This is a genomic window from Streptomyces sp. NPDC003036 (assembly GCF_040611175.1).
Taxonomy (GTDB): Bacteria; Actinomycetota; Actinomycetes; order Streptomycetales; family Streptomycetaceae; genus Streptomyces.
Genome location: NZ_JBEXNO010000037.1, coordinates 1 through 54872, shown reverse-complemented (window position 1 = coordinate 54872; position 54872 = coordinate 1). Strand labels below are relative to the sequence as shown.

General features: G+C 72.6%; 56 protein-coding genes and 1 pseudogene (1 of these 57 running past the window's edge). 34 read left to right on the top strand and 23 right to left on the bottom strand.

Going from position 1 to position 54872, the window contains the following annotated elements:
* A protein-coding gene (locus ABZX67_RS25100) for an acyltransferase (protein WP_355363922.1) crosses the window boundary here: on the bottom strand, positions 1-740 show its 5' portion. The gene continues 421 nt to the left of window position 1, outside the view; the window shows 740 of its 1161 coding nt (coding positions 1-740); its start codon is at positions 738-740; its stop codon lies off the left edge, out of view.
* Positions 741-846: 106 nt separating this feature from the next.
* Here ABZX67_RS25100 and ABZX67_RS25095 point away from each other — a divergent pair, with 106 nt between their 5' ends.
* The 7 genes from ABZX67_RS25095 to ABZX67_RS25065 all read left to right on the top strand — a co-directional run bounded on the left by ABZX67_RS25095 (position 847) and on the right by ABZX67_RS25065 (position 8864).
* Positions 847-1101: a helix-turn-helix transcriptional regulator gene (locus ABZX67_RS25095; RefSeq protein WP_355363919.1), complete on the top strand. Its 255-nt coding sequence runs from the start codon at positions 847-849 to the stop codon at positions 1099-1101.
* A gap of 2 nt (positions 1102-1103) precedes the next feature.
* On the top strand, positions 1104-1664 hold the full coding sequence (locus ABZX67_RS25090) for a hypothetical protein (RefSeq protein WP_355363916.1): 561 nt from the start codon (positions 1104-1106) through the stop codon (positions 1662-1664).
* A gap of 127 nt (positions 1665-1791) precedes the next feature.
* Positions 1792-3282 carry an aldehyde dehydrogenase family protein gene (locus ABZX67_RS25085; RefSeq protein ID WP_355363913.1) on the top strand — a complete coding sequence of 497 codons (1491 nt, stop codon included), beginning with the start codon at positions 1792-1794 and terminating at the stop codon, positions 3280-3282.
* Positions 3283-3303: 21 nt separating this feature from the next.
* Positions 3304-4845: a GMC oxidoreductase gene (locus tag ABZX67_RS25080; protein ID WP_355363910.1), complete on the top strand. Its 1542-nt coding sequence runs from the start codon at positions 3304-3306 to the stop codon at positions 4843-4845.
* The gene (locus tag ABZX67_RS25075; protein ID WP_355363907.1) at positions 4842-5984 is read left to right on the top strand and encodes a betaine/proline/choline family ABC transporter ATP-binding protein; all 1143 of its coding nucleotides are present in this window, start codon (positions 4842-4844) and stop codon (positions 5982-5984) included. Before ABZX67_RS25080 ends, ABZX67_RS25075 begins: the two co-directional genes overlap by 4 nt.
* Positions 5981-7906, top strand: a complete 1926-nt coding sequence (locus ABZX67_RS25070) for an ABC transporter permease subunit (protein WP_355363904.1) — start codon at positions 5981-5983, stop codon at positions 7904-7906. The genes ABZX67_RS25075 and ABZX67_RS25070 overlap by 4 nt, the downstream gene beginning before the upstream one ends.
* Position 7907: 1 nt before the next feature.
* Positions 7908-8864, top strand: a complete 957-nt coding sequence (locus ABZX67_RS25065; protein ID WP_355363901.1) for an ABC transporter substrate-binding protein — start codon at positions 7908-7910, stop codon at positions 8862-8864.
* Positions 8865-8879: 15 nt separating this feature from the next.
* On the opposite strand, the gene ABZX67_RS25060 is transcribed toward ABZX67_RS25065, so the two are convergent.
* Positions 8880-9401: a DUF1203 domain-containing protein gene (locus ABZX67_RS25060; RefSeq protein ID WP_355363898.1), complete on the bottom strand. Its 522-nt coding sequence runs from the start codon at positions 9399-9401 to the stop codon at positions 8880-8882.
* Between the two features lie 111 nt (positions 9402-9512).
* Positions 9513-9971: a TIGR03618 family F420-dependent PPOX class oxidoreductase gene (locus ABZX67_RS25055; RefSeq protein ID WP_355363895.1), complete on the bottom strand. Its 459-nt coding sequence runs from the start codon at positions 9969-9971 to the stop codon at positions 9513-9515.
* A 426-nt stretch (positions 9972-10397) separates the two neighbouring features.
* Between ABZX67_RS25055 and ABZX67_RS25050 the strand changes: the two genes are divergently transcribed.
* Positions 10398-10901 carry a DUF3291 domain-containing protein gene (locus tag ABZX67_RS25050; protein ID WP_355363892.1) on the top strand — a complete coding sequence of 168 codons (504 nt, stop codon included), beginning with the start codon at positions 10398-10400 and terminating at the stop codon, positions 10899-10901.
* Between the two features lie 74 nt (positions 10902-10975).
* Positions 10976-11332: a hypothetical protein gene (locus tag ABZX67_RS25045; RefSeq protein ID WP_355363889.1), complete on the top strand. Its 357-nt coding sequence runs from the start codon at positions 10976-10978 to the stop codon at positions 11330-11332.
* Between the two features lie 474 nt (positions 11333-11806).
* On the opposite strand, the pseudogene ABZX67_RS25040 reads toward ABZX67_RS25045, so the two are convergent.
* Positions 11807-12007: pseudogene (locus ABZX67_RS25040) on the bottom strand (nucleotidyltransferase domain-containing protein); the annotation flags it as partial.
* 300 nt (positions 12008-12307) lie between these two features.
* On the opposite strand from ABZX67_RS25040, the gene ABZX67_RS25035 reads away from it, so the two are divergent.
* Positions 12308-13696 (top strand): cellulase family glycosylhydrolase, encoded by a 1389-nt coding sequence (locus tag ABZX67_RS25035; RefSeq protein ID WP_355363886.1) that lies wholly within the window; start codon positions 12308-12310, stop codon positions 13694-13696.
* A 68-nt stretch (positions 13697-13764) separates the two neighbouring features.
* On the opposite strand, the gene ABZX67_RS25030 is transcribed toward ABZX67_RS25035, so the two are convergent.
* Entirely contained in the window at positions 13765-15939 is a 2175-nt protein-coding gene (locus ABZX67_RS25030) for a SpoIIE family protein phosphatase (RefSeq protein WP_355363994.1), read from the bottom strand.
* Positions 15940-16041: 102 nt separating this feature from the next.
* The gene (locus tag ABZX67_RS25025) at positions 16042-18984 is read right to left on the bottom strand and encodes a SpoIIE family protein phosphatase (RefSeq protein ID WP_355363883.1); all 2943 of its coding nucleotides are present in this window, start codon (positions 18982-18984) and stop codon (positions 16042-16044) included.
* 71 nt (positions 18985-19055) lie between these two features.
* Here ABZX67_RS25025 and ABZX67_RS25020 point away from each other — a divergent pair, with 71 nt between their 5' ends.
* The gene (locus tag ABZX67_RS25020; protein WP_355363880.1) at positions 19056-19802 is read left to right on the top strand and encodes an SDR family oxidoreductase; all 747 of its coding nucleotides are present in this window, start codon (positions 19056-19058) and stop codon (positions 19800-19802) included.
* 34 nt (positions 19803-19836) lie between these two features.
* Here the strand turns inward: ABZX67_RS25020 and ABZX67_RS25015 are convergent, their stop codons facing one another.
* Positions 19837-20364 carry a carboxymuconolactone decarboxylase family protein gene (locus ABZX67_RS25015; RefSeq protein WP_355363877.1) on the bottom strand — a complete coding sequence of 176 codons (528 nt, stop codon included), beginning with the start codon at positions 20362-20364 and terminating at the stop codon, positions 19837-19839.
* Between the two features lie 47 nt (positions 20365-20411).
* Between ABZX67_RS25015 and ABZX67_RS25010 the strand changes: the two genes are divergently transcribed.
* The 3 genes from ABZX67_RS25010 (at position 20412) to ABZX67_RS25000 (ending at position 23427) form a co-directional block, all read left to right on the top strand.
* Positions 20412-21845, top strand: a complete 1434-nt coding sequence (locus ABZX67_RS25010; protein WP_355363874.1) for a PLP-dependent aminotransferase family protein — start codon at positions 20412-20414, stop codon at positions 21843-21845.
* A gap of 94 nt (positions 21846-21939) precedes the next feature.
* Positions 21940-22218: a hypothetical protein gene (locus ABZX67_RS25005; RefSeq protein ID WP_355363871.1), complete on the top strand. Its 279-nt coding sequence runs from the start codon at positions 21940-21942 to the stop codon at positions 22216-22218.
* A 21-nt stretch (positions 22219-22239) separates the two neighbouring features.
* Positions 22240-23427: a glutathionylspermidine synthase family protein gene (locus ABZX67_RS25000; protein ID WP_355363868.1), complete on the top strand. Its 1188-nt coding sequence runs from the start codon at positions 22240-22242 to the stop codon at positions 23425-23427.
* On the opposite strand, the gene rocD is transcribed toward ABZX67_RS25000, so the two are convergent.
* Positions 23417-24634 (bottom strand): ornithine--oxo-acid transaminase, encoded by a 1218-nt coding sequence (gene rocD, locus ABZX67_RS24995; RefSeq protein ID WP_355363865.1) that lies wholly within the window; start codon positions 24632-24634, stop codon positions 23417-23419. The two genes, ABZX67_RS25000 and rocD, sit on opposite strands and share 11 nt — an antisense overlap.
* Positions 24635-24866: 232 nt before the next feature.
* On the opposite strand from rocD, the gene glyA reads away from it, so the two are divergent.
* The 3 genes from glyA (at position 24867) to ABZX67_RS24980 (ending at position 27995) form a co-directional block, all read left to right on the top strand.
* Positions 24867-26144 carry a serine hydroxymethyltransferase gene (glyA, locus tag ABZX67_RS24990; RefSeq protein ID WP_355363862.1) on the top strand — a complete coding sequence of 426 codons (1278 nt, stop codon included), beginning with the start codon at positions 24867-24869 and terminating at the stop codon, positions 26142-26144.
* Between the two features lie 103 nt (positions 26145-26247).
* Positions 26248-27261, top strand: coding sequence for a tryptophan--tRNA ligase (gene trpS / locus ABZX67_RS24985; protein WP_355363859.1), 1014 nt, complete (start codon positions 26248-26250; stop codon positions 27259-27261).
* A gap of 140 nt (positions 27262-27401) precedes the next feature.
* Positions 27402-27995 carry a 2'-5' RNA ligase family protein gene (locus ABZX67_RS24980; RefSeq protein WP_355363856.1) on the top strand — a complete coding sequence of 198 codons (594 nt, stop codon included), beginning with the start codon at positions 27402-27404 and terminating at the stop codon, positions 27993-27995.
* Between the two features lie 21 nt (positions 27996-28016).
* On the opposite strand, the gene ABZX67_RS24975 is transcribed toward ABZX67_RS24980, so the two are convergent.
* Together ABZX67_RS24975 and ABZX67_RS24970 are read right to left on the bottom strand one after the other, a co-directional pair.
* Positions 28017-28772, bottom strand: coding sequence for a decaprenylphospho-beta-D-erythro-pentofuranosid-2-ulose 2-reductase (locus tag ABZX67_RS24975; protein WP_355363991.1), 756 nt, complete (start codon positions 28770-28772; stop codon positions 28017-28019).
* 24 nt (positions 28773-28796) lie between these two features.
* On the bottom strand, positions 28797-30170 hold the full coding sequence (locus ABZX67_RS24970) for an FAD-binding oxidoreductase (RefSeq protein ID WP_355363853.1): 1374 nt from the start codon (positions 30168-30170) through the stop codon (positions 28797-28799).
* 178 nt (positions 30171-30348) lie between these two features.
* Between ABZX67_RS24970 and ABZX67_RS24965 the strand changes: the two genes are divergently transcribed.
* From ABZX67_RS24965 to ABZX67_RS24950, 4 genes are read left to right on the top strand one after another with little or no spacing between them, the layout of a single operon-like run.
* A complete protein-coding gene (locus ABZX67_RS24965) occupies positions 30349-30885 on the top strand; it encodes a phosphatase PAP2 family protein (RefSeq protein ID WP_355363850.1) in 537 nt (178 codons plus the stop codon).
* Complete coding sequence (locus ABZX67_RS24960) at positions 30878-31861, top strand: decaprenyl-phosphate phosphoribosyltransferase (protein ID WP_355363847.1); 984 nt, start codon at positions 30878-30880, stop codon at positions 31859-31861. The genes ABZX67_RS24965 and ABZX67_RS24960 overlap by 8 nt, the downstream gene beginning before the upstream one ends.
* On the top strand, positions 31858-32271 hold the full coding sequence (locus tag ABZX67_RS24955; protein WP_355363844.1) for a GtrA family protein: 414 nt from the start codon (positions 31858-31860) through the stop codon (positions 32269-32271). The genes ABZX67_RS24960 and ABZX67_RS24955 overlap by 4 nt, the downstream gene beginning before the upstream one ends.
* 9 nt (positions 32272-32280) lie before the next feature.
* Positions 32281-33201, top strand: a complete 921-nt coding sequence (locus ABZX67_RS24950) for a YihY/virulence factor BrkB family protein (protein WP_355363841.1) — start codon at positions 32281-32283, stop codon at positions 33199-33201.
* On the opposite strand, the gene ABZX67_RS24945 is transcribed toward ABZX67_RS24950, so the two are convergent.
* Positions 33134-34381, bottom strand: a complete 1248-nt coding sequence (locus tag ABZX67_RS24945; RefSeq protein WP_355363838.1) for a D-alanyl-D-alanine carboxypeptidase — start codon at positions 34379-34381, stop codon at positions 33134-33136. The genes ABZX67_RS24950 and ABZX67_RS24945 overlap by 68 nt on opposite strands.
* A gap of 94 nt (positions 34382-34475) precedes the next feature.
* Between ABZX67_RS24945 and ABZX67_RS24940 the strand changes: the two genes are divergently transcribed.
* Both ABZX67_RS24940 and ABZX67_RS24935 read left to right on the top strand, forming a co-directional pair.
* Positions 34476-34727, top strand: coding sequence for a hypothetical protein (locus ABZX67_RS24940; RefSeq protein WP_355363835.1), 252 nt, complete (start codon positions 34476-34478; stop codon positions 34725-34727).
* Between the two features lie 17 nt (positions 34728-34744).
* Positions 34745-36115: a metallophosphoesterase gene (locus tag ABZX67_RS24935; protein ID WP_355363988.1), complete on the top strand. Its 1371-nt coding sequence runs from the start codon at positions 34745-34747 to the stop codon at positions 36113-36115.
* Here ABZX67_RS24935 and ABZX67_RS24930 read toward each other — a convergent pair.
* From ABZX67_RS24930 to ABZX67_RS24915, 4 genes are read right to left on the bottom strand one after another with little or no spacing between them, the layout of a single operon-like run.
* Positions 36081-36926, bottom strand: coding sequence for a TetR family transcriptional regulator (locus ABZX67_RS24930; RefSeq protein ID WP_355363832.1), 846 nt, complete (start codon positions 36924-36926; stop codon positions 36081-36083). The genes ABZX67_RS24935 and ABZX67_RS24930 overlap by 35 nt on opposite strands.
* Positions 36927-36937: 11 nt before the next feature.
* A complete protein-coding gene (locus ABZX67_RS24925) occupies positions 36938-37363 on the bottom strand; it encodes a DCC1-like thiol-disulfide oxidoreductase family protein (protein WP_355363829.1) in 426 nt (141 codons plus the stop codon).
* Between the two features lie 7 nt (positions 37364-37370).
* Positions 37371-37778, bottom strand: a complete 408-nt coding sequence (locus tag ABZX67_RS24920) for a hypothetical protein (RefSeq protein ID WP_355363826.1) — start codon at positions 37776-37778, stop codon at positions 37371-37373.
* Between the two features lie 45 nt (positions 37779-37823).
* Positions 37824-39068, bottom strand: coding sequence for an MFS transporter (locus ABZX67_RS24915; RefSeq protein ID WP_355363822.1), 1245 nt, complete (start codon positions 39066-39068; stop codon positions 37824-37826).
* A gap of 70 nt (positions 39069-39138) precedes the next feature.
* Here ABZX67_RS24915 and ABZX67_RS24910 point away from each other — a divergent pair, with 70 nt between their 5' ends.
* A complete protein-coding gene (locus ABZX67_RS24910; RefSeq protein ID WP_355363819.1) occupies positions 39139-39726 on the top strand; it encodes a MarR family transcriptional regulator in 588 nt (195 codons plus the stop codon).
* A 5-nt stretch (positions 39727-39731) separates the two neighbouring features.
* Here ABZX67_RS24910 and ABZX67_RS24905 read toward each other — a convergent pair whose 3' ends face one another.
* The 7 genes from ABZX67_RS24905 to ABZX67_RS24875 form a co-directional block, all read right to left on the bottom strand.
* Complete coding sequence (locus ABZX67_RS24905; protein ID WP_355363816.1) at positions 39732-39923, bottom strand: ferredoxin; 192 nt, start codon at positions 39921-39923, stop codon at positions 39732-39734.
* 13 nt (positions 39924-39936) lie between these two features.
* Positions 39937-41127, bottom strand: coding sequence for a cytochrome P450 (locus tag ABZX67_RS24900; RefSeq protein ID WP_355363813.1), 1191 nt, complete (start codon positions 41125-41127; stop codon positions 39937-39939).
* A 177-nt stretch (positions 41128-41304) separates the two neighbouring features.
* Positions 41305-42069 carry a succinate dehydrogenase iron-sulfur subunit gene (locus tag ABZX67_RS24895; RefSeq protein WP_355363810.1) on the bottom strand — a complete coding sequence of 255 codons (765 nt, stop codon included), beginning with the start codon at positions 42067-42069 and terminating at the stop codon, positions 41305-41307.
* The gene (gene sdhA, locus ABZX67_RS24890) at positions 42069-43823 is read right to left on the bottom strand and encodes a succinate dehydrogenase flavoprotein subunit (RefSeq protein ID WP_355363807.1); all 1755 of its coding nucleotides are present in this window, start codon (positions 43821-43823) and stop codon (positions 42069-42071) included. Before sdhA ends, ABZX67_RS24895 begins: the two co-directional genes overlap by 1 nt.
* A gap of 22 nt (positions 43824-43845) precedes the next feature.
* Positions 43846-44325, bottom strand: coding sequence for a succinate dehydrogenase hydrophobic membrane anchor subunit (locus ABZX67_RS24885; RefSeq protein WP_355363804.1), 480 nt, complete (start codon positions 44323-44325; stop codon positions 43846-43848).
* Between the two features lie 8 nt (positions 44326-44333).
* Positions 44334-44714: a succinate dehydrogenase, cytochrome b556 subunit gene (gene sdhC, locus ABZX67_RS24880; protein WP_355363801.1), complete on the bottom strand. Its 381-nt coding sequence runs from the start codon at positions 44712-44714 to the stop codon at positions 44334-44336.
* Between the two features lie 146 nt (positions 44715-44860).
* Positions 44861-45418, bottom strand: coding sequence for a 2-oxo-4-hydroxy-4-carboxy-5-ureidoimidazoline decarboxylase (locus ABZX67_RS24875; RefSeq protein ID WP_355363798.1), 558 nt, complete (start codon positions 45416-45418; stop codon positions 44861-44863).
* A gap of 321 nt (positions 45419-45739) precedes the next feature.
* On the opposite strand from ABZX67_RS24875, the gene ABZX67_RS24870 reads away from it, so the two are divergent.
* The 6 genes from ABZX67_RS24870 to ABZX67_RS24845 all read left to right on the top strand — a co-directional run bounded on the left by ABZX67_RS24870 (position 45740) and on the right by ABZX67_RS24845 (position 50810).
* Complete coding sequence (locus ABZX67_RS24870) at positions 45740-47335, top strand: glycoside hydrolase family 20 protein (RefSeq protein ID WP_355363985.1); 1596 nt, start codon at positions 45740-45742, stop codon at positions 47333-47335.
* A gap of 141 nt (positions 47336-47476) precedes the next feature.
* Complete coding sequence (locus ABZX67_RS24865; RefSeq protein ID WP_355363795.1) at positions 47477-48043, top strand: hypothetical protein; 567 nt, start codon at positions 47477-47479, stop codon at positions 48041-48043.
* Positions 48044-48206: 163 nt separating this feature from the next.
* Positions 48207-49256, top strand: a complete 1050-nt coding sequence (locus ABZX67_RS24860; RefSeq protein WP_355363792.1) for a hypothetical protein — start codon at positions 48207-48209, stop codon at positions 49254-49256.
* Between the two features lie 65 nt (positions 49257-49321).
* Positions 49322-49630: a hypothetical protein gene (locus ABZX67_RS24855; protein ID WP_355363789.1), complete on the top strand. Its 309-nt coding sequence runs from the start codon at positions 49322-49324 to the stop codon at positions 49628-49630.
* Between the two features lie 110 nt (positions 49631-49740).
* A complete protein-coding gene (locus tag ABZX67_RS24850; RefSeq protein WP_355363786.1) occupies positions 49741-50568 on the top strand; it encodes a helix-turn-helix transcriptional regulator in 828 nt (275 codons plus the stop codon).
* Complete coding sequence (locus ABZX67_RS24845) at positions 50565-50810, top strand: DUF397 domain-containing protein (protein WP_355363783.1); 246 nt, start codon at positions 50565-50567, stop codon at positions 50808-50810. Before ABZX67_RS24850 ends, ABZX67_RS24845 begins: the two co-directional genes overlap by 4 nt.
* 23 nt (positions 50811-50833) lie before the next feature.
* Here the strand turns inward: ABZX67_RS24845 and ABZX67_RS24840 are convergent, their stop codons facing one another.
* Positions 50834-51943, bottom strand: coding sequence for an SMI1/KNR4 family protein (locus ABZX67_RS24840; protein WP_355363780.1), 1110 nt, complete (start codon positions 51941-51943; stop codon positions 50834-50836).
* A 112-nt stretch (positions 51944-52055) separates the two neighbouring features.
* Here ABZX67_RS24840 and ABZX67_RS24835 point away from each other — a divergent pair, with 112 nt between their 5' ends.
* From ABZX67_RS24835 to ABZX67_RS24820, 4 genes are all read left to right on the top strand, one after another.
* Complete coding sequence (locus tag ABZX67_RS24835) at positions 52056-52625, top strand: RNA polymerase sigma factor (RefSeq protein WP_355363777.1); 570 nt, start codon at positions 52056-52058, stop codon at positions 52623-52625.
* Complete coding sequence (locus ABZX67_RS24830) at positions 52622-53365, top strand: hypothetical protein (RefSeq protein WP_355363774.1); 744 nt, start codon at positions 52622-52624, stop codon at positions 53363-53365. The genes ABZX67_RS24835 and ABZX67_RS24830 overlap by 4 nt, the downstream gene beginning before the upstream one ends.
* Positions 53366-53649: 284 nt before the next feature.
* Positions 53650-54306 carry an RNA polymerase sigma factor gene (locus ABZX67_RS24825; RefSeq protein WP_355363982.1) on the top strand — a complete coding sequence of 219 codons (657 nt, stop codon included), beginning with the start codon at positions 53650-53652 and terminating at the stop codon, positions 54304-54306.
* Entirely contained in the window at positions 54306-54824 is a 519-nt protein-coding gene (locus ABZX67_RS24820; RefSeq protein ID WP_355363771.1) for a hypothetical protein, read from the top strand. Before ABZX67_RS24825 ends, ABZX67_RS24820 begins: the two co-directional genes overlap by 1 nt.
* Positions 54825-54872: the final 48 nt, after the last annotated feature.

Sequence of the window (54872 nt, the reverse complement as noted above, 5' to 3'; positions counted from 1 at the left end):
TACGACCAGAGCACCCCCAGCGCGAGGCTCAGCGCCACGGGCGCCAGCCACCGGGCCGCCGCCCGCAGCCGCTCGCGGTGGTGCACGTACGCCCAGGCGGCCAGCATCCCGAGCAGGAACTGGTCGATGCGCCCCGCCAGGCCCAGGTAGAGCGCCGCCGTGTGCGGCGCGGGCGCCGGGCTGCTGAGCCACACCAGGGCCCGCAGCAGGGACACGGCGGCCAGCAGGCGCAGCAGGGCGCCCGGCCCACGCTCCGTCAGGAGCCGGTTGAGCAGCGGGAAGACCAGGTAGAACTGCATCTCCACGCAGAGCGTCCAGAACACGCCCCCGTACGGCAGGCTCGGCGTCGCGAACGTCAGGACGCGCAGCAGGTCCTGAAAGGTCGGCAGGGAGACGTGGGTGGCCAGGCCGAGGACCGCGATCACCAGGTACAGCGGATAGATGCGCAGCAGCCGGTTGGCGAGGAAGCGGCCGTAGCGGATCGGGCGGCCGTGCGCGCCGACGGTGAAGATGAAGCCGGACAGGACCATGAAGAGCGCGACGCCCGTGTGGCCTTCGAAGACGAGCGTGGCGGCGGGGTTCGCCGAGTACAGCCAGTCCGTGCCCGCCACGAAGCGCGGCCGCCCCTCGATGCGCGCGCTCAGCAGCTGGCACCCGTGGTAGAGGACGACGAGCACAGCGGCGACGGCCCGCAGGTGGTCGACGGGGGCGAGATAGACGCGGTCGTCGCTGCTGCGCATGGACGCACCCTAGGTCGGCCCGGCCGCCGGGCCGGGGAGCGACGCCCCTGCCGGTCATCCATTCGGATCATTGCGTAAGCATGATCGAATGTAGTACTTCTTATACATGAGCGAGCAGGTGCACAACAGGCTGGCAGTGGTCCGGGCCGAGCGGAAGGTGTCGCGACAGGCACTCGCCCAGGCCGTGGGCGTCCACTACCAGACCATCGGTTACATCGAGCGCGGGCAGTACAACCCGAGCCTCGACCTGGCGTTGAAGATGGCCCGCTTCTTCGGGCTGCCGGTGGAGGCGCTGTTTTCGCTGGAGCCGTTCCAGCCGCTCACCAGTGAGATCTACGGGGCAAACGGGAGGAAGCAGTGAGCATGACCAGGTCAACGACCACGACCGGGACTGCGACGGCCACGGCGACGCGCTACGACCGGCGGATGTACGCGCTGATGAACAGGCGCGAGGCGGCCGCGCTGTACGCCACGGCGGCGCGCAGGCGCGCGGTGGTGGGGGTCCACGTCCTGCTGACGCTCGCCTCCATCGCCGTCTGGCTCCTCATGGTCCTGGACGCCGACGCGCTCTGGCCCGCCTTCGTCCTGCTCGCGCTGGTGCTGCCCTGGTGCGTCGCCACCGGAGCCATCAACGCCGCCACGCGGGGGCTGCTCGAACTGCGCGGCAGGATGCTCGACGAGCGCCAGCTCGCGGAGCGTGACCGGGTGCGGGCGCTGGCCCACCGGATCACCACCGGGATCCTGCTGCTCGCCGCCGCGGTCATGGGCGCGGTGACGTGGTTCACCGACGTGCGGTTCGAGGGGCTCGCCTTCGCCGCGCTGTTCAGCGCGCTCGTCATCCACTGGGTGATGCCGCTGTGGGTGGCCGGACTCCGCGCCGAGGACGACGAGCCCGACCTCTACGGGGACCCCGTAGCGGAGTGACCAAACCCACTTTCGCGTACTGATCCCGCATGCTTTCCGCCGCTCCGGGCAGGGTCCCCGGTCGCCGACCACCGTCGGTGACGACCACCCGACCAGGACAGGCACGACCGGAAGGCAGAACGCGACCGTGGCGGAACAACAGACCATCCACGTGGGAGGAGAGTGGCGCTCGGCCGCCTCCGGAGCCACCAGGGACATCCTCGACCCGGCCGACGCCACGACCCTCGCGGTCGTGGCGGAAGGCGGCACCGAGGACACCGACGCCGCCGTCGCCGCAGCCCGCACGGCATTCGACGGAGGCCGCGGCGCCTGGCCGCGCACCCCCGTCGCCGAGCGGGCCGCGCTGCTGCGCCGCGTCGCCGACCTGCTGCTGCGCGACCGCGAGAAGCTCGGCCTGCTGGAGAGCCGCGACGCGGGCAAGACCCTCGAAGAGGGCCGTGTCGACATCGACTGCGTCGCCGACGCCTTCCGCTACTACGCCGACCTCGTCGCCGCCGAGAGCGGCGGCCGCGTCGTCGACGCCGGCTCGCCCGACATCCACAGCGTCGTCGTCCACGAGCCCGTCGGCGTCTGCGCGCTGATCACGCCGTGGAACTACCCGCTGCTCCAGGCCAGCTGGAAGATCGCGCCCGCCCTGGCCGCGGGCAACACCTTCGTCGTCAAGCCCAGCGAGATCACCCCGCTCACCACCGTCGCCCTCATCGAGCTGCTGGTGGAGGCGGGCCTCCCGGCCGGCGTCGCCAACCTCGTCACCGGCCCCGGCGACCCCGTCGGCGCCCGCCTCGCCGAACACCCCGACGTCGACCTGGTCTCCTTCACCGGCGGACTCGTCAGCGGTACGAAGGTGATGCGCGCCGCCGCCGACACCGTCAAGAAGGTCGCCCTCGAACTGGGCGGCAAGAACCCCAACGTCGTCTTCGCCGACGCCTGCGCGACCGACGAGGGCTTCGACACCGCCGTCGACCAGGCGCTCAACGCCGCCTTCATCCACAGCGGCCAGGTCTGCTCGGCCGGCTCCCGCCTCATCGTCGAGGAGTCGGTGCGCGAGCGCTTCGTCGCCGAACTCGCCCGCCGCGCCGAGCGGATCCGCATCGGCCGCGGCACCGACGAGGGCGTCGAGTGCGGCCCGCTCGTCTCCGCCCAGCAGCTCGCCCGCACCGAGGAGTACGTCGCCTCCGCCCTCGCCGAGGGCGCGGTCCTGCGCGCGGGCGGCGAACGCCCCGACGGCCCCGGCTTCTTCTACCGGCCGACCGTCCTCGACCAGTGCCACCGCGCCATGCGCGTCGTCCGCGAAGAGGTCTTCGGCCCCGTCCTGACCGTCGAGACCTTCCGTACGGAGGACGAGGCGATCACCCTCGCCAACGACACCGAGTACGGCCTCGCGGGCGGCGTCTGGACCGCCGACCCCGGCCGCGCGCGGCGCGTCGCCGGGCGACTGCGCCACGGCACCGTCTGGATCAACGACTTCCACCCCTACCTGCCGCAGGCGGAGTGGGGCGGCTTCGGCAAGAGCGGCATCGGCCGCGAGCTCGGCCCCTCCGGGCTCGCCGAGTACCGCGAGTCCAAGCACGTCTACCAGAACCTGGCCCCGCGCCCCGTGCGCTGGTTCGCGGGCTGACGAGACCAGGGAGCACCCACCATGACCGAGAACACCGCGTACGACTACGCGTACGACTACGTCATCGTCGGCGGCGGAACCGCTGGTTCCGTCATCGCGCACCGCCTCACCGCCGACCCCGACGTCACCGTCGCCGTCATCGAGGGCGGCCCCAGCGACGTCGACCGCCCCGACGTGCTGACCCTGCGCCGCTGGATGGGCCTGCTCGGCGGCGACCTGGACTACGACTACCCCACCACCGCGCAGCCACGCGGCAACTCCCACATCCGGCACAGCCGCGCCCGCGTACTGGGCGGCTGCTCCTCGCACAACACCCTCATCTCCTTCAAGCCGCTCCCGTCCGACTGGGACGAGTGGGAGGAGGCGGGCGCCGAGGGCTGGCACGCGGCCGCCATGGACCCGTACTACGACAAGCTCCTCAACAACATCGTGTCGGTCGACCAGAAGGACCGGAACGCCATCGCCCGCGACTTCGTCGACGCCGCCCAGGCCGCGCTCGGCGTCCCGCGCGTCGAGGGCTTCAACGACAAGCCCTTCCACGAGGGCGTCGGCTTCTTCGACCTCGCCTACCACCCGGAGACCAACAAGCGCTCGTCGGCGTCGGTCGCGTACCTCCACCCGATCATGGAGCAGCGGCCCAACCTCCATCTGATGCTGGAGACCTGGGCGTACCGGCTGGAGTTCGACGGCACCACCGCGCGTGGCGTCCACGTGCGTACGAAGGACGGCGAGGAGCGGCTCGTCACCGCCCGCCGCGAGGTCGTCGTCTGCGCCGGCGCCGTCGACACGCCCCGGCTGCTGCTGCACTCCGGCATCGGCCCCAAGGCCGACCTGGAGAAGCTGGGCATCCCGGTCGTGCACGACCTGCCGGGCGTTGGCGAGAACCTCCTCGACCACCCCGAGTCGGTCATCGTCTGGGAGACCCACGGGCCGATCCCGGAGAACTCCGCCATGGACAGCGACGCGGGCCTCTTCGTCCGCCGCGACCCGCGGTCCCCGGGCCCGGACCTGATGTTCCACTTCTACCAAATCCCCTTCACCGACAACCCGGAGCGCCTCGGCTACGAACGCCCCGCGCACGGCGTGTCGATGACGCCGAACATCCCCAAGCCGCGCAGCCGCGGACGCCTCTACCTGACCAGCGCGGACCCCGAGGTCAAGCCCGCCCTCGACTTCCGCTACTTCACGGACGAGGACGACTACGACGGCCGCACGCTCGTCGACGGCATCCGCATCGCGCGCGAGATCGCGAAGACCGAGCCGCTGGCCGGCTGGCTCAAGCGCGAGGTGTGCCCCGGGCCGGAGGTCACCGACGAGGAGGAGCTGAGCGCGTACGCCCGGCAGGTCGCGCACACCGTCTACCACCCGGCCGGTACCTGCCGGATGGGCGCCGAGGGCGACGACCTCGCCGTCGTGTCGCCCGACCTGAAGGTCCGGGGCCTCGACGGCATCCGGATCGCCGACGCGTCCGTCTTCCCGACCATTCCGGCCGTCAACCCGATGATCGGCGTGCTGATGGTCGGGGAGAAGGCCGCCGATCTGCTGCGAGGTGACGCCCGATGAGTACCACTGTCAGTACCCCTGTTGGCACCCCTGCCGGTACCCCCGTCTTTTCCGTGGACGGCCTGTGGAAGGTCTTCGGCCCCAAGGCCGACCGCATACCCGGCTCGCCCGAGCTCGCCGCCCTCCCCGCCGCCGAACTGCGCGAGCGCACCGGTTGCACCGCCGCCGTCCGCGACGTCTCCTTCGACGTGCGCAAGGGCGAGGTCTTCGTCGTCATGGGCCTGTCCGGCTCCGGCAAGTCCACCCTCGTCCGCTGCCTGACCCGGCTCATCGAGCCGACCTCCGGCACCGTCGCCATCGACGGCGAAGACGTCACCGCCATGGACAAGAACCGGCTGCGCGAACTGCGCCGCCACCGCGCCGCCATGGTCTTCCAGCACTTCGGCCTGCTGCCGCACCGCACGGTCCTCGACAACGTCGCCTACGGCCTCGAGATCCAGGGCGTCGCGCGGGCCGAGCGCCGTGCCAAGGCCGCCGAGGTCGTCGCCAAGGTCGGCCTGGAGGGCCTGGAGGACCGCACGCCCGCCCAGCTCTCCGGCGGCCAGCAGCAGCGCGTGGGCCTCGCCCGCGCCCTCGCCGTCGACCCCGAGGTCCTGCTGTTCGACGAGCCGTTCAGCGCGCTGGACCCGCTCATCCGGCGCGACATGCAGGAGGAGGTCGTACGCCTCCACCGCGAGGAGGGCCGCACGATGGTCTTCATCACCCACGACCTGAACGAGGCGCTGCGCCTCGGCGACCGGATCGCCCTCATGCGCGACGGCGAGATCGTGCAGCTCGGCACGCCCGAGGAGATCGTGGGCGCGCCCGCCGACGACTACGTACGCGACTTCGTGCGCGATGTGCCGCGCGAGCAGGTGATGACGGTACGCACCGCCATGCGGCCGCCCTGCGACGCCGACGGCACCGCGGAGTCGGCGGCCGCGGTCGCCCCGGGCGCCACCGTCTCCGAGGCCATCGAGGCCGTCGCCCGCAGCGGCGGCCCCGTCCGCGTCGTCGACGGCGGCCGGTGGGTCGGGGTCGTCGACCACAAGGACCTGCTGTCGGTGGTGGCGGGGGTCCCGATGGCCGGCGCCCCGGCCGCCGCGAGGGAGGCCGCCGCCACGGATGACCCCGCCGCCGGGCGGAAGGCGGCGGCATGACCGCAGCCGTCACCACCCCCGTGCAGCAGCCCCGGCTGCCGACCGCCGTACGCGCCCTGCGCAGGTACTGGCCGCTGGCCGCCGCGCTCGTCCTCCTCCCGCTCGGTGCCCTCCTCGCGGGCGGCGGCAACTGGCCCACCGCGCTCTCCGTCGACCTGTCCGGCCCGCTCGGCACGACCAGCGACTGGATCATCGACCACCGCGACAGCCACCCGCTCTTCCTCTACTTCTTCGGGCACATCAGCAACGCCGTCGTCCTCTCCGTGCGCGCCGTCTACCTCGTGCTGCTCGCCGCCGGATGGGCCGGTGTCACCGCCGCCGCGGGCGTCATCGCCTGGCGCGTCGCGGGATGGCGCCTCGGGCTCACCGCCGTCGCCGCGTTCGCCGTGTGCGGGCTGCTCGGCATGTGGGTGCCGACCATGCAGACCCTCGCCCTGATGGTCGTGGCCGTCGCCGCGTCCGTCGCGCTCGGCGCGCTGCTCGGCCTCGCGGCCGGACTGTCGGACCGTACGTACCGGGCGCTGCGGCCCGTGCTCGACACCATGCAGGTGCTGCCCGCGTTCGCGTACCTGCTCCCCGTCGTGCTGGTCTTCGGCATCGGCGTACCGGCGGCCGTCCTCGCGACCGTCGTCTACGCCGCGCCGCCCATGGCCCGCCTCACCGCGCTCGGCCTGCGCGGCGCCGACGCGGGCGTGCTGGAGGCCTCGGCCTCGCTCGGCGCGACCGGGCGGCAGCGGCTGCTGACCGCGCGCCTCCCGCTGGCCCGCAAGGAACTGCTCCTCGGCGTCAACCAGTCGATCATGATGGCGCTGTCCATGGCGGTCATCGCCTCCGTCATCGGCGCCGGCGGCCTCGGCGACCGCGTCTACCAGGCGCTCGCCTCCGTCGACGTGGGCGCCGCGCTCGCCGCCGGCATCCCGATCGTGCTGCTGGCCGTGGTGATGGACCGTACGGCCACGGGCGCGCGTGCGTCGGCACGCGGCCGCCGCGACGGGATCGCCTGCGCGGTGGGCGTGGTGGCCGCCGCCGTGACCGGCCGCCTGGTCGGCGGGCTCAGCTGGCCCGAGGCGTGGCACCTCGACATCGCCGCGCCCGTCAACCGGGCCGTCGACTGGATGACCGCCCACCTCTACTCGGGCGTCCCCGTCATCGGCGGCACGGCCGACTGGGCGGGCCGCTTCACCCAGTGGGTCCTCGACCCGCTCCGCGACGGCCTCCAGGCGCTGCCCTGGTGGACCGTCCTGCTGCTGGTCGGCGTGCTGGCGCTGCTCGTCGGCACCTGGCGTACGGCGCTGACGGCCGTCGCCGCGATGGCGGCCATCGGTGTGCTCGGCGTCTGGGACGCGTCCCTCGACACGCTGTCGCAGGTGCTCGCCGCCGTGGCCGTCACGCTGGTGCTGGGCTTCGCCGTCGCGGTCGCCGCCGCGCGCAGCGCGCGGGTCGAACGCTGCCTGCGCCCGGTGCTCGACGTCTTCCAGACGATGCCGCAGTTCGTGTACCTCATCCCGGTGGTGGCGCTCTTCGGCGTGGGCCGCGCCCCGGCGGTCGCCGCCGCCGTGGTGTACGCGCTGCCCGCCGTCGTCCGCATCACCACGCAGGGCCTGCGCGGTGTCGACCCGGTGGCGCTGGAGTCCGCGCGGTCGCTCGGCGCGACGAGCTGGCAGCAGCTGCGCCAGGTCCAACTCCCGCTCGCCCGGCCCGCGCTGCTGCTGGCCGTCAACCAGGCGGTCGTGCTCGTCCTCGCCGTCGTCATCATCGGCGGCCTGGTGGGCGGCGGGGCGCTCGGCTACGACGTCGTCTTCGGCCTCGCGCAGGGCGACCTGGCGACCGGCCTGGTCGCGGGCGCCGCGATCGTGTGCCTGGGCCTGATGCTCGACCGGGTGACCCAGCCGACCGTCCAGTCGACCGGAAAGGAGGCCTGACATGCGCAAGCGCGTCATGGCCCCCCTGCTCGCCGCCCTGACCCTGCTGCCGCTGACCGCCTGCGGCGCGGCGGACATGACCAAGCAGGCGTCCCCGTACGCCGCCGCGCAGGGCGCGAAGACGGTCACGCTCTCCGTCCCGTCGTGGGTGGGCGCGCAGGCCAACGTGGCCGTCGCGAAGTACCTCCTCGAACACGAGCTGGGCTACCGCGTCGACACCGTCCAGATCGACGAGGTCCCGGCCTGGGACGCGCTCAGCCAGGGCCGGGTGGACGCCCTCCTGGAGGACTGGGGCCACCCGGACGAGGAGAAGCGGTACGTCGACGACAAGAAGACCGTCGTACGCGGCGGCGACCTCGGCGTGACCGGCCACATCGGCTGGTACGTCCCCACGTACTTCGCCGAGGCCCACCCGGACGTCACCGACTGGAAGAACCTCAACAAGTACGCCGACCAGCTGCGGACGGCGGAGAGCGGCGGCAAGGGCCAGCTGCTCGACGGCTCCCCGTCGTACGTCACGAACGACAAGGCGCTCGTGAAGAACCTCGGCCTGGACTACAAGGTCGTCTTCGCGGGCTCCGAGGCGGCGCAGATCACCCAGATCGAGCAGTTCGCCAAGGAGAAGAAGCCGTTCCTCACGTACTGGTACAAGCCGCAGTGGCTCTTCGAGAAGGTGCCGATGACGGAGGTGAAGCTGCCCCCGTACAAGGAGGGCTGCGACGCCGACCCGAAGAAGGTTGCCTGCGCGTACCCGCACACGCCGCTGCAGAAGTTCCTGAACGCCGACTTCGCGAAGAAGGGTGGCGAGGCGGCCGCCTTCCTGAAGAACTTCCGCTGGACGACGGAGGCGCAGAACGACGTCGCGCTGATGATCGCCGAGCAGAAGCTCTCGCCGGAGGAGGCGGCGGAGAAGTGGGTCAAGGCGAACGAGCCGACGTGGCGGGCGTGGCTTCCGTAGCCGCCGTGGCTGCCGTCACCGGCGGCGCACCTCGGCCATGAAGCAGCCGAAGAGCACGGCCCGGAGGTGGACCAGCGCCACCGCCGGGTCGGCGAACACCTCGCGCAGCGCGCGGTCCACCTCGCCGGCACGCTCCTGGGGAAGCTCCAGGAGCGTGCCACCGAGGATGCGCCCGCGCACGTCGTAGGCGCGCAGCACCCGCAGCGCGCCGTGCATCTCGACCGGGTAGCCCCCGCCCGGGGCCGGCCCCGCGCACTCCTCGGCGTGGATGAACACGGGCCCGCACTCGTCGTATGCCCCCGGCTCGGCCCCGGTCTCCGCGGCCCAGCGCCGCAACGGCGCGTACGCCACGAGCAGCAGCCGCTCGCCCGCCTCGCTGTGCCGCAGACAGCAGCGCAGCGGTGCGCCGCCCTCGGTGTCGGTGACGGGCTCACGCCTGACCCCGGCGTCGTCGCGGTCCCGCAACTCCCGCAGGACGGGGGGCTGGATGGCCCGGACTTCGTAGGTGGTGCTGGTGCTGACGATGGCTGTGGTCATGCCTTCAGCATCGGAGGCCCCAGGTCACCGCGCTGGCGGGAATCGGACGTCGCGCTGCCCGCCCGCGCCGCGAAGCCCGAGGAGCGGCGGACGAGCTCGTGAAGAACCCCGCTAGCCGTTGATGTCGAGTGCTGTCCCGTACAGCCGAGACACCTTCAGTCGGATGACCACGCGGCGCTCGGCGACCAACTGCTCCAGGAACGCGTCCTCGTCCTCGGGACGCGCGGCCTCAGGGATCATCGCGAGCAGCTCTCGCCCGGTCGCGTCCCCCGGCGTGGTGGTGACCTCGGAGACCTCGGCCTCGCCCTCGGCCACGGCGAACGACCACACGTCGCCCCCCGGAACATGCACGGCCGCGCGCGGGTCACGCTGGAGTTGCTTGACCTTGATGCGGTCGGCAGTGGTGGAGAACCGTACGACGCGCGCTTCGGCGTCCCAGCTGTAGAGCATGGTGGTGAGATGAGGATGGCCACTGCGCTTGTTGGTGGCGAGGGTGCCGAACTGCTGAGTGCTCAGCAGTTCGGAGAGAGTGTCGTCGGACAGGGACCGGGGTGCTGGGCCTTGAGTCATGACGTGCTCAACTCGCGTGACTGCGGGGGCATTCCGGGCAACTCCGAAGTCCATCCAGCAACTTGTGCAACAGGCCATAGGGCGCGGTACCGCACAGCCGCCAAGATCGCGCGATCCGCGGCCGTGGCGTTGTAGCGGTCTTCAGTCTCGGCTGGCAGCCGACAGGTCGGCCCCGCCCGTCACCGCCCCAGAACCCGAAATGAGCGGTGCACGAGGCCACTTGGGCAGGGAAAACGCAACTTCGACAGGGCCCGCAGAGGCGGCTACCTTCACCTGGTCTTCGGCGATCGCCCACGGTCGCACAGGAGTTCTTTCGGACTGAGCCATCCGCGACAGGGATGAGTTGTCCACGCCCCATGAGCTCTCGCGTCCATGCGTAAGCGACCGAAGCGGACCCCCACCAGGCACCCCACCAGGGAGAGACGAATGCCCCAACTCGCGCTGTACACATTCGGCGTCCTGAAGTCACCTCTCGCCGATCCCGCACCTCTCACGCGCGAGCTCCACGAGAGCGGCGAGGCCATCTACCCGGAGATCAGCAAGCACCCCGGGTACCTCGCTCATGCAGAAGCGGCAGACGGTGAACGGGGCACACACTTCGACTTGGACTGGGGTGCATGGGGAGAGTTCGCCGTACCGGCCTGGTACGGCAAGGGCCGTACGGCGGAAACCACCGCCCTGGCCGCGACCCTCTCACTCTGGACCGACCTGCGCTCCGCCTTCGACGCCATCTACACCGGTCTGCACCGCAAGGCGCTGAACAGGCGTTACGACTGGTTCGAGAGGACAGGGCACCCGAGTCACGTGTTCTGGTGGGTCTCCGACGGCGTGATACCCACCTGGCAGGACGGGGTTTCCAGGCTGGAGCACCTCCACGACCACGGCTCCACGCCGCACGCCTTCACCTTCCAAAAGCCCTGCGTACCCTAGCCGTTGACGTGATCATGACCTTCCTGTTTGTCTGGGTTCAGTCAGTCGACGAGTCGACCTACGGGGGTAGTCAGATGAGAAACGTGCTTCGGGCGACAGTGGTCGCCGGCGCCACGATGATGCTCGGCGGAATGACGATGGCCGGTACCGCTCAGGCGGCGACGGCCGGCTTCTTCCTCGGGGACGGAGTGAACATCCGTACGTGCGCCTACACCTCCTGTACGGCGGTGGGTCAGGGGCAGCGTGGGCAGAACTTCTACGTGGACTGCTGGACGGACGGCACGAACGTGTCCGGCAGCACGGTGTGGGTGCGTGGACGGAACGCCGCCACCGGCGTCTACGGCTACGCGTCCGCCGTGTACGTCAATTCCCTGGGCAACGGCACGCCCGGCTCCGGGGACAGGTGGCGCTACTACGCTCCGCACTGCTGACCCCAGGCAGGTCGGCCCGCCGGAACCTTGACGGTTCGGGCGGGCCGTCGTGTTGTCCGTCGGCGACTGTCGGTGCGATGTCGCCGGTGCGGCGCTGCGCGGAGCGCTGTGGGGGAGCAGATGGCTGAGTGCGATCCTGCTCGCATGGGCCCCGATGGCGACGACTGGCAGCGCTGGGTCGCACCCTTGCCGGGCATCCTGGCCGCTGATGCCGGGGAGCTGTTGGCCCGGGCCGCCGAGCATCAAGCGGCGAGCGTCGCCGTTGCCGACGACCTCGACTTCGTCTGCCGTCTGGCCCAAGGGTGGTGGACCGGGAGGGCGCATGGCACCGGCCGCGGCCGCATCGTGTGCCGCCTCAGCACATGCATTACCGAGGTGCAGCCTTGCCGGGGTAGTTCCAATTATCGCGGTGCGCCGAGGCGCCTGTCACCCCCCCAGCGGTCCGCCGCCTCCGAGGCCAGGTCGCCAGGCCGTGCCGTCGAAGGTGTCGACGTGCTCGTCCTGGACGTAGAGGTACGCCTCGATGTCGGAGTGGGCGTCGGCCTCGCCCACGGTCCAGGAACCGTAGAGCAGGACGCCGTCCAGGCGGGGTTCGGCCTGGGCGAGCCGCCGCAGCCGGGCGATGCAGTCGTCCAGGGCGGGGGAGGCGGAGTGGGCGGAGTGGAGGGACTTCATGGGGTCGGCTTCTCCTGAGCTGAGCTGAGCTGAGCGTGCGGGCACGCTGACGGAGCCCGGCAGCTGCACCGGGCCAATGGCCGCGTAAGACCCTGTCGTTCAGGAGAAGTTGCCCATGGCCCCGATTCTACGGAAGGGGCCCGACCGGCCGCCGGGCCCCAGTCGAATCGCCGTCGAATCGCTGTCGAATCCCCCGTCGAATGCCTATACGCGCATCGCCGCACCGGTGTACCGTCCGGGCCGATGGGTTTTGGGAGCGCTCCCATCGTGCTCGTATCCGCTTCGCACGAGGAGAACGCGATGAAACGCTTTGTGGCCTTACTCGCCACCTGCGCGACGGCTCTGGGCCTCACCGCACTGGCGAGCCCCCCGGCCGCCGCGGCCACCGGGTGCAAGGTCGACTACACGATCACCAACCAGTGGCAGGGCGGCTTCCAGGCCGGGGTGAAGGTGACCAACCTGGGCTCCCCCATCACCGGATGGACGCTCAAGTTCACCCTGCCGGACGCCGGGCAGAAGGTCGTCCAGGGCTGGAACGCCACCTGGTCGCAGTCCGGTTCCACGGTCAGCGCCGCCGGGGTCGACTGGAACCGCACCCTGGCCACCGGCGCGGCCGCCGACCTGGGCTTCACCGGCTCGTTCACGGGCGCCAACCCCAAGCCCACGGCCTTCACGCTCAACGGCGTAGCCTGCACGGGCTCCGTCGGCGGTGAGGAACCCCCGCCCGACCCCAACCCCAACCCGGGCACCGGCACCCCCGTGAGCATCAACGGACAGCTGCACGTGTGCGGTGTGAACCTCTGCAACCAGTACAACCGCCCCATCCAGCTGCGCGGCATGAGCACGCACGGCATCCAGTGGTTCAGTAAGTGCTACAACAACGCGTCCCTGGACGCGCTGGCGAAGGACTGGAAGTCGGACCTGTTCCGCATCGCCATGTACGTGCAGGAGGGCGGTTACGAGACCGACCCGGCGGGCTTCACCGCCCGCGTCAACAGCCTCGTCGACATGGCCGAGGCGCGCGGCATGTACGCCATGATCGACTTCCACACCCTGACGCCGGGTGACCCCAACTACAACATCGAGCGTGCGAAGACGTTCTTCGCGTCCGTCGCCGCCCGCAACGCCGGCAAGAAGAACGTGATCTACGAGATCGCCAACGAGCCCAACGGCGTGAGCTGGGCGGCCATCAAGAGCTACGCCGAGCAGGTCATCCCGGTGATCCGGGCCGCCGACCCCGACGCCGTCGTCATCGTCGGCACCCGCGGCTGGTCCTCGCTGGGCGTCTCGGACGGCTCCAACGAGACCGAGATCATCAACAACCCGGTCAACGCCACCAACATCATGTACGCGTTCCACTTCTACGCCGCGAGCCACCAGGACAACTACCGCGCCACCGTGAGCCGGGCGGCCTCGAAGCTGCCGCTGTTCGTGACCGAGTTCGGCACGGTCACCTACACCGGCGGCGGAGCGGTGGACCAGGCCAGCAGCAAGGCCTGGCTGGACCTGCTCGACCAGCACAAGATCGGCTACGCGAACTGGACCTACTCCGACGCCAACGAGGGCAGTGCCGCCTTCAAGCCCGGCACCTGCAACGGCACCGACTACAGCAGCAGCGCTGTCCTGACCGAGTCCGGTGCGCTGCTCAAGAGCCGGATCAGCACCCCCGACTCCTTCCCGACCAGCTGATCCGCACCCCTAACGGGGCTCCGGCGTGACCGCCGGAGCCCCGCCCCCCTTTACGCTCCCGCCCCCCTTTACGCGCCCGTCGCCCGCAGCAGCATCAGCGCGATGTCGTCGGTGCGGTGGTGCGTGGGCCGGGCGTGGTGGAGCAGGGCGGCCAGGACCCGCTCGAGATCCTCGTCCGCGGGCCGTTCGTCGAGGTGGGCCGCGACCTCGACGATGGCGTCCTCGATGTCCGTACCGGCCGTTTCGACCAGGCCGTCCGTGTAGAGGGCCAGCAGGGTGCCGGAGCGGAGCGGGATGTCCGTCACCGGGTACGTGGCGTCCGGGGCGACCCCGAGGACCGGGCCCGGCGGGACGTCCAGGGGGTGGGCGGGGCCGTCCGGGTGGCGCAGCAGCGGCGGCGGGTGGCCCGCGCTGACCAGGCGGGCGCGGCGGTTGCCCAGGTCGAGGTGCGCGTACAGGCAGGTGGTGAAGAGGCCCGGGTCGAGGTCGAGGAGCAGGCGGTTGGTGCGCGCCAGCACCTCGTCGGGTGCCGCACCGGCGGTCGCGTGGGTGTGGACGGCCGTACGGACCTGGCCCATGAGCGCGGCGGCGGAGACGTTGTGGCCCTGGACGTCGCCGATGACGGCCGCCGCCGTCGTGGCGTCGAGGCGGATCAGGTCGTAGAAGTCGCCGCCGATGTCCATGCCCCGTGTGGCGGGCAGGTAGCGGGCGGCGACGCTCAGGCCCGTCACGGCGGGCAGGGTGTGGGGCAGCAGTGCCTGCTGGAGGCCGTGGGCGAGCTGGTGCTTGGCGTCGTACAGCCGCGCCCGGTCCAGCGCCTGCGCGATCAGCCCCGCGAGCGAGGTCAGGACGGCGCGCTCCTCGGCGGGGAAGGGCCTCGGGTGGTCGTACGTGAGGACGCAGATGCCGACCGGGCGACCGGAGATGATCAGCGGCAGGAACGCCCACGCCTGCTTGCCGCTGATGAGCGGCGCCTCCGGGTAGATGCGCGCCATCTCGTCGGGGTGCGTGAAGAACGACGGCACCCCGGTGGCGAGGGCGCGCCCCGCCGGGGTGAGGCGCGTGTCGAGGGGGAGGCCGTCGAGGCGGTCGATGACGTGTTGCGGATACCCGCGCGAGCCGGTGATCCGCAGCCGCCCGGAGTCGGCGGTGGACAGCACCAGGCCGTGGGCCCCGAAGGCCGGCATGATCTGGTCGGCGACCTTGTCCACCACGTCCTGCACCCCGACGGCCTCGGTCAGCGCGGCCGCCAGGTGCAACAGCTGGTACAGCTGCCCCGCCCGCGCCGGTGCCACCGCCGGAAGCGGCTGGTCCGCGTCCGGGTCGGGCTCCCGCCCCGGTGTGGCGTCGGGCGTGGGGCCCGCCGCCGGGCGGGGCCCGGTGCTCGACGGGGTGATGCGTACGCTGATGCCGCTCGCGTCCGGGTACAGCCGGAAGTCCAGCCACTGGTCGGGCGGACGGCAGGCGGTGAACGACACGGGCCGGCGGCTCAGGACCGCCGCGCGGTAGCGGTCCTCGTACACCGGGTCGTCGAGCCACGGCAGCGAGTGCCACGGCATGGTGCCCAGCAGGCTCTCGGTGCCGCGCCCGAGCAGCTCGGCGCCCCTGGCGGTCAGGAACGTGACGCGCCCCTGGAGATCCAGCCCGCAGCAGCCCTCCGGCAGCCGCTCCGCGAAGTCGGCGGCGGCGAAGTCGGCGGCGGCGAACGCGGGTTGCGCCGCAGCCGGTCGGGGAGCCGCCGGATGCGCTGCCCCCGGTTCCGTGGCCGCAGGCGCAGCCGGCCGGACCGAGGAGTCGGCGGGCAGGACGCGCGGCTTCTCGGGCGCCGTCACCGGGCGGCCCGCGTGCGCGGCCTCGTCGAGCAACCGGGCCAGCCGGCGGCTGCTGGAGGTGATGTGGCCGCGTTCGCGCCGGGTCGTGCGCGGCGGGTGGTCCCCGGGCCACATCAGCAGCAGCGCACCCCAGCAGCGGTCACCGGCGACCGGCACGGCGGCCAGCGCGAGCGGGTACGGCAGGGCCACCGCGGTACGCGGATACGTACGGGTCATCTCCTCCTGCCCGCCGACCCAGACGAAGCGGTTTTCCCGGACCGCGTCCGCCACGGGCGCCGGTGCGGCTGTCGCGACCCGCGTCCACGGCCCGGCCAGCTCACCGGGCACACCGCCGACCACGACCAGCCGCAGCACCTGCTCCTCCGGGAGCAGCAGGTAGAAGGCGCCGATGGACGCGCCGGTACGGCGCATGGTCTCGCCGAGGGCCGCGTCGAGGTCCGCGCCGGGGTCCGCGGTCACGGCGCCCTCCCGGTGCCGCCGGTGGCGGGGGTGGCGCCGGGGCCCGCCCGGGGCTCAGCCCAGGTCGTCGAACATGTCCAGCAGCGCATGCTCGTCCGCCTCCGGCAGCCGGCGTTCGGTGTGCGCGACCTGCTCCGCCCACACCGTCTTTCCCTGCGGCATGTAGCGGGCGCCCCAGCTCTTGGTGAACTGCGCCACCAGGAACAAGCCCCGCCCGCCCTCCTCGGTGGTGGCGGCGCGCCGGATGCGCGGGGAGGAGTTGCTGTGGTCGGACACCTCGCAGATCAGCGTCCCGTCACGCAGCAGCCGCAGCGCCACCGGCCCCTTGCCGCCGTAGCGCACGGCGTTGGTCACCAGCTCGCTCACCACCAGTCCCGTGGTGAACTCCAGGTGCGCGAGGTCCCAGTCGATGAGCTTGCGGCGTACGAGCGACCGGGCCTCGGCCACCACGGAGGGGTCGGCGGGCAGCTCCCAGCAGGCCACCCGGTCCTCCGGGAGGGCGTGGACGCGGGCCAGCAGCAGCGCCACGTCGTCGCGCGGCCCGCCGGGCAGCACGGTCTCCGTGATCCGGTCGCACGTCCGGTCCAGCGACCTCGGCCCCTCGTCGCTCAGCGCGGCCAGCAGCCGGCTCGTGCGCGCGTCGGAGATCTCGTGGCCGCGCTCCTCCTTGAGCAGGCCGTCGGTGTACAGCGCCAGGAGGCTGTCCGGGGCGAGGTCGACGGAGGCGGACTCGTACGGCTGGAGTCCGCCGAGTCCGAGCGGCGGGCCGGCCGGGAGGTCGATCAGGCGTGCCGTGCCGTCCGGCGCGACCACGGCGGGCGGCGGATGCCCGGCCCGGGCGGCCGTACAGCGGCAGGTCACCGGGTCGTACACCGCGTACAGGCAGGTCGCCGCCATGGCGGGGTCCACCTCCTCCACCGGGCTGGAGCCGGGCGGCGTGTCCGACGGCGTCTCGGAGGAGCGGCCGATCAGTTCGTCCAGGTGGGCCAGGACCTCCTCGGGCGGCAGGTCCAGTCCGGCCAGGGTGCGGACGGCGGTACGCAGGCGGCCCATGGTGGCCGCCGCCTGGAGGCCGTGCCCGGCGACGTCCCCGACGACCAGGGCCACGCGCATCCCGGACAGCGGGATCGCGTCGAACCAGTCCCCGCCCACCCCGACGCCGGTGCCGACGTCGGCGGGCAGGTACCGGAAGGCGAGCTCGGCGGCGGTCAGCCGGGGCAGGTCGCGGGGGAGCAGGCTGCGCTGGAGGGTGAGGGAGGCGTTGCGCTCCCGGCTGAAGCGGCGCGCGTTGTCCACGCTGATCGCGGCGCGCGCCGCGAGCTCGCCCGCCAGGGTGAGGTCGTCCTCTTCGTACGGCCTGTCCCGGCCGCGGCGGTAGAAGCCCGCGAGCCCGAGGATGGCGCCCCGGGCGCACAGCGGCGCGCCCAGGTAGGAGTGCACGCCCTCGCCGAGAAGCTCGACGGGGTGGGCGCCGCCCACGGAGGAGGCCGCCGCGGCCGCGGCCGGCACCGAGTCGGCGACCGGCTGCCCGGTGCCGAGGCAGCGGGCCTGCGGGGTGCCGGGCGCGTAGTGGACGGGCCGGCCGACGCCCCGCGCGGGGGCGTGGCCCGCGGCGCCGGTGCCCTCGGCGGCGTCCTCGGCCGTCCAGGCGGCGGTCCGGGACAGCCCGGCCCCCGGGGCCAGCGGGCCCGGTGGCGGCTCCTCGCCCGCCAGGACGCTGTCGACGAGATCCACCACGACGAGGTCGGCGAAGCGCGGTACCGCGATCTCGGCCAGCTCCTCGGCGGTGCGCCGCATGTCGAGCGTGGTGCCGACGCGTACGCCGGCTTCGTTCAGGAGGCCCAGCCGCCGGCGGGCCTCGGCGGCGAGGCGGCCGACGCCCGGTTCGCCCACCAGCAGGAGCCACGCGTCGGGGCGGCTGCCCGCCGGTTCCTGCGGTTCCTGTGGTTCTTGTGGTTCCTGCGGCTCGTGCCGCTCCTGTGGTTCCGGAGGACCGGCGGGGGCGGGCGGCCGGTGGAGCAGTGGCACCTCCCGCCCGTCGGGGGCGGTCGCCAAGCTCGTGGCGGCTGAGGGGGTGGCGGTCGTCATCGACCTCGCAGTCGTCACCGTCGGCAGGGACGTACGCCGTACGTCGGGCAGGAAGCTGACCTCGACCGCCGCGCCCTCCGCGTCGCCGTGCCGCAGCGACCTGCGGCGCAGCGCGGCGACGCGGCCGCCCGCCAGGGTGACCTCGGCGAAGGACTCGTCGTTCGAGGAGATCAGCTGGACCGCGGCCTCCAGCAGGGCGAGCCGCTCCCGCCGGGCCAGCCGGGGCGCCTCACCGCCGGGTCCGGCCAGCTCGCCGGAGTGCACGTCGAGGCGGGCGTGCGCGCCGCGCTGGCGGTCCCGGAGGAAGGAGCGCACGAGCTCGCGCTCCTTCGCGGAGCCGAGCTCCAGCAGCCGCTCGGCGATGCGGTCGGTGGCGTCCTGGAGCAGGACGGCCATGCCCGGCTCGGCGAGCTCCTCGGGGACGGAGACGTTGACGGCGCCCTGGACCGTACCGCCCACGGGGTCGAACACCGGGGCGGCCATGCAGGTCAGGTTCTTGAGGTTGTGCAGGAAGTGCTCGTGGCCGACGACCACGAACGGTGACCGGGTGCTCAGGACCATGCTGACGCTGCTGGTGCCCATGAAGCGCTCGTCGACGTTGGCGCCCGTGATCAGGGACGCCTCGTTCATGAGCTCCAGGCCGACCGGGTCGCCCCACCGCTCCACGATGTTCGCCCGGGCGTCGGCCAGCACCACCGTGACCGGCAGGCCCGCGAACCGGCGGCACAGTCCCTCCAGCACCGGCGCGGCGGCCCTGACCAGCCTCGAGTCGGGGTCCAGGTCGCTCTCGACGGGCAGCGCCACGCCCTCGGTGGCGATGCCCAGCGACTGCGATCGCTCCCAGGAGGCGAGGATCTCGGCGCGTACTGCGCCGCGTACTCCACCACCACGGGTCGGATACGAGTCCACGAAACTAGGTTAATCGGGCAAATGGTGCGGTGCTAATGTCGGGCTCACGCAAGCGATCTTGGGAGGGGCGCGTGGCACGTCCGGTCACGGTCGTCACCGGCGGCAGCCGGGGCATCGGCGCGGCCACCTGCGTCCGGCTGGCCCGCGACGGACACGACCTCGTCCTGGGGTACGTCCGCGACGCCGGCGCCGCCGAGCGGACCGCGGCCGCCGCGCGCGCGGCCGGGGCGCGGTGCGTCACCGTACGGGCCGACACCTCCGCCGAGGCGGACGTGGAGCGGCTCTTCGACACCGCGGCGGCCGAGCTCGGCCCGGTCACCGGCCTGGTGAACAACGCGGGCGTGACGGGCCCGCTGGGCCGGCTCGCCGACGCCCGCACCGAGGACCTGCGGCGGGTCGTCGAGGTGAACCTCCTCGGCTACCTGCTGTGCTGCCGCAGAGCCGCCCGCGAGATGGCGGCGCCCGGGCGGTCCGGCGGCGCCATCGTCAACATCTCGTCGGCCGCCGCGACGCTCGGCAGCCCCGGCGACTACGTCCACTACGCCGCCACCAAGGCCGCCACCGACGCCCTGACCGTCGGCCTCTCCAAGGAACTGGGCCCGGCCGGCATCCGGGTCAACGCGGTCGCCCCCGGAATCATCGACACCGACATGCACGCCGCCATGGGCGACCCCGACCGCCCGGCCAAGGCCGCCGCCGCGATCCCCCTCGGCCGGCCCGGCGAAGCCTCCGAGGTCGCCGCCGCCGTCGCCTGGCTGCTGTCGCCCGACGCCTCGTACACCACCGGCACGGTCCTGCGGGTCTCGGGCGGCCGGTGAGCCGGCCGGCCCGTATCGCGCCCAGGCCGCCCCCTCAGTGGTTGAACTGCCCCGGGGTGTAGTGGCCCGGGACCTGGCGGGTGGCCACGCCGAAGCGGTTCCAGGCGTTGATGACCGTGATCGCCGCGATGAGCTGCGCCAGTTCGGCCTCCTTGAAGTGGAGCGCGGCCTTCTCGTACACCTCGTCCGGTACGAAGCCGTCCGTCAGGACCGTGACCGCCTCGGTCAGTTCGAGCGCGGCCAGCTCCTTCTCGGTGTAGAAGTGCCGCGACTCCTCCCAGGCGCTGAGCTGGACGATCCGCTCCACCGACTCACCCGCCGCCAGCGCGTCCTTGGTGTGCATGTCGAGGCAGAGCGCGCAGCGGTTGAGCTGCGAGGCGCGGATCTTGACCAGTTCGAGGAGGAGCGGGTCGAGACCCCGGCGGCTCGCCGCGTCCAGCCTGGTCATGGCCTTGTAGACCTCGGGCGCGTGCGTGGCCCAGTCGAGGCGGGGGGTGTGTTCGGGAGCGTGGCCCTGACCGTGGTCGGCGTGGTTGGCCTCGATGGCGTTGTCCGTCGTCATGGCTCCGACCGTACGGGCCGGATGGCACGGCGCTATGGTCCATTTCCATGACGGATCCCTGGGCCAATGCGGCGGTAGCCGCCCGTGTCACCGTCGGTGCCGACCTGCACCTTGAGCTGCGCGGTCCCCGGCTGCGCGCCGGACTCATGGACGCCCTGCGCGAGGCCGTACGCACCGGGCGGCTCGCCCCCGGCACCCGGCTGCCGTCGTCCCGTTCACTCGCCGCCGACCTGGGCGTCGCCCGCAACACGGTCGCCGACGCGTACGCCGAGCTCGTCGCCGAGGGCTGGCTGACCGCCCGCCAGGGCTCCGGCACGCGTGTCGCCCGCCGCGCCGCCCCACGGGCCCGGCCCCGGCAGGCCGCCCCCGCGGTGGCCGCGTCCGCACGGGTCCGGCCCCGGCGCGGCGCCCTCCACAACCTCCACCCCGGCGTACCCGACCTCGGCTCCTTCCCGCGCGGCGAGTGGCTCAAGGCGGCGCGCCGCGCGCTGACGGCCGCCCCGCACGACGCCTTCGGCTACGGCGACCCGCGCGGCCGGATCGAGCTGCGCACCGTCCTCGCCGACTACCTCGCCCGGGCGCGCGGCGTCCACGCCCACCCCGACCGGATCGTGATCTGCTCCGGCTTCGTCCACGGGCTGATGCTGATGGCCAAGGTGCTGCGCGCACGCCGCGTACGGGACGTCGCCGTCGAGTCGTACGGCCTCGACGTCCACTGGAACATCCTCGCCGACGCCGGGCTGCGCACCACCGCGCTGCCCCTCGACGAACAGGGCACCCGCACGGACGCGTTGGGCGCCCAGGGCGCGGTGCTCATCACGCCGGCCCACCAGTTCCCGCTGGGCGGCGCCCTGCCGCCCGAGCGGCGCGCGGCGGCCGTCGACTGGGCGCGGCGCGCCGGTGCGCTGATCCTGGAGGACGACTACGACGGCGAGTTCCGCTACGACCGGCAGCCGGTCGGCGCCCTCCAGGGCCTGGACCCGGAGCGGGTGGTGTACTTCGGCACGGCGAGCAAGTCGCTGACGCCGGGCCTGCGGCTCGCGTGGATGGTGCTGCCCGAAGCGCTGGCGGGCGAGGTCGCGGAGGCGAAGGGCCCCGTCGACTGGGCGTCCGGCGCGCTGGACCAGCTCACGCTCGCGGAGTTCGTCTCCTCGGGCGCGTACGACCGGCACGTACGGTCCATGCGGCTGCGCTACCGGCGGCGGCGCGACCAGCTGGTGGCGGCGCTCGCCGAACGGGCCCCGCACATCGAGGTCAGCGGCATCGCCGCCGGGCTCCACGCCGTCCTCGAACTGCCGCCCGGCACCGAACGCTCCGTCGTCCAGGCCGCCGCCTGGCAGGGCCTCGCCCTCCAGGGCCTCGACGGATTCCGGAACCCGCACGTCCAGCGGACCCGGGACGGGCTGGTCGTCGGGTACGGGACGCCGACCGACAGCGCGTGGGCCGGCGCACTGGACGCGCTGTGCCGGGTACTGCCCTGAGCGCCGTTCCCGGACCCGCCCTCCCGGGTCGCGCGCCGGACCTCTAATCTGTGCCGTCCATGGTCGTGTTGGTGAGTAACGGGAGGGTGGGCGCATGCGCAGGCTGAGGTCGAGCACGGTCGTGCTCGGCGGTATGGGGGTGCTCGCGGCGACGCTGACGTCCTGCGGCTCCGAGCCGGACAAGCGCTGCGTCGACCCGGTCACGCGCGAGAAGCTCCCCAGTTACGAGTGCGAGAGCACCAGTACGCCCCGCGGCCAGTACTACTACGGCGGCACCGTCGACAAGGGCAAGGTCTCCGGCGGCAGCTTCGACAAGTCGGCCGTCGAGCGCGGCGGCTTCGGCTGCTCCTCGTCGGGCTCCGGCGGCGGCTGAGCCCGGGGACGAGGTCACGCGATGCAGCGTTTCACCATCGAGCCGCGCCCCGACTGGCAGCGGACGGTCGAGGAGCAGGGGCTCGTCTATCCCCTCACCCGCTTCCCCGACGGCTCCCTGCGCCCGTACTGGGACGAGAGCGCGTACTACGTCTTCTCGCTGCCCGAGGTGGAGGCGCTGGAGGAGGTCGTCGAGGAGCTGCACGCCATGTGCCTCGCGGCGGCCGCCCACATCGTGGAGCACGACCGGTTCGCCGACCTCGGGATCACCAACCCGCGCCTCGCCGGGCTCGTCGCCGAGTCCTGGCGCCGCCGCGCCGAACTCCCCTCCCTCTACGGGCGGTTCGACCTGCGCTACGACGGTACGGGCCCGGCCAAGATGCTGGAGTACAACGCCGACACGCCCACCTCCCTCGTGGAGGCGGCCAGCCCCCAGTGGTTCTGGATGGAGGACCGCTTCCCCGGCGCCGACCAGTGGAACTCCCTCCACGAGCGGCTCGTCGACGCCTGGAAGCGGCAGGCCGCCCTGCTGCCGCCGGGCCCGGTCCACTTCGTGCACTCGGACGGCGACGAGCTCGGCGAGGACCTGATGACCGTCGCGTACCTGCGCGAGACGGCCCAGCAGGCCGGGCTCGACACCGAGGCGCTGTCGGTCGAGCAGATCGGCTGGGACCGGCTCTCCGGCCGCTTCGTGGACGACCGGCTGCGCTTCATCCGCAGCTGCTTCAAGCTCTACCCGTGGGAGTGGCTGACCACCGACCCCTTCGGCCGGCACGTCATCGACACCCTCGACAACGGCGGCGGCACCGGCACCACCTGCTGGATCGAGCCCGCCTGGAAGATGCTCCTCTCCAACAAGGCGCTGCTGGCGATCCTGTGGGAGCTGTACCCCGGCCACCCGAACCTGCTCCCCGCCTACCTCGACGGCCCCCGCGAACTGGCCGGCCCCTCCGGACCCGGTTACGTCGCCAAGCCGCTGCTCGGCCGGGAGGGCGCCGGGGTCACGATCCACGAACCCGGCGCCGATGCCGTCATCCGCGAGGAGCCGTGCTGCTACCAGGAGCTGGCCCCGCTGCCCGACTTCGACGGGAACCGCGTCGTGCTCGGCGCGTGGGTCGTCGAGGACGAGGCTGCGGGTCTCGGCATCCGGGAGTCGTCCGGGCTGGTCACGGACGAGTACGCCCGCTTCCTGCCGCACGTCATCCTGTAGGGCCCGCCTTCAGGACGGCACGCAGCTGCTCCAGCGCCCAGTCCAGGTCCTCCTTGCCGATCACCAGCGGCGGGGCGATCCGGATCGTCGACCCGTGGGTGTCCTTCACCAGCACCCCGCGCTCCATCAGCCTCTCGGAGATCTGCCGGCCGGTGCCCAGGCTCGGCACGATGTCGACGCCCGCCCACAGGCCCCGCCCGCGCACGGCCTCCACGGCGCCACCGCCCACCAGCAGCCCCAGCTCGTGGTGGAGGTGGTCGCCCAGCTCGGCCGCCCGCTGCTGGTACTCGCCGGTGCGCAGCATCGCGATCACCTCCAGCGCCACGGCGCACGCCAGCGGGTTGCCGCCGAACGTCGAGCCGTGCTCGCCCGGCCGGTGCACCCCGAGCACCGCCGCGCTCGACACCACCGCCGACACCGGCACCACGCCGCCGCCGAGCGCCTTGCCGAGCACGTACATGTCGGGCACCACGCCCTCGTGCTCGCAGGCGAACGTCCGGCCCGTGCGCCCGAGGCCCGACTGGATCTCGTCCGCGATGAACAGCACGTTCCGCTCCCGGGTCAGCTCCCGGACCCGGGCCAGGTAGCCGGGCGGCGGCACCAGCACCCCGGCCTCGCCCTGGATCGGCTCCAGGAGCACGGCCACGGTGTTGTCGGTCATCGCCTCCTGGAGCGCGGTGGCGTCGCCGTACGGCACGATCTCGAACCCCGGCGTGTACGGGCCGTAGTCCGCGCGCGCCTCCGGGTCGGTCGAGAAGCTGACGATCGTGGTCGTCCGGCCGTGGAAGTTGTCCGCCGCCACGATGATCTTGGCCGTGCCGTCGGGGACGCCCTTGACGCGGTAGCCCCACTTGCGGGCGGTCTTCACGGCGGTCTCGATCGCCTCGGCGCCCGTGTTCATCGGCAGGACCATCTCCATGCCGCACAGGTCGGCCAGCTGCGCGCAGAAGTCGGCGAACCGGTCGTGGTGGAAGGCGCGGGAAGTCAGCGTCACCCGCTCCAGCTGGGCCTTGGCGGCCTCGATCAGCCGCCGGTTGCCATGGCCGAAGTTGAGCGCCGAGTAACCGGCGAGCATGTCGAGGAAGCGGCGCCCCTCGACGTCCGTCATCCACGCCCCCTCCGCCGAGGCGATGACGACGGGCAACGGGTGGTAGTTGTGCGCGCTGCGCGCCTCCGCGGAAGCGATCACGTCTTGCGTTCTCGACACGGGATCTCCGTTCGTCCTGCGGCCGGGTGCCTGGGTGCACCCCTCTCTATCGTCGCTCGCGATGTGGACCGGGAAACCTCCGTGCGACGCGCCCGCTAAGGTGGGCCGTACGCACGGCGACTGGCGTACGGGGAAGCGACCCCGGGGAAGTCGTGCGCGGCAGACCGCTCGAGGTGCCGCCCGCCTGGGGACCTCGTTGGATGTGAGTGCTGCCGGCCCCTTGGAGGACGCCATGACCGACGTTTCCCTTCCCCCGCACCACCCGGCCCTTTCCGCCGCCGATCCCGAACTGGCCGCGCTCGTCGGTGCCGAGGAGCGGCTGCAGGCCGAGACCCTGCGCCTGATCCCCAGCGAGAACTACGTCTCCGAGGCGGTGCTGGAGGCCTCCGGCACCGTCCTGCAGAACAAGTACAGCGAGGGCTACGCCGGGCGCCGCTACTACGAGGGCCAGCAGAACATCGACCAGGTCGAACGGCTCGCCGTCGGCCGCGCCAAGGCCCTCTTCGGCGTCGACCACGCCAACGTCCAGCCGTACTCCGGCTCCCCGGCCAACCTCGCCGTGTACCTGGCCTTCGCCCAGCCGGGCGACACCGTGATGGGCATGGCCCTCCCGATGGGCGGCCACCTCACCCACGGGTGGGGCGTCTCCGCGACCGGCACCTGGTTCCGCGGCGTGCAGTACGGCGTACGCCAGGACACCGGGCTCATCGACTTCGACCAGGTGCGCGACCTCGCCCTCGCGGAGCGGCCGAAGATCATCTTCTGTGGCGGCACCGCGCTGCCCCGGACCATCGACTTCGCCGCCTTCGCGGAGATCGCCCGGGAGGCGGGCTCCGTGCTCGTCGCCGACGTCGCGCACATCGCGGGCCTGATCGCGGGCGGCGCCCACCCCTCGCCCGTGCCGCACGCGGACGTCATCTCCACGACCACGCACAAGACCCTGCGCGGGCCGCGCGGCGCGATGCTGATGTCCCGCGAGGAGCACGCCAAGGCCATCGACAAGGCGGTCTTCCCGGGCCTCCAGGGCGGCCCCCACAACCAGACCACCGCGGCCATCGCCGTCGCCCTCCACGAGGCCGCCCAGCCGTCCTTCCGGGACTACGCCCACGCGGTCGTCGCCAACGCCCAGGCCCTCGCCGCCGAGCTGCTCGCGCGCGGCTTCGACCTCGTCTCCGGCGGCACCGACAACCACCTGATCCTGATGGACCTCACCCCCAAGGACGTACCGGGCAAGGTCGCCGCGAAGGCCCTCGACCGGGCGGGGATCGTCGTGAACTACAACACCGTCCCCTACGACCCGCGCAAGCCCTTCGACCCCTCCGGCATCCGCATCGGCACCCCGTCCCTGACCTCGCGCGGTCTGGGCACCGACCACATGGCGGCCGTCGCCGACTGGATCGACCGGGGCGTCACCGCGGCACGGACCGGGGACGAGGACTCCCTGGCCAAGATCCGCGCCGAGGTCGCCGACCTGATGGCCGCCCACCCCGCCCCGGGCCTTCCGGTCTGACCCGTACCCGCCCGCCGGCCCGCCCGCTCCCTGTGTTCTTCGTCGCAGAGGGCGGGCGGGATCCGTTCACCGGCTGTCGGTGGCACCTGCGAGAATGAGGGGCATGGCCTCGCAACGTCCTCGTGTGCTCTCCGGAATCCAGCCCACCGCCGGCTCGTTCCACCTCGGCAACTACCTCGGCGCGGTCCGCCAGTGGGTCGCGCTGCAGGAGTCCCACGACGCCTTCTACATGGTCGTCGACCTGCACGCGATCACCGTCCCGCAGGACCCCGCCGAGCTGCGCGCCAACACCCGGCTCGCCGCCGCCCAGCTTCTCGCGGCCGGTCTCGACCCGGAGCGCTGCACGCTCTTCGTCCAGAGCCACGTTCCCGAGCACGCCCAGCTCGGCTGGGTCATGAACTGCCTCACCGGCTTCGGCGAGGCCGGCCGGATGACGCAGTTCAAGGACAAGGCCGCCAAGCAGGGCGCCGACCGCGCCACGGTGGGCCTGTTCACGTACCCGATCCTCCAGGTCGCGGACATCCTGCTCTACCAGGCCAACGAGGTGCCGGTCGGCGAGGACCAGCGCCAGCACATCGAGCTGACCCGGGACCTCGCCGAGCGGTTCAATGCCCGCTTCGGTGAGACGTTCACCATCCCGGCGCCGTACATCCTGAAGGAAACGGCGAAGATCTACGACCTCCAGGACCCGACCGCCAAGATGAGCAAGTCGGCGTCCACCCCGAAGGGCCTGATCAATCTGCTCGACGAGCCGAAGACGACGGCGAAGAAGGTGAGGAGCGCGGTCACGGACACCGACACCGTGATCCGCTTCGACCCGGAGGAGAAGCCGGGCGTCAGCAACCTCCTGACCATCATGTCCACCCTCACCGGCACCTCCGTCGCCGACCTGGAGCGGTCGTACGAGGGCAAGCTGTACGGCGCGCTGAAGACGGACCTCGCCGACGTCGTCGTGGACTTCGTCACGCCCTTCCGGGCCCGTACGCAGGAATACCTGGACGACCCGGAGACGCTGGACTCGATCCTGGCCAAGGGCGCGGAGAAGGCGCGGACCGTCGCCGGCGAGACGCTGGCGCGGACGTACGACCGGATGGGCTTCCTGCCCGCCAAGCACTAGCGGAACCGAGCGGGCCCGCGCCGCGGCCCGACGGCTCTGGCCACGCGGCGGGTGCAGCCGCCACACTGGCGCTGCACCCGCACCGCAGCGCACGCGCCGCATCGCACCGGACGACTGAACCGAGGAGTGAGGAGAACGACGTGGGGACCGTAACGCTCGGCGTTTCGATCGCGGTCCCGGAGCCCTACGGCAGCCTGCTCCAGGAGCGGCGCGCGGGCTTCGGGGATCCCGCCGCGCACGGCATCCCCACCCACGTCACGCTCCTGCCCCCGACCGAGGTCGACGCGGCGCGGCTGCCCGAGGTCCGGGCGCACCTCGCCGCCGTCGCGGCGGCCGGCCGCTCCTTCCCGATGCGCCTCAGCGGCACGGGCACGTTCCGGCCGCTGTCGCCGGTCGTCTTCGTCCAGGTCGTGGAGGGCGCGTCGGCGTGCTCCTGGCTCCAGCAGCAGGTCCGGGACCCGGCCGGGCCGCTCGCGCGCGAGCTGGCGTTCCCGTACCACCCGCACGTCACCGTGGCGCACGGCATCCCCGACGAGGCGATGGACCGGGCGTACGACGAGCTCGCCGGCTTCGAGGCGGAGTGGACCGTCGGCTCCTTCGCGCTCTACGAACAGGGCGCGGACGGGGTGTGGCGGCAGCTGCACGCGTACGAGTTCGGCGCCGGCCGCCCGTCCAAGGGCGGCGTTCCCGCGCAGGGCTCACCGGTCGACGAGCCGGCCGCCTCGCGCGGCTGACCTCACCCGGCCTTAAGAGGCCTAGAACGGCAGCCGGCGGAAGACCGGCCGCGGCAGGTGCCGCAGGACCGACATGACCGCGCGCAGCGCGCCCGGCACCCACACCGTCTCCGCGTCCCGCCGCAGCCCCTGCTCGATGGCGTACGCGACCGCCTCCGGGGTCGTCGCGAGCGGCGGCTCGGCGAGCCCGGCCGTCATCCTGGTGCGGACGAAACCGGGCCGGACCACCATGACGTGCACGCCCGTACCGTGCAGGGCGTCGCCCAGGCCCTGGGCGAAGGCGTCGAGGCCCGCCTTGCTGGAGCCGTAGACGAAGTTGGCGCGGCGGGCCCGCTCGGCGGCCACCGAGGAGAGCACGACGAGCGAGCCGTGGCCCTGCGCGCGCAGGGCGTTCGCGCAGGTCAGGGCGGAGGACACACCCCCGGTGTAGTTGGTCTGGGCGACCTGCGCGGCGGCCGTCGGCGCGACCTCGTCGTGGGCCTGGTCGCCCAGCACGCCGAAGGCGAGCAGCACCATGTCGACGTCGCCCTCCGCGAAGACCTTGCCGAGCGTCTCCTCGTGCGAGGCGGTGTCGAGGGCGTCGAACGGCACGGTGTGCGCCACGGCCCCGAGCTCCCGCAGCGACGCGGCGGCCGCCTCCAGGGCGGGGGAGGGGCGCCCGGCGAGCCACACCGCGCGGGTGCGTCCGGCGATCAGGCGGCGGGCGGTGGCGAGGGCGATCTCCGACGTACCGCCGAGGAGGAGCAGGGACTGGGGGGCGCCGAAGGCGTCCTTCATGGCGACGTACTCCTTCATGCCGAGTTACATGCCGAGGCGGCGGGCGAGGTCCGAGGTGAAGACCGCGTGCGGGTCCAGGCGAGCCCGCAGCGCGAGGAAGTCGGGCAGCCGGGGGTACATGGCGCGCAGCGCGTCCGGACGCATCCGGGAGTCCTTGGCGAGGTAGACCCGGCCGCCCGCCTCCGCCACCTCCTCGTCGAGCTCGTCGAGGAACACGCTCAGGCCCGGCAGCCCCGCCGGGATGTCCAGCGCCAGCGTCCACCCCGGCATCGGGAAGGACAGCCAGCCGGTACCGGCTTCGCCGAAGCGCTTCAGCACGGCGAGGAAGGAGGGGCAGCGGCGGCGCGCGATCCGGTGCACGACGCGGCGCAGGGCGTCCTCGCGGCCGTACGGGACGACGAACTGGTACTGGACGAAGCCGGCGCGGCCGTAGACCCGGTTCCAGTGCGGCACGCCGTCGAGCGGGTGGAAGAAGGCCGGGATCGGCTGGAGCTGTCCGGTGCGGGGGCGACGCGGCGCCTTGCGGTACCAGAGCTCGTTGAAGGCGCGGACGCCGGAGCGGCCCAGCAGCCCGTCGCGGAAGGGCAGGTGCGGCGGCGGGGGCAGCTGCCCGGTGCGGAAGGCGAGCGGACGGCGCCGCGCGCGGGCCGGGAGGGCGTCGTACGGGGCGTGGTCGCCCCGCGTGAGGACGGCGCGGCCGGTGGCGGCGCCGCGCGCGAGGAGGTCGATCCAGGCGACGGAGTAGCGGTAGCGGTGGTCGGTCGCGGCCAGGCGGGCCATGAGGTCGTCGAGGTCGCGGGCGCGCTCGGTGTCGACGGACATCAGGGACGTCTCGACGGGGAGCAGCCGGAGGGTGGCGGAGAGGATCACGCCGGTGAGGCCCATGCCGCCGGCGGTGGCGTCGAACAGGTCGGTGCCGGGCGGCACGGTACGGATCTCGCCGTCGGCGGTGAGGAGTTCGAGGGCGCGTACGTGGTGGGTGAAGGAGCCGGAGACGTGGTGGTTCTTGCCGTGGATGTCGGCGGCGACGGCTCCGCCGACCGTGACCTGGCGGGTGCCGGGGGTGACGGGGACGAACCAGCCGAGCGGGAGCAGCACGTCCATCAGGTGGTGGAGGCTGACCCCCGCGTCGCAGACGACGACGCCCGCGTCGGCGTCGAGCGAGCGGACGCGGTTGAGCGCGGTCATGTCGAGGACGGCGCCGCCCGCGTTCTGCGCGGCGTCGCCGTAGGCCCGGCCCAGACCGCGGGCGATGGACCCGCGGACGCCGCAGTCACGGACGGCGGCGGCGGCCTCGCCGTACGTGCGGGGGCGTACGACGCGGGCGACGGTGGGGGCGGTGCGGCCCCAGCCGGTGAGGGGCTCGGGCCTGGACTCGGTGGCGGACTCGCTGGGCATGGGGCGACCGTAAGCCGTTCCATGTGGCTTTCCGATGATTTGGCGCGTGATGCGCTGTGTATCACCACACTCCCCGAAATGGGTGATTAAACGAGTGTCAGGAAAGATGTCCGTGCGATGAGACGCCCGGCGGGCGACAGTCGCCTCTGATGCAGAGGGGTGCAGAAAGGGGTGGCAGATGCGATACGTCGACCACCGGCTGCTCGCCGCCGCACGCGGCGCGGGCCGCCGCAGGCCCGGCGTGGCGGTGGCCGCGCGGGCGCTGTCGGCCGGCGGCGAGCACGCGGCGCTGTGGCTCGCGGCCGGGCTCGCGGGCGCGGCGGCCGACCGGGAACGGCGCACGGCGTGGCTGCGGGCCACCGCGCTCGTCGGCGCGGCGCACGTCGTGAGCATGGGGGCCAAGCGGGTGGTGCGCCGGCCGCGCCCGAGCGACGCGCCCGCGCTGGTCCGCACCGCCGGGAGGCACTCCTTCCCCAGCTCCCACGCCGCCTCCGCCACCGCCGCGGCGTTCCTCTTCGCCGCCCTCCGCCCCCGCGCCGGCCGCGTGACCGCGCCGCTGGCCGCCGCGATGTGCCTGTCCCGCCTGGTGGTGGGCGTCCACTACCCGACGGACGTGGCGGCGGGCGCGCTGCTCGGCGCGGCGACGGGGCTCGCGGGCGCGGGCTGGGCGAGAGACGGGCGGGCGAGCAGCGGGAGGGCGGTGCGCGATGCGTGAGGCCCGCAGCGGACTGACACCCCCCGCCCCGCCCCCGCCCCGCACGGCCCACGGCGCCGCCGACCCGCCCTGGCCGCGCGCGACGGCCCCCCGCCCGGTGCGGCAGCCCACGCTCCGCACCGTGGGGCTCGGGGTGCTGCGCGCGGCGCGCCCGCGGCAGTGGGTGAAGAACGTCCTCGTCGTCGCGGCCCCCGCGGCCGCGGGCGAGCTCGTCTCGCGGCACACCGCGCTCCAGCTGGGCGTGGTGTTCCTGCTGTTCACGGCCACCGCCTCGGGCGTCTACCTCGTCAACGACGCCCGCGACGCCGACGCCGACCGCGCGCATCCCGTCAAGTGCCGCCGTCCCGTCGCCGCGGGCGAGGTGCCCGTACCGGTGGCGTACACGGCGGGCGGCGCGCTCGCGGCCGGCGCGGTCCTCGCCGGGGCCGTGCTGTGCAACGCCATGACGGCCGCGCTCCTCGCCGCCTACCTGCTCATGCAGCTCGCCTACTGCCTGCGCCTCAAGCACGTCCTCGTCGTCGATCTCGCCGTCGTCACCACCGGCTTCGTCATGCGCGCCATGATCGGCGGCGTCGCACTCTCCATCCCGCTCTCCCGCTGGTTCCTCATCACCACCGCCTTCGGCGCCCTCTTCATGGTGTCGGCCAAGCGGTACTCGGAAGCCGTGCAGATGGCGGGCCGGAACGGCACCACGCGCGCGCTGCTCACCGAGTACACCACCGGCTACCTCCGCTTCGTCTGGCAGCTCGCCGCCGGGGTGGCCGTGCTCGGCTACTGCCTGTGGGCCCTGGAGAACAGCGGCACCTGGCGCCAGCTGTCGATGATCGCCTTCATCCTCGCCGTCCTCCGCTACGCCGTCTTCGCCGACCGCGGCGCGGCCGGCGCGCCCGAGGACGTCGTCCTGCGCGACCGGCCCCTCGCCGTCATCGGCCTCGTATGGACGGCGATGTACGGGATGGCGGTCGCCGACCTTTGAAGCGGACGACGACGCGGACGACGAGGAGGGAGGTCCTGGGCTTCCTCGGCGTCGGCGCCGTCGCGTACGCGGCCGACCTCGCCGTCTTCCTCCTGCTGCGCCGGACGGCCCTCGACCCGCCGGCCGCGAAGGCGCTCTCCTTCCTCGCCGGCTGCACCGTCGCCTACCTGGGCAACGCCCTCGGCACGTACCGCCGCGAGGCCTTCCACCTGCGCCGGTACGGGGTGTTCTTCGGCGTCAACCTCGCCGGTGCCGCGGTGCAGTTGGCCTGCCTCGGCGTCTCGCGCCACGGCCTCGGGCTGACCTCCCCGCTCGCCGACACCGTCTCCGGTCTCGGCGTCGGCATGGTTCTCGCCACGGGCGTGCGCTTCTGGGGGACGAGAACCCTGGTCTTCGGAGTACGGGGGTAGGCGGGTCCCATGGACTGGCTGACCAAACTCCCCGTCATCGGCCCGTGGGCGGCGCGGTTCCTGCGGACGCACGCGTGGCGTTCGTACGAGACCCTCGACCGCGCCCACTGGACCCGCCTGGCCGCCGCGATCACCTTCACCAGCTTCCTGGCGCTCTTCCCGCTGATCACGCTCACCGCCACCGTCGGCGCGGCGCTCCTCAGCGACGAGCAGGTGCGCCGCCTGGAGGGCGAGCTCGCCGAGCAGGTCCCCGGCATCTCCGACCAGCTCGACCTCCATACCCTGATCGCCAACGCCGGTACGGTCAGCCTGGTCGCCGGTGCGCTGCTGCTCTTCACCGGCATCAACTGGGTCGGCTCCGTGCGCGACTGCCTGCGCGCGGTCTGGCGCATCGACGACTGCGACGAAGGGAACCCCTTCGCCCGCAAGGGCAAGGACGCGGTCATCCTCGCGGGCCTGGGCGCCATCGGCCTCGCCTCGCTCGCCGCCTCGGCCTTCGGATCCACCGCCGTCGGCTGGACCGCCGAGCGGCTCGGCATCCCCGGGAGCGGCGTCGGCGGCGTACTCCTCCAGGCCGGCGCGCTCGCGGCCGCCGTCCTCGCCGACTTCCTGATCCTGCTGTACGTCCTGACGCTGCTGCCGGGCGTGCAGCCGCCGCGCCGCCGCCTCGTCGTCGCGGGGCTGATCGGCGCGGTCGGCTTCGAGGCGCTGAAGCTGCTGCTCGGCGGCTACATGAGCGGCGTGGCGGCGAAGTCGATGTACGGCGCCTTCGGCGTGCCGGTGGCGCTGCTGCTGTGGATCAACTTCACCGCCAAGCTGCTGCTGTTCTGCGCCGCCTGGACGGCGACCGGCTCCAAGGACGCTAAAGAGCCGAGTCCTCCGGCTGACGACGACGGCGCACGAGCTCCGGAAGCGGCCAGCGGCGATTGACCAGGAACACCGCGCCCGCCAGCAGCGCCAGCGCCCCGCCCGCCACCGCCAGCGCCGTCCCGGCGCCACCGCTGCCGGTCTGCGACGCGGTGACCGGCGCCTTCGTCGCGGCCTCGCCGTTGCCCGTGTCGATCTGCTGCTGCTGCGAGGTGCCCGTACGCGCCGACTTCGGCGGCACCAGCTCACCGACCGGCCGCACCTTCCCGGCCGCCGCGAAACCCCAGTCCAGCAGCCGCGCCGCCTCCTTGTAGACGGCGTGACCCTCCTTCGCGGACGGGTTCATGACCGTCACCAGCAACACCTTGCCGTTGCGTTCGGCCACCCCGGTGAAGGTGGCGCCCGCGTGCGTCGTACTGCCGTTCTTCACGCCCGCGATGCCCTTGTACGGCAGGACGCCGAGGTCGCCGGTGAGCAGCCGGTTGGTGTTCTGGATCTCGAACGTCGCGCGCTTCTTGTCCCCGGGCTTCAGCTCCCCCGGGAACTGCGCGCGCGGCGTCGAGCAGTACTCCCTGAAGTCCTTCTTCTGCATGCCGCTGCGCGCGATGAGCGTGAGGTCGTACGCGGACGAGACCTGGCCCTCGGCGTCGTAACCGTCCGGCGAGACGACGTGGGTGTCGAGCGCCTGGAGCTCGTCGGCGCGGTCGTTCATGTCCTTGACGGTCCGCTCGATGCCGCCGTTCATCCCGGACAGGACGTGCACGGCGTCGTTGCCGGAGCGCAGGAAGACGCCGAGCCACAGGTCGTGGACGGTGTACGTCTGCTTCTCCTTGATGCCGACGAGGCTGGAGCCCTCGCCCACCTTCGCCAGGTCCTGCTGGGTCACCACGTGCGTCTTCGCCTTGTCGAGCTTGGGCAGCAGCGTGTCCGCGAAGAGCATCTTGAGCGTCGAGGCGGGGGGCAGCCGCCAGTGCGCGTTGTGCGCGGCCAGCACGTCGCCGCTCTCCGCGTCCGCGACGATCCAGGAGCGGCCCGTCACCTCCTTGGGGAGGATCGGTACGCCGGGCGCCAGGTTGACCTGCGTGCCCGGGCGGCCGAGCGCCTTGCCGCCGACCGTGGACATGATCGCGGGCGGCTTGGGCTGCTTGTCCTCCTTGGTGTCCGCCGACGCGGGGACGGCGGTGAGGGCGGGGAGCAGCGCGGCGGCGGTGACCGTCAACGCGGTCTTTTTCAGAGCGGGCACGATCGAGAACGTACAGGGAACGTTCACGGTTGGTGATACCACCCACACCCGACCCGGCGCACGGCACGCCGTCTGGGGTGGCGATACTGGCTCCATGAAGCTCAGCCGCTCCGCCTCCTGGTTCCTGCTCGCGTTCGGGGTGTGGAGCTGGGTCATCTGGATCACTTTCATCAAGAACCTGTGGAAGGACGCGAGCGGGCTCGCCTTCGACGACGCGGGCGACCCGACGGCGTACTTCTGGGTTCATCTGCTGCTCGCCGTGACGTCCTTTGTTCTGGGGACGGTGGTCGGGGTCATCGGGTTGCGCGGCGTGCGCGCACTGCGTCGCGGCTCACGCCGCGCCTAGGGGGTAGGGCCGTGTCCGTGCTGCTCGTCTCGCTGTCGATCGTCGTGGTGCTCGGCCTGCTGGGCGGGGTGCACTGGTACGTGTGGCGGCGCCTGGTGCGCGATGTGACGCTGCCCGGCAGCCTGGCGCGGCGGGCGGGCACGGTGGCGGCCGTGGTGCTGCCGCTGCTGTCGCTCGGCGCCCTGACGGCGGGCCGGGCCGGCGCGCCGTTCTGGCTCCAGCGCGTGCTGGCCTGGCCGGGCTTCCTGTGGCTGGCGCTGCTGCTGTACGTGGTGCTGGCGCTGGTGGTGGGCGAGGCGGTACGGCCGCTGCTGCGGCGCCGGCTGGAGCGGCGGGCGGGCAGGGCCACCGCGGCCCCGGAGCCCCTGGTCCGGCCGGAGCCCGTGCCGGACGCGGCCCCGGTGTGCGGGACCGCGCGGGCCGCCGGAGCCGTCCTGGCCGCCGCAGCCGCCGGGCCCGCGAAACCCGCCGCAGTCGCCGAACCCGCCGCAGCGGCGGAGCCCGCCGGGCCTGCGGAGTCCGCGGAGCCCGTCGTGGCCGAGGTCGCAGGCCCGGCGCCCGCCCTCTCCCGCCGGCTGTTCGTCTCGCGCGTCGTCGGCGGCGCGGCGGCCGGGGTCGCGCTCGGCACCGTCGGGTACGGCGCCCACGGCGTCCTGAGCGGGCCGCGCGTCAAGCGGGTGACGGTGCCGCTCGCCAAGCTGGGGCGCCGGGCGCACGGGTACCGGATCGCGGTGGTGAGCGACATCCACCTCGGGCCCATCCTCGGGCGCGGCCACACGCAGCGGATCGTCGACGCGATCAACGCCGCCCAGCCCGACCTCGTCGCCGTCGTCGGCGACCTCGTCGACGGCAGCGTGGCGAACCTGGGCCCCGCCGCCGAGCCGCTCGCGCAGCTCCGCGCCCGCGACGGCTCCTTCTTCGTGACGGGCAACCACGAGTACTTCTCCGGTGCCGAGGAGTGGGTCGACCACGTACGCGAGCTCGGGCTGCGCCCGCTGCGCAACGAGCGCGTCGAGATCGCGGGCTTCGACCTGGCCGGGGTCAACGACGTCGCCGGCCAGAACTACGGCGACGGCCCCGACTTCGTACGGGCCCTCGGCGACCGCGACCGGGCCCGCGCCGCCGTGCTGCTCGCGCACCAGCCGGTCGTCATCCACGACGCCGTCCGGCACGGGGTGGACCTCCAGCTGTCCGGCCACACCCACGGCGGTCAGCTCTGGCCCGGCAACTTCCTCGCGGATCTCGCCAACCCCACCCTCGCCGGGCTCGAACAGTACGGCGACACCCAGCTGTACGTGTCGCGCGGCGCCGGGGCGTGGGGCCCGCCGGTCCGCGTCGGCGCGCCCTCCGACATCACGCTGGTGGAGCTGGCGTCGAAGCAGGCGTGACCCCGCCGGGCAGGAACTCCTCCAGCACCTCGTGCACCTGACGCACCAGGGGCCGCAGCAACCGGAAGCGCGAGAGCGCGATGGCGCGGGCGGCGATGGGCGCCGTGCGCTCGACGAGGCGGCGGCTGCGCTCGGCGCGGTCCGAGCGGTCGTACACCCAGTACAGGACCAGGCCCATGTGCATCAGCCACATCAACTGGGGGAGGAGCTCCTCCAGCTCGGGCGCGGTCTTCGTGTCGGAGCCGGCCAGGACCCGCCGGTGGATGGAGATCACGGCCTCGCGCGCGGCGACCGACTCGGGTGAGAAGGGGCTGAGGGGGCTTTCGGGGTCCGCGGCGTTCTTGAAGAACTGGGCGGCGAAGCGGTGGTACTGCTCCGCGACGTCCAGCCAGGTCAGCAGGGAGTCGCGGATGCGGACGGCCAGGTCCGGGTCGCCCGCGAGGACCGGCTGGACCGCGCCTTCGTGCTCGGCGGCCAGCCGGTCGTAGAAGCCCTGGACGAGGTGCTCCTTGGACGAGAAGTAGTAGTACGCGTTGCCGACGGAGACGCCCGCCTCCTGGGCGATGGCCCGCATCGTCGTCTTGTCGTACCCGCGCTCCTGGAAGAGCCGGAGCGCGGTTTCGAGGATGAGGGTGCGGGTCTGCTCGCTGCGCGGACCCTTCGCCTTCGCCGTGGCGGCCTTCGCCGTGGGGACCTTGGGCGTAGCCTTCGCCGGCTTCACGTCCTTGGTTTCCGGAGCGTTGGCCCTGGCCGTCACGTCGGTCTCGTCCTTCTCGTGGTTCTCGCGCTTCTCGTCCTTCTCGTCCATCACGGTGACCGAGCCTAACCGGGCATCCCCGGCACCTCGCACCGCCCGTCCTCGCAGCCGGACCCCGTCGTCGACGCACGCCACTTGGCGGCGGCGAGGACGGTGGCCCGGGCGAACGGCAGGCCGGCGGGGGTGGCGAGCCAGTTGGCCTTGGCCCGGTACTCCGCCAGCGCCCAGAGGCAGACGATGAAGGCGGCGGTGGAGCGGTAGACCTGGCCGGCGTCCCCGATGACGGTGATCTCCCTCAGGGTCGACCGGTGGTCCAGCCCCGGGAACCGGCGCAGCGCCTCCTCCGAGGCGGCGGGCACCAGGTCCAGCGGGACGAGCTGCGGCTGGCGCATCAGCCAGTGCCGCAGGTGGACGCAGAGCGAGCACTGCGCGTCGTACAGCACGGTCAGCCGCTTCACGGGCGTGCGCGGCGCCACCCGGACGGTCGTCACGGCCGGCTCACGCGCCGGCCACGGGCGCGGTCCAGCCCTGCGGCGGCACCGGCGGCACCATCTGGCGCTCCATGGCACCGCGCCGGCGGATCTTGTTGAGCACGTACACGTTGCCCAGGTGCATCACGCCGAGCACGAGCAGCACGACCCCGAGCTTGACCGAGAGCGCCTCGAACAGCTGCCGGGCGTTGGCGACGGCTTCGTCCTGGCTGAGGTACAGCGCGACGAAGCCGAAGTTGACGAGGTAGAAGCCGACCACCAGCAGGTGGTTGACGGCCTCGGCGAGCTTCTCGTCGCCCTTCAGCACATCGGCGAGGAAGATCCGCCCGTTTCGGCTGAGGGTGCGCGCCACCCAGATGGTGAGCGCGACGCTGATCAGCAGGTAGACGACATACGCGACGACAGTGAGGTCCATGCCCCACCCTCCCTTGAACGCGTTCAAAAGCTGGCAGGACTGACTCTAGACCTGTGTTTGAACACGTTCAACGCCGGGGTGGGTGACCCCCGTCACCCGCCGGACCCCCGGTACCAATGCCGTGCCGGCGCACAGCGCCGCCACGGCCAGTGCCGCGGCCGCGAGGGGGACCTGGGGCCCCCACAGCGCGGCGGCGGGCGGCGCGAGCGCGTAGCCGAGCGGCATGGCGGCGAGCGAGAGCAGCCAGTCGTACGACGTGACGCGGGCGAGCGCGTGCGGCGGTATGGCCCGCTGGACGGTGGTCTGCCACACCGGCGACAGGAAGCCGAGACCCATGTGCGCGACGCCGTACGCGGCGATGGTCAGCGGCGCGGGCGCGGCCACCGCCAGCGCCACCAGGGGCAGGGCGTACGTGGCGAGGCCCAGGTTCGCCGTCAGTACCGGGCGGCGGGGACGCACGCGCCCCGCCAGCAGCGAGCCGAGGAGCAGTCCGACCGCGCCGGCCTGGAGGAACGCCACCCAGGTGCCGGCGCCCCCCAGCCGGGTCAGTGCGACGGCCGGCCCCAGGGTCATGAGTACCGCGGCCGCGCCGTTCCAGGCGGCGTGCGCCACCAGGCTGGTCCAGTACCAGTCACGACTCCGCACCTCCTGCCACCCCTCCCGCAGATCCGCCAGGAACGGCCGCCGCCCCACCGGCACGTGGGCGACGCGTACGGCGGCGAGCAGCGCGGCGCTGGCCGCGAACGTCGCGGCGTCCAGGACGAACGCCCAGCCCGGGCCGCTGGTGACGACGAGCACCCCGGCGAGGGCGGGTCCGCCCAGGCGGGCGACGCTCCCCGCCACTCCCATGGCGGCGTTGGCGCGCCCCAGGCCGTCCGGCGGGACGGTCCCCGTGACCAGCGGCGAGGTCGTCGGCATCGCGAACGCCCCGGCCGCGCCGCCCACCGCCCCGGCGGCGGCGATGACCCACAGAGTGGGCCGGCCGCTGAGCAGTTCGAGGCCGACGAGGAGTTGGGCGGCGCAGCGCACGAGATCGGTGGTGAGCGCGACGGTGCGGGCGTTGAACCGGTCGCCCACCACGCCGCCCAAAGGCAGCAGGAGCAGCTTGGGCACCATCGCGCAGGCGAGGACGAGCGCGAGCGCGGAGGTGGAGCCGGTCGCCTGGTGGACGGCGATGGTGAGGGCGGCCGGGATGACGGCGTCACCGACGAAGGACAGGGCTCGTCCGGCGAAGAGGAGGCGGAAGGGGCGCGTGCTCAGGGGGTGCGGCGGATGCGGGGTGTGCGGCATGAACGGGAAAGTACTTCGGTACCGAATAATTCGCCACCGAAATACAAACGCCGCATCGTACGATCACCGCATGGAGCCGACGAACCGCGAGGAAGCCCCGGCCCCCGGCCCCGGCCGCGACTGGACCGACGCGCACGTGGCGCGGTGGCTGCCCGTGCTCCCCGGCCTGGACCCGGACATCGAGGGCGCGGTCACGCGGATGGCGAAGCTCTCCGTCCATCTGCGCCGCGTGCGCGAGCAGTCGCTCCTCGACTTCGGCCTGGAGCGCCACGAGTTCGACACCCTGCACAAGCTCGCCGGCCGCGGCGGCAGTGCCGCGCCCTCCGAGCTCGCCGCCGACCTGGACCTCGCGCCCGCCTCCGTCACCGGCCGCCTCGACATCCTCGAACGACGCGGCCTCATCCGGCGAACCCCCTCCACCACCGATCGCCGCCGCGTCGTCGCCGAGCTCACCGCCGAGGGGCGCGCGACCTGGCGGGGTGCGATGGACGTGGTGGGCCACGAGGAGTACCGGCTGCTCGGCGTGCTCAACGAGGAGGAGCGTGCCGGCCTCAACGCCATGCTGAGGCGGATCATGCTCCTCGCCGAACAGCCGCATCCCGAGAAGGGCGAGGCGGCGACCCCGGAACCCAAGGCCCCGGGGCCGCCGCCTCCCTGAGCCTCCTAGTCCGAGACGGTGATCGCCTGCACGGGGCAGGCGCGGGCCGCCTCGCGGACCAAAGGCTCGCCGGCGCCGTCCTCGGCGCCCGGCATCAGTTCGCCGAAGCCGTCGTCGTCCTGGGTGAAGACGCGTGGCACCGTCAGCGCGCACTGGCCCGCTCCGATGCAGACGTCCTTGTCGATGGAAATTCGCATACCGGACATCAACTCACCAGGTCACGGGGAGTTCCAGCATCCCCTGGATCGTGTCGCCCGGCTTGAACGGGATCTCCTCCGCCGGTGCCGCCAGCCGCAGCCCCGGCAGCCGGTCGAAGAGGGAGGCCAGCGCGATCTCCATCTCCGCCCGCGCCAGGTTCTGCCCCAGGCACTGGTGGATGCCGAAACCGAAGGCCACGTGGTGGCGGGCCGAGCGGTGCCAGTCCAGCGCGTCCGGGTCGGCGTACGCGGCCGTGTCGCGGTTGATGACGGACGTGGAGAAGACCACGCCGTCGTTCGCCCGGATGGTCACCCCGTCGACGTCGATGTCCTCCGTGGCCACCCGCAGCATCCCGTCCGCGATCGACAGGAACCGCAGCAGCTCCTCCACGGCCGCCGGCATCAGACCCGGGTCGGCCTTCAGCTCGGCCAGCTGCTCCGGGTGCCGCAGCAGCGTGTACGTGCCCAGCGAGATCATGTTCGCCGTGGTCTCGTGACCGGCGATGAGCAGGATCGAGGCCAGCTCGACGACCTGCTGCTTGTCGAGGTGCCCCGCCGCGAGCTGCTGCGCGACCAGGTCGTCCAGCACGCCGTCCCCGGGATTGGCGCGTTTGTGGTCAACCAGATCGCCGAGGTAGCCCTCCAGCAGGTCGCGGGCCTCCACCGTGTCCTCGGCCGTCGGGCCCCGCAGGAGCCGGCGCGACTGGGCCTCGAAGAACTCGTGGTCGGCGTACGGCACCCCGAGCAGATCGCAGATCACGATGGACGGCACCGGCAGCGCGAACGCCGACACCAGCTCGGCGGGCGGCCCCTGCTCCACCATCGCGTCGAGCAGCTCGTCCACGGTCCGCTGGATGCGCGGCCGCAGGTCCGCCGTCCGCTTGAGCGAGAAGCTGGGGATCAGCATCCGCCGCTGGACGTTGTGCTCAGGGTCGTCGTACCCCAGCAGCGCCGCGCGGCGCCGGTCCCGTACGGCGGCGAAGCGTTCCGTCGGTATCGGGAACGCCTTGTGCGTGGAGTCGGTCGACAGGCGCTGGTCGGTCAGCAGCCTGCGCGCGGCGGTGTGTCCGGTGACGACCCACACCGAGCGGCCGCCGTAGAGCGTGACCCGGGAAAGCGGCCGCGCCTCGCGCAGCGGGTCGTAGGCGGTGGGCGGGTGGTAGGGGCACGTGCGGTCCTGAGGGAACGCGACGGTTTCCGTCATGGTGGCCTCACAAGCGGGTATCGGCGCGGAGCGGTCGTGCTCCGTGCCGATCTCCACTACATGCCCGAGGCACCTAATTGGTCTACGCGCAGTTCGGCCAAACCACCGGAATGGACGAAGGCCCGTCCCCGTACGCGTCCACGTACGGAAACGGGCCTTCGCCGGTGCCCCGGGAGGTCAGTAGCGGCGCGTGATCAGCGCGCGCTTGACTTCCTGGATCGCCTTGGTGATCTCGATACCGCGCGGGCAGGCCTCCGTGCAGTTGAACGTGGTGCGGCAGCGCCACACGCCGTCCTTGTCGTTGAGGATCTCCAGCCGCTGCTCCCCGGCCTCGTCACGCGAGTCGAAGATGAAGCGGTGCGCGTTGACGATCGCGGCCGGACCGAAGTACTGGCCGTCGTTCCAGAACACCGGGCAGGACGACGTGCACGCGGCGCACAGGATGCACTTGGTGGTGTCGTCGAACCGCTCGCGGTCCTCGGCGGACTGGATCCGCTCACGCGTCGGCTCGTTGCCCTTGGTGACCAGGAACGGCATCACGTCGCGGTACGCCTGGAAGAACGGCTCCATGTCCACGACCAGGTCCTTGAGGACCGTCAGGCCCTTGATGGCCTCGATCGTGATGGGCTTCTCCGGGTTGATGTCCTTGATCAGCGTCTTGCAGGCGAGCCTGTTCTTGCCGTTGATCCGCATCGCGTCGGAGCCGCAGATGCCGTGCGCGCAGGAGCGCCGGAAGGTGAGCGAGCCGTCGACGTCCCACTTGATCTTGTGGAGACCGTCGAGCACGCGCTCCTTCGGGTCGATCTCGATCTGGAAGTCCTGCCACTGCGCCTCGTCGGAGATCTCCGGGTTGAAGCGGCGGATCCGGAAGGTGACCGTGATGTACGGCGAGGCGGCCGACTTGGCCACCGCCTCGGCCTTGTCCATGACGGGGGTAGCCATCAGTACTTACGCTCCATCGGCTGGTAGCGGGTCTGGACGACCGGCTTGTAGTCGAGGCGGACGGTCTCGGTGCCGTCGTCGCCGACCTCGCGGTACGCCATGGTGTGGCGCATGAAGTTGACGTCGTCGCGGTTCGGGTAGTCCTCGCGGTAGTGACCGCCGCGCGACTCCTTGCGGGCCAGGGCGGAGACGGCCATGACCTCGGCCAGGTCGAGCAGGTTGCCCAGCTCGATGGCCTCCAGCAGGTCGGTGTTGTACCGCTTGCCCTTGTCCTGGATCGCCACGTTCTTGTACCGCTCGCGCAGCTCCGCGATCTTCTCGACCGCGGTCTTGATCGTCTGCTCGGTGCGGAACACCATCACGTTGGCGTCCATCGTCTCCTGGAGCTCCTTGCGGAGTACGGAGACCCGCTCGGTGCCGGTGGAGTCGCGCAGCCGCTCGACCTGCTCCTGGACGAAGGAGGCGGGGTCCTCCGGCAGCTCGACGTAGTCGGCCTTCGCCGAGTACTCGGCGGCGGCGATGCCCGCCCGCTTGCCGAAGACGTTGATGTCGAGCAGCGAGTTGGTGCCCAGGCGGTTGGCGCCGTGCACCGACACGCACGCGACCTCGCCGGCCGCGTACAGACCCGGCACGACGGTGGTGTTGTCGCTGAGGACCTCACCCATCACGTTGGTCGGGATGCCGCCCATGGCGTAGTGCGCGGTGGGCTGGATCGGGATCGGGTCCGTGTACGGCTCGATGCCGAGGTACGTACGGGCGAACTCGGTGATGTCCGGCAGCTTGGCGTCCAGCTGCTCCGGCGGCAGGTGCGTCAGGTCCAGGTAGACGTGGTCGCCCTCGGGGCCGCAGCCGCGGCCCTCGCGGATCTCCGTGTAGATGGACCGGGACACGACGTCGCGCGACGCCAGGTCCTTCATGACGGGCGCGTACTTCTCCATGAAGCGCTCGCCGTCCTTGTTGCGCAGGATGCCGCCCTCACCGCGGGCGCCCTCCGTGAGCAGGATGCCCATGCGCCAGATGCCCGTCGGGTGGAACTGGAAGAACTCCATGTCCTCCAGCGGGATGCCCCGGCGGTAGCAGGCGGCCTGGCCGTCACCGGTCAGGGTGTGCGCGTTGGACGTCACCTTGAAGAACTTGCCGGTACCGCCGGACGCGTAGATCACGGCCTTCGCCTGGAAGACGTGGATCTCACCGGTGGCCAGCTCGTACGCGACCACACCGGCGGACTTCTTGACGCCGTCGACCTCGGTGATCAGCTGGTCCAGGACGTAGAACTCGTTGAAGAACTCCACGCCCTCCTTGACGCAGTTCTGGTACAGCGTCTGGAGGATCATGTGGCCGGTGCGGTCCGCGGCGTAGCAGGACCGGCGGACCGGGGCCTCGCCGTGGTTGCGGGAGTGGCCGCCGAAGCGGCGCTGGTCGATGGTGCCGTCCGGGGTGCGGTTGAACGGCAGGCCCATCTTCTCCAGGTCGAGGACGGCGTCGATGGCCTCCTTCGCCAGGATCTCGGCGGCGTCCTGGTCGACCAGGTAGTCACCGCCCTTGACCGTGTCGAAGGTGTGCCACTCCCAGTTGTCCTCCTCCACGTTCGCCAGCGCGGCGGCCATGCCGCCCTGCGCGGCGCCCGTGTGGGAGCGGGTCGGGTAGAGCTTCGTCAGCACGGCGGTACGGCTGCGCTTCGTCGCCTCGATGGCGGCGCGCATGCCCGCGCCGCCGGCGCCGACGATGACGGTGTCGTACTTGTGGATCTTCATGCGGATTTCCTCAGCCCCGTGCCTAGCGGATGTTCGGGTCGAAGGTGAAGATCACCAGCGTGCCCAGAAGGATGGTGAACACCGTGGCGGTGTACAGCAGGCCCTTGAGCCACAGGCGCGTGTTCGGGCGCTCGGCGTAGTCGTTGATGACGGTACGCAGGCCGTTGGCGCCGTGCAGCATCGCCAGCCACAGCATCAGCAGGTCCCAGACCTGCCAGAACGGGGACGCCCAGCGGCCGGCCACGAAGGCGAAGCCGATCTTGGAGACGCCGCCGTCCAGCACGAGCTGGATCAGCAGGTGGCCGATGACGAGGACGACGAGGACCACGCCGGACAGGCGCATGAAGAGCCACGCGGCCATCTCGAAGTTGCCGCGCGTCGACTTCGGCGTCTTCTTGGTGCGCTGGCGCGGCGGCTCGATGAGCGGGGCGGGGTGGTCGACGTCGTAGAGGCTCACGCCCTCGACGGGACCGACCGCGGAAGTGGGGGTGTCAGTGGACATGTCTGGCGTCAGCTCCCGAACAGTTCACGTGCGGCGTGGCCGAGGACGGGGTAGATGGCGCCCGCCATCAGCACCACCCAGACGGCCATCACGGTCCAGAGCATGTGCTTCTGGTAGCGGGTGCCCTTGGACCAGAAGTCCACGGCGATGACGCGGAGACCATTGAGCGCGTGGAAGAGGATGGCCGCGACGAGGCCGTACTCCAGCAGCGCGACGAGCGGCGTCTTGTACGTGGCGACGACATCGTCGTAGGCCTCGGGCGAGACGCGGACGAGAGCGGTGTCCAGTACGTGTACGAACAGGAAGAAGAAGATGAGGACGCCGGTGACTCGATGAGCCACCCACGACCACATGCCTTCCCGGCCGCGGTACAGCGTTCCAGCCGGCACGGAAAAACCCTCCGGGAGCGGGATTGGGGCCGGCCGGCTTCTCTGTCGGTCTGGCCCGGCCGGGTACGGTCCACCGGCCCCGGTCATCGTAGCGACGCTTTGTCGGTTCGCTCGCCCGGGGTCCGCCAGTGTGATCAAACAGGCAATCAAACGAGCACGGACGGGCTATCCGGGCGCCCGGAATCCGCCACAAGGCGGGACAATCTGGCACGAGCCAGGCGGCGCAGCTCGTCGGCGGCGACGGCGCGCTCCTCGTCGGGCGCGTGGCCCAGCCGGCAGCGGATCGCGGCCAGCACCTGGTCGACGTGCTCCTCGGGGCGGTACCCGTCGAGGCAGATCACGAAGGCGTGCCCGAAGCGCTGCTCGTACGCGGTGTGGGCGGCCTCCAGCGCGGTGTGCGCGGCCCCGGGCGTGCCGGGCGGCAGCACGGGCGGGGTCTCGTCGGCGAGCGCCTCGTCCAGGTCGGGGGCCGACAGGTCGTACCCGGCCTCGTCGGCGGCGGCGAGCAGCGCGTCGAGCGTGGGGTACGGCCGGTGCGCCGCGACCCGCCGCCCCCAGAGGCGGCTGCCGCAGCAGGCGAGCAGCGCGGCCTCGACGTCACGGGGCGCGGCGGTGTTGAAAGCGGCGAGTCCGTCGGCGGCGGGGCGGCCGCGGGGTATGGCGAGGGGGCGTTTCGGGGTGCCTGCGGTGGATTCGGTGGCCATCGTGGGCTCCTCGAACGAGCAGCGGGAGGGGTGTGCGGGGCTGATGTGAGGGGTGGTCACAGCCTTACACAGGGTGAGCGGAAGGTGTCCGAGAGATGCAAGAACTTCACCCAGACGGGAGAGTTTCCGTGGAGATGCTGGACGAAAGCGACAGGAGATGGTCGCGTGAGCGGCGTGACTCGGCATCTGACGTGGCACCTGGCGTGGCACTCGACGCGGAACTCGACGGACGGCTTCGGTGGCGGCGCGGCCGGTGATCCGACCGCCGCCCGCCCCGGCGGACGCCCGCCCCGGCGCCGGGCCCCGCGGTGGACCGGCGGGCTGGCCGGCCTGGTCGCGGTGTCGCTCGCCCTCGGGGGGTGCGCGGACGGCGACGGCGGGGCCGCCGCCACCACCGGGGCCACCCGCGCGCAGCCGGGCACCACGGCGCCCACGACGCCCGGGCAGCCCAGGACTCCGTCCCCGAGCCCGACCCCCACCCGCAGCTTCCCGCTCTCCTCCGAGCCCCGCACCATCCCCGCCGTACGCGACCACGAGCCCGCCCGCGGCCCCGGCTGGAAGCCCCGCTCCGGCACCGCGGTCGTCCTCGCCAAGGGCAGCGGCGCCCTCGCCGACGAAGGGCGCCTCCTCGCCCGCGAGCTCAAGGCGGCCTACCGGGGCGAGGCGGCGGCCCGCGCCGGGGACGTCGAGCTGGCGCTGCGCACCGGGCAGAGCGGCGGCGCCGAGTCGTACACGCTCACCACGCGCGACGACCGCGTACGGATCAGCGGCCCCGACGAGGCGGGTGTCTTCTACGGCACGCGGACCCTGAAGCAGGCGCTGCGCTCCGGCGGCGCCGTGCCGGAGGGCGTCATCCGCGACCGGCCCGGCAAGCCGCAGCGCGGCCTCATGGTGGACATCGCCCGCAAGCACTTCAGTGCCGCGTGGATCGAGGCGCGGCTGCGCGAGATGGCCGACCTCAAGCTGAACCAGCTGGGCCTGCACTTCTCCGACGACCAGGCCTTCCGCATCGAGTCGTCCTCGCACCCCGAGGTGGTCGCCCGCGAGCACCTCACCAAGGCCGAGGTGCGGCGGATCGTTTCCCTCGCCCGGAGCCTGCACATCGAGATCGTGCCCGAGATCGACTCGCCCGGCCACCTCGGCGCGGTCATCGCCGCGCACCCCTCGCTCCAGCTGCGCAGCGCGGCGGGCTCCGCGCCGCGCGGCGCGGTCGACATCGCCAACCCGGCCGCCGCCCGCATCGTCGACGAACTGCTGCGCGAGTACGCCGAGCTGTTCCCGGGCGCGTACTGGCACCTCGGCGCCGACGAGTACGTGGCGCTCATGGCCCGCGACCCCGAGGCGTCGTACCCGGGCCTCGCCGCCGAGGCCCGCCGCAAGTACGGCGCGAACGCCCGCGTGCAGGACCTCGCCACCGGCTGGCTCAACGACCGGGCGGCGGTGGTGCGGCCCACGGACAAGCGGATGCGCGCGTGGAACGACGGGTTCTTCCGGGGCGGCGTGGTGACGCCCGCCAAGGACGTCGACGTCGCCTACTGGACGGGCAAGGAGATCGGCGCGCGGCCGCCGGTCGAGTACCTCCAGGAGGGCCGCCGGCTGATCAACTACAACGACGAGTACCTCTACTACGTCCTCGGCGAGCCGAACCAGTTCACGTACCCCACCGGCAGCCGCATCTACCAGGAGTGGACCCCGCTCGTCGTCCGCGGCACCAGCCCCGTCCCGGCGCGCTACTCCGACCAGATCCTCGGCGGCAGCTTCGCCATCTGGTGCGACCTCGCGAACGCCCAGACCGCCGACCAGGTGGCGGCCGGCATCCGCATGCCGCTGCGCGCGACCGCCCAGAAGCTCTGGGACCCCGACAAGCCCCCGCTGACCTGGGAGGCGTTCAGGAACCTGGCGGGCAGGCTGGGCTGACGGAGCCTTGGGGCGCGGTGGTGCGGGCCGCGCGGGGCCGGGCGGTTGCGGAAACGATCTTGCCCGTGCACCGCGAGTGACGAATTCCGGACGGGCGGCGCAGTAAGGGGAGTACCGCGTCCGCGACGGGAGACGACCCCCATGACCCTGAGCCCGAACCCGAGCCTGGTGGACCTGATGTCGCGCGCCGACGAGCGCGGGCTCGCCGCGTCCGCGCTGGCCTGCCTCGACCGCTGCGTGCCCCTCCTCGACCCGCCGCCCGCCGCCGAGGTCCTCCGCTCGCTGTGGGCCGCGGTCGCGCGCGGTGAGGACGGCTGGGACCGCCGGCTCACGGAGGCCCGGCAGGCCGTGGCGGAGGGCGGCGACCCGGCGGACGCGACCGGCGCGGTCGTACGGACGATGCTCGACGAAGCGCCCTCCGCGTGGGCCCGGACGCCGCTCCACGCCTGGGCCGACGCCTGCTCCCGCACGGCGCTCGCCCTCCACCAGGACCTGGAGCCCACCTCCACCGGCGCGCCGGACCGCTACCGCGCGGGCGAGACCGGCGGCGCCGGACCCCTGGTCAGCGGTGAACTGCGCCGCCAGGCAAGAGTCCTGGAGCTCCTCGCGACCGCCGGCCCGGGCGGCCTGCGCCTGGCCCGGGACATCTCCGCCGAAGGGCAGCGGGTGCTGCGCGCGGTCGTCTCCCGGCGCGCACGGACCGCGTAGAAATCCCTTGAGCCGGGCAACTCTTTGGCCGCATGGTGAGTCTTCTGGGTGATCACACGGTGATCGCACTGACGAGGAGATCATCATTACAGGCATACGCAAGACCCTGACCGCCACCGCCGTCGTCACCGCCGTGCTGGCGGGCGCGGCCGCCTGCGGAACGGTGGAGCAGCTCTCCGCCGGACAGAAGCTCGACAAGGCCTTCGAGAAGCTCGGCAAGGAGAAGTCCCTCTCCTTCGAGCTCGACCTGGACGCCGACGCCGCCACCCTGAAGGAGATGGACGAGTCCTCCGACCCCGAGCCCGGCGAGGAGCTGCCCGACGAGGCGGCGAAGCTGTTCAGCGGCGCGAAGATCTCCGTCACCATCGAGTCGAAGAAGCCGCTGGCCGAATCCGAGGACGAGAAGGACCTCGTCGGCATGGCCATGAAGGTCACCAACCCGGACGGCGACCTCGTCGAGTACCGGCTCGTCGGCGACTACATCTACCTCCGCAGCGACACGAAGGCCCTCGCGAAGGCCTTCGACGCGCCCCTGCCGAACGCCGACGAGCTGCCCCCCGAGGCCGGGGCGCTCAAGCAGGCCCTCGAGGGCAAGTGGGTGAAGATCAACAAGGCGGAGATGGAGAAGGCGCAGTCCGAGCTGAACCCGGACACGGCCGGAAAGCCCTCCCCGCAGCCCTCCCTCGACGCCAAGACGCAGGAGAAGCTCCTCGACGCCCTGCGCAAGGTCTTCGCCCGCGACGTCGACTTCAAGGCCTCCGGCGAGAAGGACGGCACCGAGCACATCACCGCCGTCGCGCCCTTCCGCACGCTGGTCACCGACCTCGTCAACCAGGTCCGCAAGTTCGAGAAGGACCTGCCGCCGGGCATGCAGGAGATGCCGACGGAGAAGGAGCTCAAGGAGATCCCGAACCAGAAGGTGTCGGCCGACTTCACGCTCAAGAACGGCGACCTGACCGAGGTGTACGTCGACCTCGCCAAGCTCGCGGAGAACGCCAAGGTCAAGAAGTTCGGCCTGGTGCTGAAGATGAGCTCGGGCGAGAAGCCGACCGCTCCCGCCGGAGCCACCGAGCTGAAGCTCGACGAGATGATGGGCGGCCTCCTCGGCGGCATGCAGGAGGACGAGGAGTTCACCGAGGAGGAGTTCCCGGGGGCGGAGTTCCCGGAGGAGGACGGCTTCGCGTCCGAGGAGCTTCCCGCGGACGCCGCGTAGTCCCTTCGATGAGGGGGACCCGTCGTACAGGAGAGGGCAGGTCCTGTACGGCGGGAGGTGCGCGGATGGCGCGGCATCGGCGGCTGGATCCCGTGGAGATCGTCGTCCGGGTCGGTGACACCGACCCGGACACGGGCGGGAACGAAGAGGCGTACCAGGAGTGGGTGTACCGCGCCCGCGAGGCCGGCTGGGACGTGACGGAGTCCACCGGCTTCCGCGAGCCGCGCGACGGCGGCACGGAGTGCGGCCTCGTCGACGTCGAGGGCCTCGCGTACCGCGTCCACTACGGGCTCAGGGTGCGCGTGGACCTCGGCGAGGGCGCGCCGGTGCTCGGGTACGCGGCGTGGGCGGAGCCCGTACCGGACGACGACTGACCCGTACAGTCCGTGACTGTACGAGTGCGAAGAGTGGACGCCGGGTGACGCGGGCTGTGAGCATGGGGACTCACACGGGGTGGAACCGCGAACGACCCGGGGGTCACCGGATGACAGAGAGCACCACCGAACCCGCCGAACGGTCCGAGAGTCTCAAGACCTTCGGCGCCGTACTCCAGGCCTTCCGCGAGAACAAGGGCTACACGCAGGAGTCGCTGGCGCCCCTGCTGGGCTACTCGGTGCACTACTTGGCCTCCGTCGAGCAGGGCAGACGCTTCCCGACCCGGCAGTTCGTGGAGAAGGTCGAGGAGGTCCTGGACGCCTTCGGCGCGCTGCGCAAGGCGTACCGGCACCTCACCCGGAAGCCGGGGCTCGCGGTCTGGTTCCACAAGTGGGCGCTGCTGGAGGCGTCGGCGCTGAGCCTGGACACGTACGAACCGAGGGTCGTGCCGGGGCTGTTGCAGACGGAGGCGTACGCGCGGGTGCTGTTCCAGGGGCAGCTGCCGCCGCTGAGTGACGAGCAGATCGAGGCGCAGCTCGAAGCGCGGCAGGACCGGCAACGGCTGCTGCGGGAGCGGCCGAACACGGCGTACAGCTTCATCATCGAGGAGCACCTGTTCCGGCACGAGGTGGGCGGGGCGGAGGTGACGCGGGAGCTCCTGGACCACGTGCTGGAGGTCATGGAGCTGCGGAACGTGGACGTGCAGGTGCTGCCGCTGAATCGGGGGCATCACGCGGCGTTGCACGGGCCGATAAGGCTCGCCGAGACGCCGGAGCACGAGTGGCTCGCCTATCTGGAGGGGCAGGAGCACGGGCAGTTCGTCTACGAGACCAAAACGATCAGCGTGCTTCAGATGCGCTATGGGAAACTGCGGTCGCAGGCCCTCACCCCGGACGACTCCAGGGGTCTGCTGATGCGACTGCGAGGAGCGCTATGAGCACCACCGAACTGGCCTGGTTCAAGAGCAGCTACAGCAGCGGATCGGGCGACGACTGCGTCGAAGTCGCCCTCTCCTGGCACAAGTCGAGTTACAGCGGCGGCTCGGGCGACGACTGCGTCGAGGTCGCCGCCTGCCCCTCCACCATCCACGTCCGTGACTCCAAGGTCCCCGCCGGGCCCCAGCTCGCGCTGACGCCCGGCGCGTGGTCCTCCTTCGTCTCGTACGCCACGACCCGTTGACGTAACAGCGCGCCGCGAGCGGCTCAGTTCGCGGCGCGCGTACGGGGCTCGAAGCCGATGTAGTCCAGCGGGTCCTCGTCCGGTCGCCCGAGGCCGGGCAGGCCCTCCGTACGGAAGCGGCCGCGCAGCCACTCCAGCAGGATCCCGGTGAGCGTGCCGGTCAGCGGCGGGCCCTGCTTGGCGTGGCGCGGGACGACGATCAGCGGCCAGTCGTCCGGCGAGTCGCCCTCGGTGAGCCAGCACAGCTGGTCGCCGTCGATGGAGTTCGCGAACGGCAGGAAGCCGCCCGCCTCCGGCCAGACCCTCAGCGGGTTGAACTCCGGGTACCGCTCCCGGTGGCCCCGGTAGGTGTCGTGGTACCACTCCGCCCACGGCGCCAGGTCGTACTGGTCCGTCCCGAGCGGGACGCTGAAGCGGAGCCACTCCGTCCAGCAGCCGGCCCCGTACGTCTCCATGAGCTGCACGTACTCCGTGGGCAGCCTCGTCCCGAGGCGTTCGTACAGCCACTCCCACGTGCGGTCACCGAGGAACGGCGTGGCCGGAGGCGGTACGAGGGCGGTCAGGGTCTCCAGGCCCGCGCCCTGCGCGAGCGCCGCCCGCTGCTCTGGCGTCGGCGCCGGGCGCGGGGGCGGCGGGGTCCACGGGGCAGGGTCGAGCTCCGTGAGGTAGGCCGTGCGGGCGAGGGTGGGGCGCAGCCCCTCGGCGACGAGACGCTCCAGGGCGGGCAGCAGCGGCGTGCCGAACCGGACCCAGGAGTCCGCGTCCCGGCGCAGCATCACGACCGGCCACGCGTCGGGGTCGTCGGACGCGGTCGTGTCCCAGTACAGGACGTCCGAGGTCCGCGTCTCGGCGAAGGGCAGTACGCCCGGCGCTTCCCGGCGCTCCTCCTCCAGCCAGCGCCCGTAGTCGTACCAGGCCTGAGCCCCCGTGGGAGCGCACGGCACGTGCAGCCACAGGTGCTCGCCGATGTCCAGCGGACCGTAGGCGGAGGCGATGGCCTTGTAGTCGGCGGGCAGGCGCAGCCCGAGCCAGGATTCGACCGCCGCCCAGGCGATGGCGACGGGGGTTCCGTCCTGCGGGGGAGGCCCGAAGAGACGGGCGAAGCGCGAGACGTGGGAGTCCGGTGACGTCATGGCTGCGCAGACTCCTCCCGCGCGCGAACGGTTGTACGTGGGGCCGCTGTGACACTTCCGGGCGCGCGCACGCAGAGCTAGGAGGGGGAACGGTCGGCACGAAGAGGGAAGTGTGGGGGCGTACGACGCGTACGACGCGGAGCTCGGCGCCGCCGTCGAGCGCGCCCAGCGCGGGGACGAGGACGCGTTCGCCCGGGCGTACCGGCTGGTCCACCCGGGGCTGCTCGGCTACGTGCGCGGGCTCGTCGGCGACGACGCCGAGGACGTGGCCGCCGAGGCCTGGCTGGAGATCGCCCGCGATCTGGGACGGTTCCGTGGTGACGGGGCCGGGTTCCGGGGCTGGACCGCGACGATCGCCCGCCACCGGGCGCTCGACCACCTGCGCAAGCAGCGGCGCAGCCCTCGCACGACGCTGATCGAGCAGGACGTACTGGACATGCCGGGCGGCCAGGACACGGCCGCCTCGGCGCTGGAGTCCCTGTCGACCGAGCAGGCGCTCACGTTGATCCGCGGCTTGCCGCGCGAGCAGGCGGAAGCGGTGCTGCTGCGGGTCGTCGTGGGACTGGACGGGCCCGCGACCGCGCGGGTCCTGGGCAAACGCCCCGGAGCGGTGCGCACCGCCGCGTACCGAGGGCTGCGGAGACTCGCCGGGCGACTGGCGCAGGGCGGAGCAAGGGGATGAGACGGCAACCGGACGAGTCGCCGGAGGCGGCGGCAGCGCTGTGGGCGGCGGCCATGAGAGGTGACGACACCGTCGATCCGGTCCGGGAGGAGCGGGCGCTCGCGGCCTTCCGCGCGGCGCGTGACGCGGGCGGCCACGCCCACGCTCACGCCCACGGCGTACGCCGGGCCCGGCGGCGTGACGACTGGCGGCCGGGTGGCGCCGAGCTGCGGCGCCGTCGTTCGCTGCGGGCGGCGGCCATGGGGCTGGCGGCGACGGTGCTGCTGGGCGGGGTCGCGGTGGCCGCGCAGACCGGCGCGATCCCGACCCCCTTCGGTGGCGGTGACGGCGGCCGTGGCGGCTCCGTGCCCCGGCCCTCGACGGCGCCGACGGCCCCGCGCGAGGTGCCCGCGTCGCCGGTCACGGAGCAGGAGTCCGGGCGGTCGGCCGCGTCGCCCACGCCTTCGGCGCGTACGCCGGAGGCGCCGAGCCCCGGCGGGACGGTCACGGACGGGGAGGGCGAGGAGCGGCCCGCGACGGGCGGCGACGAGCGGAAGGCGGGGCCGCCGAAGTCGGGGACCGGTGCCGGAGCCGGTACCGGGTCCGAGGCGAATCCGGCCAAGGGTGCCGCGAGCGGCGGTGGCGGGACCGGCGGTGAGACCGGCGCCGTGAGCGGCGGTGGCGGGACCGGCGGTGGCGGCGGCAGCGGCGGCGAGGGCCGCGGCGGCGGAAAGCCGGCGGGCGGAGGGAAGCGGCCGTGACGGCGGGCAGGGCGCCGGGGGCGGCGGTGAGGTCGGCTTCAGGAAAGCGACCGGGGCCGCCACCCCCCACAGGAGAGGCCCCGGTCGCCGTCCACGGGTCCGCGGTACGGCCCCGTACTCCTATCAGCGCCACGCGTGCGTTTTCTGTCACACCCCGGTCTGTCAGTGTGATGTTGCAGGCTGTACAAGACATGGACGTGAAGCCGCAGGACCACGTAGCGTGCTGCTGCGCGCTGGGCGGAGCGGCGGTGGTGGCCGGCCGCGAAGACGAACGGGTTGTGGGAGTGCTGGGGGACGACGCGGAGCTGACCGCCGCGGTGCTCGCGGCGCAGGACGGGGACGAGGACGCCTTCCGGACTGTGTACCGCGCCGTGCACCCGCGGCTGCTCGGCTATATACGCACGCTGGTGGGCGAGGCGGAGGCGGAGGACGTCGCCTCCGAGTCCTGGCTCCAGATCGCGCGCGACCTCGACCGGTTCAGCGGCGACGCCGACCGCTTCCGCGGCTGGGCGGCGCGCATCGCCCGCAACCGCGCGCTCGACCACCTGCGGATGCGGGGCCGGCGCCCCGCCGTCGGCGGTGACGAGACGGAACTCACCGACAAGCCGGCCGAGTCCGACACCGCGGACGAGGCCATGGAATCCCTGGCCACCGGCCACACCATGCACCTCATCTCCCAACTCCCCCAGGACCAGGCAGAGGCCGTCATCCTGCGGGTCGTCGTCGGGCTGGACGCCAAGAGCGCCGCCAAGACGCTCGGCAAGCGCCCCGGCGCCGTCCGCACCGCCGCCCACCGCGGGCTCAAGCGGCTGGCGGAGCTGATGGGCGCGGACGCGGCGGCGCCGCTGGGTGCCGTACCGCCCCAACCTGGGCCGCACCGCGGGTCGGTGGCGCGTACGGGTGTGACGCATTGGCGCTCGCGGACGCAGAAGGACATGTGATGGCCGACGAGCGGGATGAGTGGCTCGATCAGGATGCGGCGGAGCGGCTGCTGCGTGGCGAACCGGTCGACCCCGTCGACGATCACGCGCGCGAGCAGGCCCGACGGCTGACCGCGGCGCTGGAAGCGGTGCGGGCCGAGATGACGGCCCCGGCGCCCCCGGCGGCGCTCCCGGGTGAGGAAGCGGCGCTCGCCGCCTTCCGCGAGGCCCGGGCGGCGAAGTCCGCCGGCACGTCCGCCGCGCTGTCGTCCCCGTCCGCCAAGGGCGCCGGCGGCGACCTCGGGGCCGTACGGCTCAGGGCGGCGCCGCCGCGCGACCAGGTGCGGGGCCGCTGGACGCGGCCGCTGCGCTGGGGGCTGGCCGCGTCGGTGGCCGGGCTGGCCGTCGGCGGTGTGGCCGTCGCCGCGAGCACCGGCGTACTGCCCGTCCTCGGCGACGACCACGAGCCGCTGCCCGCCTCCTCGTCCGCCTCGGCCGCGGCGACACCCGGACCGCTGGCCTCCGCCGACGCCAGGTAGCGGGCCTCCTCCAGCTCGTGGAGGGCGGCGCCGATGCGGTCGCGGCCT

Excerpts from the sequence above, each read along its gene's own strand:
- ABZX67_RS25095 (WP_355363919.1), top strand. The coding sequence starts at position 847 with ATGAGCGAGCAGGTGCACAACAGGCTGGCAGTGGTCCGGGCCGAGCGG.
- ABZX67_RS25090 (WP_355363916.1), top strand. The coding sequence starts at position 1,104 with ATGACCAGGTCAACGACCACGACCGGGACTGCGACGGCCACGGCGACG.
- ABZX67_RS25080 (WP_355363910.1), top strand. The coding sequence starts at position 3,304 with ATGACCGAGAACACCGCGTACGACTACGCGTACGACTACGTCATCGTC.
- ABZX67_RS25075 (WP_355363907.1), top strand. The coding sequence starts at position 4,842 with ATGAGTACCACTGTCAGTACCCCTGTTGGCACCCCTGCCGGTACCCCC.
- ABZX67_RS25070 (WP_355363904.1), top strand. The coding sequence starts at position 5,981 with ATGACCGCAGCCGTCACCACCCCCGTGCAGCAGCCCCGGCTGCCGACC.
- ABZX67_RS25065 (WP_355363901.1), top strand. The coding sequence starts at position 7,908 with ATGCGCAAGCGCGTCATGGCCCCCCTGCTCGCCGCCCTGACCCTGCTG.
- ABZX67_RS25060 (WP_355363898.1), bottom strand. The coding sequence starts at position 9,401 with ATGACCACAGCCATCGTCAGCACCAGCACCACCTACGAAGTCCGGGCC.
- ABZX67_RS25055 (WP_355363895.1), bottom strand. The coding sequence starts at position 9,971 with ATGACTCAAGGCCCAGCACCCCGGTCCCTGTCCGACGACACTCTCTCC.
- ABZX67_RS25050 (WP_355363892.1), top strand. The coding sequence starts at position 10,398 with ATGCCCCAACTCGCGCTGTACACATTCGGCGTCCTGAAGTCACCTCTC.
- ABZX67_RS25045 (WP_355363889.1), top strand. The coding sequence starts at position 10,976 with ATGAGAAACGTGCTTCGGGCGACAGTGGTCGCCGGCGCCACGATGATG.
- ABZX67_RS25035 (WP_355363886.1), top strand. The coding sequence starts at position 12,308 with ATGAAACGCTTTGTGGCCTTACTCGCCACCTGCGCGACGGCTCTGGGC.
- ABZX67_RS25030 (WP_355363994.1), bottom strand. The coding sequence starts at position 15,939 with ATGCGCCGTACCGGCGCGTCCATCGGCGCCTTCTACCTGCTGCTCCCG.
- ABZX67_RS25015 (WP_355363877.1), bottom strand. The coding sequence starts at position 20,364 with ATGACGACGGACAACGCCATCGAGGCCAACCACGCCGACCACGGTCAG.
- ABZX67_RS25010 (WP_355363874.1), top strand. The coding sequence starts at position 20,412 with ATGACGGATCCCTGGGCCAATGCGGCGGTAGCCGCCCGTGTCACCGTC.
- ABZX67_RS25005 (WP_355363871.1), top strand. The coding sequence starts at position 21,940 with ATGCGCAGGCTGAGGTCGAGCACGGTCGTGCTCGGCGGTATGGGGGTG.
- ABZX67_RS25000 (WP_355363868.1), top strand. The coding sequence starts at position 22,240 with ATGCAGCGTTTCACCATCGAGCCGCGCCCCGACTGGCAGCGGACGGTC.
- glyA (WP_355363862.1), top strand. The coding sequence starts at position 24,867 with ATGACCGACGTTTCCCTTCCCCCGCACCACCCGGCCCTTTCCGCCGCC.
- trpS (WP_355363859.1), top strand. The coding sequence starts at position 26,248 with ATGGCCTCGCAACGTCCTCGTGTGCTCTCCGGAATCCAGCCCACCGCC.
- ABZX67_RS24975 (WP_355363991.1), bottom strand. The coding sequence starts at position 28,772 with ATGAAGGACGCCTTCGGCGCCCCCCAGTCCCTGCTCCTCCTCGGCGGT.
- ABZX67_RS24970 (WP_355363853.1), bottom strand. The coding sequence starts at position 30,170 with ATGCCCAGCGAGTCCGCCACCGAGTCCAGGCCCGAGCCCCTCACCGGC.
- ABZX67_RS24965 (WP_355363850.1), top strand. The coding sequence starts at position 30,349 with ATGCGATACGTCGACCACCGGCTGCTCGCCGCCGCACGCGGCGCGGGC.
- ABZX67_RS24960 (WP_355363847.1), top strand. The coding sequence starts at position 30,878 with ATGCGTGAGGCCCGCAGCGGACTGACACCCCCCGCCCCGCCCCCGCCC.
- ABZX67_RS24950 (WP_355363841.1), top strand. The coding sequence starts at position 32,281 with ATGGACTGGCTGACCAAACTCCCCGTCATCGGCCCGTGGGCGGCGCGG.
- ABZX67_RS24940 (WP_355363835.1), top strand. The coding sequence starts at position 34,476 with ATGAAGCTCAGCCGCTCCGCCTCCTGGTTCCTGCTCGCGTTCGGGGTG.
- ABZX67_RS24920 (WP_355363826.1), bottom strand. The coding sequence starts at position 37,778 with ATGGACCTCACTGTCGTCGCGTATGTCGTCTACCTGCTGATCAGCGTC.
- ABZX67_RS24915 (WP_355363822.1), bottom strand. The coding sequence starts at position 39,068 with ATGCCGCACACCCCGCATCCGCCGCACCCCCTGAGCACGCGCCCCTTC.
- ABZX67_RS24910 (WP_355363819.1), top strand. The coding sequence starts at position 39,139 with ATGGAGCCGACGAACCGCGAGGAAGCCCCGGCCCCCGGCCCCGGCCGC.
- ABZX67_RS24905 (WP_355363816.1), bottom strand. The coding sequence starts at position 39,923 with ATGCGAATTTCCATCGACAAGGACGTCTGCATCGGAGCGGGCCAGTGC.
- ABZX67_RS24900 (WP_355363813.1), bottom strand. The coding sequence starts at position 41,127 with ATGACGGAAACCGTCGCGTTCCCTCAGGACCGCACGTGCCCCTACCAC.
- ABZX67_RS24895 (WP_355363810.1), bottom strand. The coding sequence starts at position 42,069 with ATGGCTACCCCCGTCATGGACAAGGCCGAGGCGGTGGCCAAGTCGGCC.
- sdhA (WP_355363807.1), bottom strand. The coding sequence starts at position 43,823 with ATGAAGATCCACAAGTACGACACCGTCATCGTCGGCGCCGGCGGCGCG.
- ABZX67_RS24885 (WP_355363804.1), bottom strand. The coding sequence starts at position 44,325 with ATGTCCACTGACACCCCCACTTCCGCGGTCGGTCCCGTCGAGGGCGTG.
- ABZX67_RS24875 (WP_355363798.1), bottom strand. The coding sequence starts at position 45,418 with ATGGCCACCGAATCCACCGCAGGCACCCCGAAACGCCCCCTCGCCATA.
- ABZX67_RS24865 (WP_355363795.1), top strand. The coding sequence starts at position 47,477 with ATGACCCTGAGCCCGAACCCGAGCCTGGTGGACCTGATGTCGCGCGCC.
- ABZX67_RS24855 (WP_355363789.1), top strand. The coding sequence starts at position 49,322 with ATGGCGCGGCATCGGCGGCTGGATCCCGTGGAGATCGTCGTCCGGGTC.
- ABZX67_RS24850 (WP_355363786.1), top strand. The coding sequence starts at position 49,741 with ATGACAGAGAGCACCACCGAACCCGCCGAACGGTCCGAGAGTCTCAAG.
- ABZX67_RS24845 (WP_355363783.1), top strand. The coding sequence starts at position 50,565 with ATGAGCACCACCGAACTGGCCTGGTTCAAGAGCAGCTACAGCAGCGGA.
- ABZX67_RS24840 (WP_355363780.1), bottom strand. The coding sequence starts at position 51,943 with ATGACGTCACCGGACTCCCACGTCTCGCGCTTCGCCCGTCTCTTCGGG.
- ABZX67_RS24830 (WP_355363774.1), top strand. The coding sequence starts at position 52,622 with ATGAGACGGCAACCGGACGAGTCGCCGGAGGCGGCGGCAGCGCTGTGG.
- ABZX67_RS24820 (WP_355363771.1), top strand. The coding sequence starts at position 54,306 with ATGGCCGACGAGCGGGATGAGTGGCTCGATCAGGATGCGGCGGAGCGG.